The 57,384-nt window shown below is 68.7% G+C and carries 51 protein-coding genes and 1 riboswitch (2 of these 52 running past the window's edge); of the genes, 47 read left to right on the top strand and 4 right to left on the bottom strand.

The window, feature by feature from the left end; all coding sequences use genetic code 11:
• Positions 1 to 1,817, bottom strand: partial view of a bifunctional 23S rRNA (guanine(2069)-N(7))-methyltransferase RlmK/23S rRNA (guanine(2445)-N(2))-methyltransferase RlmL gene (gene rlmKL / locus QJ043_RS08685; RefSeq protein WP_283713311.1) — the 5' portion only. It extends 886 nt beyond the left edge of the window; the window shows 1,817 of its 2,703 coding nt (coding positions 1-1,817); it begins with the start codon at positions 1,815 to 1,817; its stop codon lies off the left edge, out of view.
• A 459-nt stretch (positions 1,818 to 2,276) separates the two neighbouring features.
• Between rlmKL and dcd the strand changes: the two genes are divergently transcribed.
• The 5 genes from dcd to QJ043_RS08660 all read left to right on the top strand — a co-directional run bounded on the left by dcd (position 2,277) and on the right by QJ043_RS08660 (position 6,992).
• A complete protein-coding gene (gene dcd, locus QJ043_RS08680) occupies positions 2,277 to 2,834 on the top strand; it encodes a dCTP deaminase (RefSeq protein ID WP_283713310.1) in 558 nt (185 codons plus the stop codon).
• Between the two features lie 55 nt (positions 2,835 to 2,889).
• The gene (lgt, locus tag QJ043_RS08675; protein ID WP_283713309.1) at positions 2,890 to 3,822 is read left to right on the top strand and encodes a prolipoprotein diacylglyceryl transferase; all 933 of its coding nucleotides are present in this window, start codon (positions 2,890 to 2,892) and stop codon (positions 3,820 to 3,822) included.
• A gap of 216 nt (positions 3,823 to 4,038) precedes the next feature.
• Positions 4,039 to 4,261, top strand: a riboswitch (cobalamin riboswitch).
• Between the two features lie 16 nt (positions 4,262 to 4,277).
• Positions 4,278 to 4,745, top strand: coding sequence for a DUF4430 domain-containing protein (locus tag QJ043_RS08670; protein ID WP_283713308.1), 468 nt, complete (start codon positions 4,278 to 4,280; stop codon positions 4,743 to 4,745).
• A 58-nt stretch (positions 4,746 to 4,803) separates the two neighbouring features.
• Positions 4,804 to 5,607 carry an energy-coupling factor transporter transmembrane component T family protein gene (locus tag QJ043_RS08665; RefSeq protein ID WP_283713307.1) on the top strand — a complete coding sequence of 268 codons (804 nt, stop codon included), beginning with the start codon at positions 4,804 to 4,806 and terminating at the stop codon, positions 5,605 to 5,607.
• Positions 5,595 to 6,992 carry an ABC transporter ATP-binding protein gene (locus QJ043_RS08660; RefSeq protein ID WP_283713306.1) on the top strand — a complete coding sequence of 466 codons (1,398 nt, stop codon included), beginning with the start codon at positions 5,595 to 5,597 and terminating at the stop codon, positions 6,990 to 6,992. The genes QJ043_RS08665 and QJ043_RS08660 overlap by 13 nt, the downstream gene beginning before the upstream one ends.
• A 42-nt stretch (positions 6,993 to 7,034) precedes the next feature.
• On the opposite strand, the gene QJ043_RS08655 is transcribed toward QJ043_RS08660, so the two are convergent.
• Positions 7,035 to 8,231, bottom strand: a complete 1,197-nt coding sequence (locus tag QJ043_RS08655; RefSeq protein ID WP_283713305.1) for a cation:proton antiporter — start codon at positions 8,229 to 8,231, stop codon at positions 7,035 to 7,037.
• A 74-nt stretch (positions 8,232 to 8,305) separates the two neighbouring features.
• Here QJ043_RS08655 and QJ043_RS08650 point away from each other — a divergent pair, with 74 nt between their 5' ends.
• The 5 genes from QJ043_RS08650 to QJ043_RS08630 all read left to right on the top strand — a co-directional run bounded on the left by QJ043_RS08650 (position 8,306) and on the right by QJ043_RS08630 (position 13,957).
• Positions 8,306 to 9,028 (top strand): ECF transporter S component, encoded by a 723-nt coding sequence (locus QJ043_RS08650; RefSeq protein ID WP_283713304.1) that lies wholly within the window; start codon positions 8,306 to 8,308, stop codon positions 9,026 to 9,028.
• Between the two features lie 151 nt (positions 9,029 to 9,179).
• Complete coding sequence (locus tag QJ043_RS08645) at positions 9,180 to 9,977, top strand: YebC/PmpR family DNA-binding transcriptional regulator (protein ID WP_283713303.1); 798 nt, start codon at positions 9,180 to 9,182, stop codon at positions 9,975 to 9,977.
• Positions 9,978 to 10,172: 195 nt separating this feature from the next.
• Positions 10,173 to 10,688, top strand: a complete 516-nt coding sequence (locus QJ043_RS08640; protein ID WP_283713302.1) for a hypothetical protein — start codon at positions 10,173 to 10,175, stop codon at positions 10,686 to 10,688.
• Positions 10,689 to 10,800: 112 nt separating this feature from the next.
• On the top strand, positions 10,801 to 12,189 hold the full coding sequence (locus QJ043_RS08635) for an aldehyde dehydrogenase family protein (RefSeq protein ID WP_283713301.1): 1,389 nt from the start codon (positions 10,801 to 10,803) through the stop codon (positions 12,187 to 12,189).
• Positions 12,190 to 12,271: 82 nt separating this feature from the next.
• Positions 12,272 to 13,957 carry an OPT/YSL family transporter gene (locus QJ043_RS08630; RefSeq protein WP_283713300.1) on the top strand — a complete coding sequence of 562 codons (1,686 nt, stop codon included), beginning with the start codon at positions 12,272 to 12,274 and terminating at the stop codon, positions 13,955 to 13,957.
• 137 nt (positions 13,958 to 14,094) lie between these two features.
• On the opposite strand, the gene QJ043_RS08625 is transcribed toward QJ043_RS08630, so the two are convergent.
• Positions 14,095 to 14,886, bottom strand: coding sequence for a gamma-glutamyl-gamma-aminobutyrate hydrolase family protein (locus tag QJ043_RS08625; RefSeq protein ID WP_283713299.1), 792 nt, complete (start codon positions 14,884 to 14,886; stop codon positions 14,095 to 14,097).
• An 81-nt stretch (positions 14,887 to 14,967) separates the two neighbouring features.
• Between QJ043_RS08625 and QJ043_RS08620 the strand changes: the two genes are divergently transcribed.
• The 24 genes from QJ043_RS08620 (at position 14,968) to recN (ending at position 38,103) form a co-directional block, all read left to right on the top strand.
• Positions 14,968 to 16,308 (top strand): replication-associated recombination protein A, encoded by a 1,341-nt coding sequence (locus QJ043_RS08620; RefSeq protein WP_283713298.1) that lies wholly within the window; start codon positions 14,968 to 14,970, stop codon positions 16,306 to 16,308.
• A 72-nt stretch (positions 16,309 to 16,380) separates the two neighbouring features.
• Positions 16,381 to 16,929, top strand: a complete 549-nt coding sequence (locus tag QJ043_RS08615) for a hypothetical protein (protein WP_283713297.1) — start codon at positions 16,381 to 16,383, stop codon at positions 16,927 to 16,929.
• Positions 16,930 to 16,941: 12 nt separating this feature from the next.
• A complete protein-coding gene (locus QJ043_RS08610) occupies positions 16,942 to 17,325 on the top strand; it encodes an ATP-binding protein (protein WP_283722800.1) in 384 nt (127 codons plus the stop codon).
• A gap of 122 nt (positions 17,326 to 17,447) precedes the next feature.
• Entirely contained in the window at positions 17,448 to 18,233 is a 786-nt protein-coding gene (locus tag QJ043_RS08605) for a SigB/SigF/SigG family RNA polymerase sigma factor (RefSeq protein WP_283713404.1), read from the top strand.
• 80 nt (positions 18,234 to 18,313) lie between these two features.
• Positions 18,314 to 19,795, top strand: a complete 1,482-nt coding sequence (locus QJ043_RS08600; RefSeq protein ID WP_283713295.1) for an AI-2E family transporter — start codon at positions 18,314 to 18,316, stop codon at positions 19,793 to 19,795.
• An 88-nt stretch (positions 19,796 to 19,883) separates the two neighbouring features.
• On the top strand, positions 19,884 to 22,517 hold the full coding sequence (alaS, locus tag QJ043_RS08595) for an alanine--tRNA ligase (RefSeq protein ID WP_283713403.1): 2,634 nt from the start codon (positions 19,884 to 19,886) through the stop codon (positions 22,515 to 22,517).
• 5 nt (positions 22,518 to 22,522) lie between these two features.
• A complete protein-coding gene (gene ruvX / locus QJ043_RS08590; RefSeq protein ID WP_283713294.1) occupies positions 22,523 to 22,963 on the top strand; it encodes a Holliday junction resolvase RuvX in 441 nt (146 codons plus the stop codon).
• Between the two features lie 289 nt (positions 22,964 to 23,252).
• Entirely contained in the window at positions 23,253 to 24,320 is a 1,068-nt protein-coding gene (gene mltG / locus QJ043_RS08585; protein ID WP_283722799.1) for an endolytic transglycosylase MltG, read from the top strand.
• Complete coding sequence (locus QJ043_RS08580; protein ID WP_283713292.1) at positions 24,317 to 24,841, top strand: YqeG family HAD IIIA-type phosphatase; 525 nt, start codon at positions 24,317 to 24,319, stop codon at positions 24,839 to 24,841. Before mltG ends, QJ043_RS08580 begins: the two co-directional genes overlap by 4 nt.
• Positions 24,841 to 25,329 (top strand): prepilin peptidase, encoded by a 489-nt coding sequence (locus QJ043_RS08575; RefSeq protein WP_283713291.1) that lies wholly within the window; start codon positions 24,841 to 24,843, stop codon positions 25,327 to 25,329. The genes QJ043_RS08580 and QJ043_RS08575 overlap by 1 nt, the downstream gene beginning before the upstream one ends.
• 31 nt (positions 25,330 to 25,360) lie before the next feature.
• The gene (locus QJ043_RS08570) at positions 25,361 to 25,903 is read left to right on the top strand and encodes a shikimate kinase (protein ID WP_283713290.1); all 543 of its coding nucleotides are present in this window, start codon (positions 25,361 to 25,363) and stop codon (positions 25,901 to 25,903) included.
• A complete protein-coding gene (locus QJ043_RS08565) occupies positions 25,900 to 27,174 on the top strand; it encodes a dehydroquinate synthase/iron-containing alcohol dehydrogenase family protein (RefSeq protein WP_283713289.1) in 1,275 nt (424 codons plus the stop codon). Before QJ043_RS08570 ends, QJ043_RS08565 begins: the two co-directional genes overlap by 4 nt.
• A gap of 101 nt (positions 27,175 to 27,275) precedes the next feature.
• Positions 27,276 to 28,388 (top strand): M24 family metallopeptidase, encoded by a 1,113-nt coding sequence (locus QJ043_RS08560; RefSeq protein ID WP_283713288.1) that lies wholly within the window; start codon positions 27,276 to 27,278, stop codon positions 28,386 to 28,388.
• Positions 28,389 to 28,828: 440 nt separating this feature from the next.
• Positions 28,829 to 29,794: a mannose/fructose/sorbose PTS transporter subunit IIA gene (locus tag QJ043_RS08555; RefSeq protein WP_283713287.1), complete on the top strand. Its 966-nt coding sequence runs from the start codon at positions 28,829 to 28,831 to the stop codon at positions 29,792 to 29,794.
• A 38-nt stretch (positions 29,795 to 29,832) separates the two neighbouring features.
• A complete protein-coding gene (locus QJ043_RS08550) occupies positions 29,833 to 30,648 on the top strand; it encodes a PTS mannose/fructose/sorbose transporter subunit IIC (RefSeq protein ID WP_283713402.1) in 816 nt (271 codons plus the stop codon).
• Positions 30,649 to 30,668: 20 nt separating this feature from the next.
• Positions 30,669 to 31,694: a PTS system mannose/fructose/sorbose family transporter subunit IID gene (locus QJ043_RS08545; RefSeq protein ID WP_283713285.1), complete on the top strand. Its 1,026-nt coding sequence runs from the start codon at positions 30,669 to 30,671 to the stop codon at positions 31,692 to 31,694.
• A gap of 177 nt (positions 31,695 to 31,871) precedes the next feature.
• Positions 31,872 to 32,348 (top strand): DUF956 family protein, encoded by a 477-nt coding sequence (locus QJ043_RS08540; RefSeq protein WP_283713284.1) that lies wholly within the window; start codon positions 31,872 to 31,874, stop codon positions 32,346 to 32,348.
• Positions 32,349 to 32,476: 128 nt separating this feature from the next.
• Complete coding sequence (gene efp, locus QJ043_RS08535; RefSeq protein WP_283713283.1) at positions 32,477 to 33,040, top strand: elongation factor P; 564 nt, start codon at positions 32,477 to 32,479, stop codon at positions 33,038 to 33,040.
• A gap of 203 nt (positions 33,041 to 33,243) precedes the next feature.
• Positions 33,244 to 33,603, top strand: a complete 360-nt coding sequence (locus tag QJ043_RS08530; RefSeq protein ID WP_283713282.1) for an Asp23/Gls24 family envelope stress response protein — start codon at positions 33,244 to 33,246, stop codon at positions 33,601 to 33,603.
• A gap of 3 nt (positions 33,604 to 33,606) precedes the next feature.
• A complete protein-coding gene (gene nusB, locus QJ043_RS08525) occupies positions 33,607 to 34,155 on the top strand; it encodes a transcription antitermination factor NusB (protein ID WP_283713281.1) in 549 nt (182 codons plus the stop codon).
• Complete coding sequence (locus QJ043_RS09775) at positions 34,152 to 34,574, top strand: exodeoxyribonuclease VII small subunit (protein ID WP_347177741.1); 423 nt, start codon at positions 34,152 to 34,154, stop codon at positions 34,572 to 34,574. Before nusB ends, QJ043_RS09775 begins: the two co-directional genes overlap by 4 nt.
• A gap of 10 nt (positions 34,575 to 34,584) precedes the next feature.
• Complete coding sequence (locus QJ043_RS08515) at positions 34,585 to 35,370, top strand: TlyA family RNA methyltransferase (protein WP_283713280.1); 786 nt, start codon at positions 34,585 to 34,587, stop codon at positions 35,368 to 35,370.
• Positions 35,371 to 35,441: 71 nt separating this feature from the next.
• Complete coding sequence (locus QJ043_RS08510) at positions 35,442 to 36,299, top strand: NAD(+)/NADH kinase (protein ID WP_283713279.1); 858 nt, start codon at positions 35,442 to 35,444, stop codon at positions 36,297 to 36,299.
• 166 nt (positions 36,300 to 36,465) lie between these two features.
• Positions 36,466 to 38,103: a DNA repair protein RecN gene (gene recN, locus QJ043_RS08505; RefSeq protein ID WP_283713278.1), complete on the top strand. Its 1,638-nt coding sequence runs from the start codon at positions 36,466 to 36,468 to the stop codon at positions 38,101 to 38,103.
• Between the two features lie 108 nt (positions 38,104 to 38,211).
• Here recN and QJ043_RS08500 read toward each other — a convergent pair whose 3' ends face one another.
• Positions 38,212 to 39,705: a DUF1846 domain-containing protein gene (locus QJ043_RS08500; RefSeq protein ID WP_283713277.1), complete on the bottom strand. Its 1,494-nt coding sequence runs from the start codon at positions 39,703 to 39,705 to the stop codon at positions 38,212 to 38,214.
• A 269-nt stretch (positions 39,706 to 39,974) separates the two neighbouring features.
• Here QJ043_RS08500 and pyrG point away from each other — a divergent pair, with 269 nt between their 5' ends.
• The 13 genes from pyrG to QJ043_RS08435 form a co-directional block, all read left to right on the top strand.
• Complete coding sequence (pyrG, locus tag QJ043_RS08495) at positions 39,975 to 41,636, top strand: CTP synthase (RefSeq protein WP_283713276.1); 1,662 nt, start codon at positions 39,975 to 39,977, stop codon at positions 41,634 to 41,636.
• Positions 41,637 to 41,752: 116 nt separating this feature from the next.
• A complete protein-coding gene (locus QJ043_RS08490; RefSeq protein ID WP_283713275.1) occupies positions 41,753 to 44,485 on the top strand; it encodes a transglutaminase domain-containing protein in 2,733 nt (910 codons plus the stop codon).
• A 725-nt stretch (positions 44,486 to 45,210) separates the two neighbouring features.
• On the top strand, positions 45,211 to 45,603 hold the full coding sequence (locus QJ043_RS08485; RefSeq protein WP_347177805.1) for a division/cell wall cluster transcriptional repressor MraZ: 393 nt from the start codon (positions 45,211 to 45,213) through the stop codon (positions 45,601 to 45,603).
• Between the two features lie 23 nt (positions 45,604 to 45,626).
• Positions 45,627 to 46,583 (top strand): 16S rRNA (cytosine(1402)-N(4))-methyltransferase RsmH, encoded by a 957-nt coding sequence (gene rsmH / locus QJ043_RS08480; protein ID WP_283713273.1) that lies wholly within the window; start codon positions 45,627 to 45,629, stop codon positions 46,581 to 46,583.
• 181 nt (positions 46,584 to 46,764) lie between these two features.
• Positions 46,765 to 47,190, top strand: coding sequence for a cell division protein FtsL (locus QJ043_RS08475; protein WP_283713272.1), 426 nt, complete (start codon positions 46,765 to 46,767; stop codon positions 47,188 to 47,190).
• 206 nt (positions 47,191 to 47,396) lie between these two features.
• Positions 47,397 to 49,046, top strand: a complete 1,650-nt coding sequence (locus tag QJ043_RS08470) for a peptidoglycan D,D-transpeptidase FtsI family protein (RefSeq protein ID WP_283722798.1) — start codon at positions 47,397 to 47,399, stop codon at positions 49,044 to 49,046.
• Positions 49,047 to 49,108: 62 nt separating this feature from the next.
• The gene (locus QJ043_RS08465) at positions 49,109 to 50,551 is read left to right on the top strand and encodes a UDP-N-acetylmuramoyl-tripeptide--D-alanyl-D-alanine ligase (protein ID WP_283713270.1); all 1,443 of its coding nucleotides are present in this window, start codon (positions 49,109 to 49,111) and stop codon (positions 50,549 to 50,551) included.
• Entirely contained in the window at positions 50,551 to 51,582 is a 1,032-nt protein-coding gene (gene mraY / locus QJ043_RS08460) for a phospho-N-acetylmuramoyl-pentapeptide-transferase (protein ID WP_283713269.1), read from the top strand. Before QJ043_RS08465 ends, mraY begins: the two co-directional genes overlap by 1 nt.
• 42 nt (positions 51,583 to 51,624) lie before the next feature.
• Entirely contained in the window at positions 51,625 to 53,049 is a 1,425-nt protein-coding gene (gene murD / locus QJ043_RS08455; RefSeq protein WP_283713268.1) for a UDP-N-acetylmuramoyl-L-alanine--D-glutamate ligase, read from the top strand.
• On the top strand, positions 53,050 to 54,654 hold the full coding sequence (locus QJ043_RS08450; protein ID WP_283713267.1) for an FtsW/RodA/SpoVE family cell cycle protein: 1,605 nt from the start codon (positions 53,050 to 53,052) through the stop codon (positions 54,652 to 54,654). It begins immediately after the preceding gene.
• 3 nt (positions 54,655 to 54,657) lie between these two features.
• Positions 54,658 to 55,773 (top strand): UDP-N-acetylglucosamine--N-acetylmuramyl-(pentapeptide) pyrophosphoryl-undecaprenol N-acetylglucosamine transferase, encoded by a 1,116-nt coding sequence (locus tag QJ043_RS08445; RefSeq protein ID WP_283713266.1) that lies wholly within the window; start codon positions 54,658 to 54,660, stop codon positions 55,771 to 55,773.
• 146 nt (positions 55,774 to 55,919) lie between these two features.
• On the top strand, positions 55,920 to 57,323 hold the full coding sequence (gene murC / locus QJ043_RS08440; RefSeq protein WP_283713265.1) for a UDP-N-acetylmuramate--L-alanine ligase: 1,404 nt from the start codon (positions 55,920 to 55,922) through the stop codon (positions 57,321 to 57,323).
• A gap of 49 nt (positions 57,324 to 57,372) precedes the next feature.
• A protein-coding gene (locus QJ043_RS08435; RefSeq protein ID WP_283713264.1) for a UDP-N-acetylmuramate dehydrogenase crosses the window boundary here: on the top strand, positions 57,373 to 57,384 show its 5' end (the start). Its footprint extends 906 nt past the window's final position; 12 of the gene's 918 nt are visible here — the first part of the coding sequence; it begins with the start codon at positions 57,373 to 57,375; its stop codon lies beyond the right edge, outside the window.

The following is a 57,384-nucleotide window of genomic DNA, read 5'->3' as shown; positions in this document are numbered from 1 at the left end:
AGGTTAAGGAAGCGCTTGGCCCCGGTCATTCTCTTGGCCATCTCGCGGATCTCCGTGCGCACCTCGCGGTGGTCGAGGAAGAGCCCCGTGTCCAGCCGGTCCTGGAGGTTGACCTCGAAGGTGAGGCCGCCCTCCTCGACGAGCACCGCGCCGAGCGGCAGCTCCACGCCGTCGATGCGCCGGGTGCGCGGGCGGCCGTCGCCCTTGCCCTTGCGCTTGCGGTCCAGCGCGGCGTCGATGCGCCGGTTCACGGTGCGCGTGATGTCGGCGGGCGCGGCGTACTGCGAGCCGCCCTTGGAGTGGCTGCGCACGCGGAGCGCGACGTCGCTCGCGCGCACGCCGAGCACGCGCGGGGCGACGGTCAGCACGTCGATCAGGCGGCGCCGGGTCTTCTCGGGGTCGATCTCCTTGGGGGCGGCGTACTCCGCGCACACGAGCCAGGTGCCCGGCGTCTCCTCCGTGCCCTTGTACAGGTCGAGGGCCACGTTGTAATCGGGCAGGTCCTGGTCGTAGACGCGGTAGCAGGTGACGTCCTCGGACTCCGCCCAGCCGGCCCTCTCCTTGGCGTCCTTCTCGAGACGGGCGGCGAACTGGTCGGTGGTGGACACGAGCACGGGGACCTCGGCGCCGCTCTTGAGCGTCACGGTGGCCGCCGGTTGCACGGCGGCGTTGCGGTACGTGACGATGCGCGCCTCGTCCTTGCCGGTCTGCACCGGGTCCTCGGTGAGGGGCTCCTCGTCGAAGAGGGCGTCGAGCGCGCCGTCGCGTGCGATGGCCGCGGCCGGGGTGTTCTCGGGGAGGGTCGCGGCGATGGTGGCCGTGAGCGAGAGGGCCTCGGCCTCGCGGGGCCCCTCGTCCGCGTGGGGCCAGGACAGGTCGAGCACGAGCAGCGACGAGCTGGTGAGCTTCCCTCCGAAGTCGGTGGCCTCGCGCACCGGCACGAAGACGGGCTCGATGGCCAGGCCGGCGCTGCGCATGGTCGCGCGAGTGTCCGTCGCGAAGCCGAGGCGCGTGTCGGTGCACACGATGGTCACGGGGCGGTCGGCGCCGGCGGCGCGCCGGCGCTCGGCCTCGTTGCGCACGAGCGACCAGGAGCGCTCCGAGTGCCCGAGCCAGTGCGTGAAGCCCCAGCGCGCGCGAGTGAGGCCCGGCGCGGTGTCCATCGCGATGGCGGCGCCCTCCACGGCCAGCGTGCCCGCTCCCGAGAAGGCCACGCCGAGCGACGGGAAGGACTCCTGCGAGAGGGTCTGCCAGTCGGCCGCCCAGAGCACGGCCGCCGCGTAATCGGGGCGGAGGGCCGGGATGCGGGCCTTCTGCTGCGCGCGCTCATAGCCGCGACGGAACAGCGGCTCGCCCGTGAGGTCGATGCCGAGCGTCGCGTGGTCGCGGTGCATGGTCAGACGGATGCGAAGGTCGGGGTGCTTGGGGTCCACGTTGGGCCGCGTTCCCACTTTGGCCACGAACTGGTCGACGACGGCGTCCTTGATCCGCTGGGCCGCGAACATCGAGTTGTCGATGCCGTCCATCTCGCCGCGCGCGAAGACCGCGAACGTGGAGGTGGGGGAGAGCTGTTCGGTCCAGTCCACGCCGGCCGCGCCGCGATAGAGGTCGCCGGCGCCATGGCACTCGAAGCTCGCGATGACGGCCACGATGGAGCTCGCGAGGCGGCTCCACATGCAGGCCGTGTAGGCGTCGCGCAGGGGGCCCTCGAACGAGACCTGGCCGGTCAGCGGGCGCACCCGACCGATACCGAGAGAGTCCAGCTCTTGGCCGAGCATCTGCTCGAGTCCGGCGGGACAGGTGGCATAAAAGCGCATGGTGCCTCCATGGGGTGTGGCCGCTCGCGGCGGCGCTAGGGCTGGGCTTCTCGGGTTGTCAAGGGGCGTGGGCACAAGGCGGACACCGGGGCTTATGGTACCCGCGCTCTGCCGGTCGGGTGTCCCTCTGTTGCCAAAACCTCCGAGAAGCCCGACAGACTGAACCGTCCCTGACGCCCGGACGCTTCGGAGAGAGCCCTTTGTCCACGGTTGGACGCTTGGGAGAGAGCCGTTTGTCCACGGTTGGACGCTTCGGAGAGAGCCGTTTGTCCACGCTGTCGCGGGATGGAGCGTGGACATTTGGCTTTGACCGAAGCGTCCAGGTCCGGACAAATGGCTTTGACCGAAGCGTCCACAGGCGCGGGGCTGCTATCGCGCTCTCCCGTGAGGGTTCTCTGACCGTGCGTTCCTGCGGCTATCATGGGCTGCGGACACACCCGCCCAGACCTCGGAGGAGCCATGGTCCTCTCAGACCGAGACATCAAGCGCGAGCTGGAGGCCGGCCGCATCGTCATCGAGCCGCTCAAGCCCCAGGACGTCCAGCCGGCCTCGGTGGACGTGCGGCTCGGTGCGAACTTCCGCGTGTTCCGGAACTCGGAGCACACCTTCATCGACCCCTCCATCGACCAGCCCAACCTCACCGAGGAGATCGAGGTCCCCGAAGGGGGCGCGTTCATCCTGCATCCTGGCCAGTTCGCGCTCGGGACCACGGTGGAGCGCATCGGGCTGCCGGACGATGTCCTCGGCAAGCTCGAGGGCAAGTCCACGCTCGGGCGCCTCGGCCTGATGATTCACTCCACCGCCGGTTACGTGGATCCCGGCTGGGACGGCGAGCTCACGCTCGAGCTGTCCAACGTCGCGACGCTGCCGATCATGTTGCGCCCGGGCATGCGCATTGGCCAGCTGTCCTTCGAGCGCATGAGCAGCCCAGTGGAGCGCCCGTACGGGTCCGCAGGGCTCGGCAGCCACTACCAGGGGCAGCGGGGCGCCACGGCGAGCCACGTGCTCACCGATTAGTCCCGGCGGCCTCTGCTACCGTTAGGTGACCTTCGGCCGACCCAAAGGACTTCCCTTGCTCAACGACCTCTACCATTCGCTCGATCCCGTCGCCTTCTCCGTGGGGCCGCTCTCCGTGCGCTGGTACGGCCTCGCGTACCTCGCCGCGTTCGTCATCGGCGGCATCCTGGTCTGGCGCCTTGTGAAGCGCTGGAAGCTCGACATGACCCCCGACGACATCATGTCCGTGGTCATCGGCATCGCCTTCGGCGCCATCTTTGGCGGGCGACTCGGCTACGTACTCTTCTACGGCACCGGCTACTACTGGAGCCATCCGCTCGAGATCCTCGCCTTCAGCGAGGGCGGCATGAGCTTCCACGGCGGCCTTATCGGCGCCATCGTGGGCGGCTCCATCGCCTGCAAGATGCTCAGGCTCTCGATCCTGACGTTCCTCGACATGGGGTGCATCGTGACGCCGGTCGGCCTCGGCCTGGGGCGTCTCGCGAACTTCGTCAACGGCGAGCTGTGGGGCAAGCCCACCGACCTGCCGTGGGGCGTGGTCTTCGAGAGCGGGGGCCCCGTGGCGCGCCATCCCTCCCAGCTCTACGAGGCGCTCCTCGAGGGTCTCGTGATGTTCGTCGTGCTGTGGCTGCTGTCGCGCAAGCGCCCGCCGCGCCCGCAGGGAACCTTCACGGGGTGGTTCCTCATCATGTACGGCTGCTTCCGCATCCTCATCGAGTTCGTGCGCGTGCCCGACGTCCAGCTCGGCTACCTCATCGACGGGTTCATCACGATGGGGCAGATCCTCTCGGTGCCGCTCGTGTTCGTGGGTATCGGTTTCCTGGTCTGGGCGCACAAGACGCAACGTCCGCAGGTGGGCCGGCTCTATGTGACGGCGACGGGCTCGGACGTGCCCGTGGACACCGACGACCTGGTGGAGAAGGGCGCGGTGCCGCGCGATGAGCGGCTGGAGGACTCCGAAAAGGACGACGCCGACAGGCGCAGCTAGCCCCGGATCGCCCCCTTCGCGCCGGGTCGCTGATTCGGGGCAAAAGGCCGAACGGTTTGCCCTCTATCGCTCCGGATCCGGCAACGGATCTCCAAAAGGCCCGCTTGAGACCCTATCCGGGGCAAACGAGGCAACGGTTTACCCCTTATCGCCCGACCCGCGCGCCCCTGCCGATCCGGGGCAGCTCCAGGGCTTGGCCCTATACTCATGCGTGCATCTAGTGAGGCGAGAGAGGGTCCGCCGGCCGCGCGCCGGTGGTCAAAACGGAACCCGGTGCGAATCCGGGACAGCCGCCACTACTGTGTGCGGGTCAAGGACGGGGTGCGTTCCCATTGGGTCGGCGGCCGAGGGGTCGACGGTCTGAGAAGGGTCCCCGTCCGGCAGGGTCTTTGCCCCGCCGCCCGCGAGCCAGGAGACGTGCCCTCTCTCGCGAGTTCCTACAGAAAGGGGAACCCATGAACGAGCGCAAGGACGCGTGGACGGCGCGTTGCTCTCAGGCCCTCGCCGCGCTTTTGGTCGCGGTGCTCTGCATCGCGACACCGGTGGCTCTCACCGGCTGCGGTGCCAACGGCAGTGCGGACAAGGCCGCGACCACGGAGACAACGGGCGCCGCGACGAGCGACTCGCCCACGGCCGACCAGGTCACCGTGACGCAGCAGATTGGCGCTGACGAGGCTCCCGAGCAGGTCACCGTTGCCAAGGACGGCACCGTGCTCGACGTCCTCAAGGCCAGCAACATCGCGTACAAGACCGAGGACAGCTCCTACGGCGAGTACGTGACCTCGATCGACGGCACGGCGGCTGACTCCGGGCACGGCTGGACCTACACGGTCAACGGCAAGCAGCCCGACGTGGGCTCCGGCGACTACAAGGTGGCCGACGGCGATGCGGTCGTGTGGACGTACGTCGAGTACACCAGCTAAGGTGTCGCGCCCCTTCGAGACAAGCAAGCCGGCGGTGTCGGCAGTGTGGTGCGGGCTGATGGCCGTGATCGTGGCGGGGTGCAACCAGCCGGCGGTCGTGGCCATCGGCCTTATGGGGTGCGGCGCGTTCGCGGTGGGCGAGTGCGGTTGGACATCGGTGGGGAAGACCGTGCGGTGGCTGGCCCCGCTGGCGGTGCTGGTCGCGGTTCTGAACCCGTTGTTGCAGTCGAGCGGTTCCACCGAGCTGTTCCGGATCGGTCATCAGGGCGTGTACCTGGAGGCGGCCGTGTATGGGCTGGTCATGGCCGGGATGCTCGCGGCGATGGTGCTCCTGTCTCTCGGCTTCTCGGCGGCAGTGGGGGCGTCCGAGCTCCGCGACCTGCTGGGGCGCCGGATGCCCGTGTGCGCTCTGATCCTTTCGCTGGGGCTGCGTTTGGTGCCGCAGATGTCATCGCGCCTGCAGTCGATGAGCGCGACCGACAAGGCCAACACCGCGTTCGGCAACGCGAGCGCACCCTCGGTGGGCGCACTGTCCACGCGCCTCATGGCGTGGTCGCTCGACGACTCCCTGGTGCAGGCGGACTCGATGAGGGCGCGCGGATGGGGCGCCGGGCGCCGGGTGACCGCTGCGCCGAGGGCGGCGTCGGGAGAGGACCGCGCCGAGCTGGGGCTCGTGCTGGCGCTCGGTATCGCGGCCACGGTCGCGGCGCTGACGATGAGCGCGGGCTGGACGTTCTATCCCGCGATGCCACCGCTGACATGGAGCTGGGGCTACGCCCTTGTCGGAGCGTTCTGTCTTGTGCCGGTTCTCGACGGCCTGTGGGGCGCGGTGCGCGAGAGGAGGGCCCTGTGGCGGCGCTGACGTTCCGGGACGTGTCGTTCACCTACGCGGGCTCGACGCGCCCGGTGGTTCGCCATGCTTCCTTCGCCGTTGGGCAGGGCGCGTTCGCGCTGCTCTGTGGGCCGACGGGCTCGGGCAAGTCCACGCTGTTGCGGCTGGCGAAGCCCGAGGTGTCGCCGGCAGGCGAGCGGGACGGCTCCGTGCTTCTCGGCGGCCGTGACGTGCACGAGCTGGGCGTCGCCGAGTCCGCACGGGCTGCAGGGCTCGTGCTCCAGGACCCGGACGCCTCGCTGGTCTCGAGCGACGTGTACCACGAGCTGGCTTTCTGCTTGGAGAACCTGGGCGTGGAGCCGGAGGAGACGCGCCGGCGCGTGGCCGAGTGCGCGTACTTCTTTGGTATCGACGGATGGATGGGGCGCGACACCGCGACCCTGTCGGGCGGCCAGGCGCAGCTGGTGGCGCTGGCGGCAGCGATGGTGGCGGCCCCTGGGCTGCTGTTGCTGGACGAGCCCACGGCGCTGCTGGACCCCGTCGCGGAGCAGCGCTTTCTGCATGGGCTCTTCCGGCTCAATCGCGAGCTGGGCGTCACGGTGGTCATGGCGACACATCGGCCGGGGCCCGCTGTGGACTACGCGACCGAGGCGCTCGTCGTCGAGGAGGGACAGGTGCGGCAGGTCGCTCTCGGCGAGCTGCCGCGCGAGCAGGGGGCCGTGCCCCGGCCGTTGCGCGCTCCCCGAGACGGGCTCGCGCTGGGCTTCTCGGGTGCGTGGGTGCGCTATCCCGCGCAAGGCATCGCCGGCGGCTGGCGCGGACGCTCGCCGGAGCGCCCGTGGGTGCTCCGGGGTCTGTCGCTTGCGCTGTCCCAAGGAGAGGTCCGAGCCGTTGTGGGCGGCAACGGGGCAGGGAAGTCCACGCTGCTCAAGGCTGCTGCCGGGATTCTCAGACCCGAGCGCGGGCGCGTGACGAGACCGCTCGGGGACCGTCAGTGCTACATGCCACAAGACCCGCGCGAGCTGCTCCGCGAGGAGACGGTGCGCGCCGAGCTGGGACCCGACGCCGAGGCCTTGGCGGCTGAGGCCGGTCTCTCGGGCACGCTCGACCAGAACCCGCTCGACCTGTCGGGCGGCCAGCGACAGCTGCTGGCACTGGCAAAGGTGGCGGGGGCGCGCCCGCGCGTGCTGTTCTGTGACGAGCCCACCCGCTCGTTGGACCAGCCGGGCCGCGAGGTGGCGGCGCGGCTCGTGCAGGGGCTGGCCGAGCAGGGCACGGCGGTGCTCCTCGCCACCCACGACCTCGGGTTCGCGCGCGACGCCTGCCACACCGTGTCGATGGTGTTCGACGGTTCGGTCGCGGCCACACAGCCGGCCGAGGGGTTCTTCTCGGACGCGTTCTTCTACCGTCCGTGATGTGCAGTTAAGGACAGTCCCTTTTTGCACACTTTTGCAGGTTTATCGGTCGGTCCTGGCGCCCGTCCGCGCCTCCCGGCGCTCCAGCCCGTAGGTCACGGCCGGCACGATCAGCGTGGTCAGCGCGGCCGCGAACACGAGCGCGCCCGCGATGGCCGGCGTCATGTCGCCGGCCTCCACGGCCACGTTCGTCATCGCCACGACCGTCGCCATCGCCATGCAGCTGTAGGCGCACACGTCCCACTTCTGCAGGCGGTCGAGCCCGCGCGTCTCGGGGAACGCCCGCAGGGCCAGCAGCACCGGCACGCCGCGCACCACCAGCAGCAGGCCGATGAACGCCGCGACCACCCAGAGGTAGCTGGCCGCGCTCTCGATGTCGATGCGCGTGCCGGAGAGCACGAAGGTCACCGGGATGAAGAACCCGTAGGCCAGCCCGCGGAGCTTCCCCATGGTGCGGGTGTCTTCCTCGGGCACGAGGCGCCGCAGCACCCAGCCGGCCGCGAAACCCGCGACCAGCATGTCCGCCCCAAGGATCGCGCCGAGGGCCGTGAAGCCCACGAGCACGGCCACCACCAGCTGCGTCATCAGCTGCGACGGGTCGTCGCCGCTCCGTACGTAGCGCGAGAGGCGCGTGCGCCGGCCGTCCTCGTGGCGCACGAGCCAGGACGCGGCCACCGCGATGGCCACGAAGGCGAGGATCACGAGCACCTCCTCAAGGGCGGAGTGTTCGCCGATCAGCAACGCGACCGCGGCCACCGGGAGCAGCTCACCGGCCGCCCCATAGCTGGTCACGACCGACCCGAGCGGCGTCGCTAGCTCGTGGCGGCTGCGCAGCAGGGACTCCACCTTGTTGAGCGACGTGCTCGTGAGGGCTATCGCGCACGCGACGGAGGCCGTCCACGAGAAGCCCAGCGGCAGCAGCCGCACCACTGCGAGGCCGAGGCCAAAGGAGACGAGCCAGCTCAGCATCGCGTGCCGCCCGCAGGGGCCGAGCACCTTGTCGGGCGTCAGCTCGTAGCCGCCCATGAGGAAGAGGAACGCGAGCCCCAGCTGCTTCAACAGGCCGAGCCCTTCGGCCGACGGGTCGATGAGCCCGAGCATGTGCGGCCCGCACAGCCAACCGAGGAGCAACACGACCGCGCTCGATTGCACCCACTTGCCGGGCAGAAGCGACGTCAGGAACGGGCCTAGGAAGCCGATCGCGGTGATAATGGCGAGCGAGAAGAGCGTGGAAGCCATGGGACCTTCTTGGTTGCGGGGTTTTCGCTCATGTACCCGTCCGGGCGGGTGCCGGGACCGTCGAGGGGAGCGCCGTGGGGGATGGGGGCGGCCAGAGGGGCGCGTGGCGCTGGGTCGAGGCCGGTGCGCTTGTCGCGGTGCCGGCCGTGCTTGTGGTCGCAATGCTCGTGCAGGGCTCTTGGGCGCTCGGCACGCTGGCCGTCGTGCTCGCGGCGGTGCTCGTGATGGCATTGGGGTGGGAGCGGCGCACGCCCTCGCTGCGACAGCTGCTGCCGACGGTGGCCCTCGGCTCCGCGGCTGCTGCGGGGCGCGTCGCGTTCGCCGCCGTTCCCGACGTCAAGCCGGTGAGCGCCATCGTCATCCTCTGTGGGTCGCTGCTCGGCCCGCAGTCGGGGTTTCTGTGCGGCGCCCTGGCGGCGCTCCTGTCCAACCTGTTCTTCGGTCAGGGCCCCTGGACGCCGTGGCAGATGTACGCCTGGGGGCTCATGGGCTACGGGGCGGGGCTGCTTGGCCGGTGCCTGGAGGGCCGCGCGGCCGCGGGCTTGTACGGCTTCTGTGCCTGTTGGCTGTACGGCTGGTTGCTCGACGCCTACACGCTCGTGGGCTACGTGCGGCCGATCACGCTGGTCACTGGGCTCACGACGTTTGCCGCTTCAGCGCCGATGGACCTGACGCACGCCGTCGCGACCGTGGCGTTCATCCAGCTCTTTTGGGGCCGGTGGCGCCGCGCCCTCGAGCGCGTCCTCGTGCAGCACGGCCTGCGCGAGCCCAGACCTCCCGAGGTGCCACGCACCTGAGGAGGAAACCTCCCAGGATGCGTGGCACCTCGGGAGGTTTGCGAGGACAGGCGGTTGGGCCTCGCGCGCCTCTCGGCCGTGGTGCTATCCTGTCGAGGTTCATGATGCGTCGCGTTGTGCCGAAGCGGCGCCGCACAAAAAGGAGCTCTGAATGTCCGGACACTCTAAGTGGGCAACCACCAAGCACAAGAAGGCCGCCATCGACGCCAAGCGCTCGGCCCTCTTCTCCAAGCTCTCGCGCAACATCACCGTTGCCGCCAAGCTCGGTGGCGACCCGAACCCGGACAACAACGCGACCCTCGCGGCCGCCGTCCAGCGCGCCCGCATGGTCTCGATGCCCAACGCGAAGATCAAGGCCGCCATCGACAAGGCCTTCGGCGCCGGCGCCGACGCCGCCGTCTACTCCGAGGTGACCTACGAGGGCTACGGCCCGGCTGGTGTCGCGGTGTACGTCGACTGCCTGACCGACAACAAGAACCGCACCGCCGCTGACGTCCGCTCCGCCTTCTCGCACTCCGGCGGCTCGCTCGGCACTTCTGGCTCGGTGGCCTTCCAGTTCGAGCGCAAGGGCTCCGTGGCCGTGGACAAGGTCATCAAGTCCGACGAGAAGAAGGTTCCCGACAAGGAGAACGCCGTCGACGAGGACGAGTTCATGATGGCCGTGGCCGAGGCCGGCGGCGAGGACTACGAGGACGGCGGCGACCAGTGGATCGTCTGGACCGCCTACGACGCCATGCAGGACGTGGTGAAGGGCCTCGAGGCCCAGGGCATCGAGGTCAAGGGCTCCGAGCTCACGATGGTGCCGACCACCCCGACGGAGGTGTCGCCGGCCGACGCCAAGAAGGTCATGCGCCTCGTGGACAAGCTCGACGAGCTCGAGGACGTGCAGAACGTCTACCACACGATGGAGATGACCGACGAGGTGCTCGCGGCCCTCGACGAGGAGTAGCCTCCCGCGCCATCGCCGTGCGCACACGCGCACAGAACAGTGCCGGCCGGTGCCTCGGCGCCGACCGGCTTTTTGTGCAACTGGTGCCCCTTCTTTCATGGACCGTTGAGACGCGTGCTCATTGTGTCTGTCCCTTCGTGAGGCCCCTCGTGCGGGTACGTCAACGTCAAAGGACGTGGTGAGCAAGGGGGCGGCATGAGGGCGCAGACGATACGGACGGCGGGGCTCTGCGTCGTGCTGGCGCTGGCGCTTGCGGGCTGCGCAGGAGAGGACACATCCGCCTCGGCGTCCGCCTCCAATTTGAGCGCCGGCTACCAGACCGCAAGCGACGCCGCAGGTGCGGGCGGGGACATCGACGGGTCGGGCCGCGTGCACTACGGCTACATGCCGGACGACGACGAGCTCCTCACGATCCGCACCGAGGACGACCAGACCACCGGCCTCGGCAAGGTTCCGGTGATCGAGCCCACCGACCCGCAGCTGCTCACCGTGTACCTCTCCGGGTTCGCGACGTCGCGCGAGGTGTTCGTGTCCATCGACGGGAGCCTGATAGGCGCGTTCCCCGTGGAGGACGTGCGGGCGGAGCTACAGGTCACCGGCAGTCAGCTGGAGAGCGGCACGCACTCGGTGGAGGCCTGCCAGTACGCGGGCAACGACCCCACCGCCACGTGCACGCAGTACAAGTGCTGCCAATACGCCGTCGACGGCTGAGCGCAGAGCCCCCTGCCCTGTCCGTTCTCGGGAGCCGGGTCGTCACGCTGCTCCTTCTCGTGCCAACGGGGAACGAAGACCTCCAAGTGACCCAACGCAAGGGAGCGAACCCATGGCCGAGACTTTCGACGCCGCCGCACTGGTGGCCAAGCAGACCGCCTACTTCAACAGCGGTGCGACCCAGGACGTCAACGGCCGCATCATCGCGCTCCGGCGCCTCTATGACGCCATCAAGTCCCACGAGAGCGAGATCGCTGACGCCCTCCACGAGGACCTCGGCAAGTGCGCCGACGAGTCCTACCTCACCGAGGTGGGCCTCGTCCTCTCGGAGATCTCCTTCCAGATCGCCCATGTGCGCAAATGGGCGCGCCCCACGCCCGTCTACCCGGGACTTCTCGACTTCCCGTCCACTGCCGTGACCTACCACTGCCCCAAGGGCGTGGTCTTGGTCCTGAGCCCGTGGAACTACCCGTTCCAGCTCACGATGGACCCACTCGTGGGCGCCGTTGCCGCTGGCGACACCGTGATCTGTCGCCCGAGCGACCACAGCCCCGCGACGAGCGCCGTGATGGCCAAGCTGATCGCCGAGGTCTTCGACGAGCAGCACGTGGCCTGCGTCATCGGTGACCACACGGTCGCGGACGCCCTCCTCGCCCAGCCGGTCAACCATGTCTTCTTCACCGGCTCCAAGCGGGTGGGTTCCATGGTCATGGCGGCCGCGGCCAAGATCCCGGCACCCGTCACGCTGGAGCTCGGCGGCCAGAGCCCGGCCATCGTGTGCGCGGACGCGAACCTCGAGCTGGCCGCCCGCCGCATCGTCTTCGGCAAGGGCCTCAACTCCGGCCAGACCTGCGTGTGCCCCGACTACGTGCTTGTGGACGAGAAGGTCCACGACCGTTTTGTCACGCTGCTCAAGGCCGAGTGGCGGCGCCAATACGGCACGGAGCCGCTCAAGAACCCCGACTGGCCGCACATGGTGGACAAGAAGGCCTACGAGCGCGTGCTCGCCCTCATCCAGGCCAACCCGGAAAAGGTGGTGCTCGGCGGCCAGTCCAACCCCGACACGCTGCAGATCGCCCCGACCGTCATGGACAACGTGGCCGCGACCGACCAGGTCATGTCCGAGGAGATCTTCGGACCCGTGCTGCCGGTCATGACGTTCCAGGACCTCGACGAGGTGTTCTCGTTCGTCCGCTCCAAGGACCGCCCGCTGGCCACGTACCTCTTCACCGAGGACAAGCAGCTGCAACGGCGCGTGTGCGAGACGCTCGCCTTCGGGTCCGGCTGCATCAACGACGCGGTCATGCAGCTCACCAGCTCCACCCTGGGGTTCGGTGGCGTCGGCGGATCCGGTCTCGGGCGCTATCACGGCAAGTACAGCTTCGACACGTTCACCGAGTCCAAGTCCATCATGCGGAGCTCGACGCGGGTCGACCTGCCGCTTCGCTATCAGCCCTACAGACCGGCCCTGATGAAACTGGTTCGTTTCCTGGAGCGGTGATGCGGCCTCGCGTAACCGTGCGTCCCTTCAGTTGTCTGGTACCTTCTTGACTCCCTGACGTGTGGTCTTAAGGAGGCATCGCATGGCCGAGTTCGTGATGGGGGAGGCCGAGGCCAAGCGCGGCCTCACGCTGCGCGCGCTGATCATCGGCGCGGTGGGCAGCGCCGTGCTCACCGCCAGCTCCCTCTATATTGCCCTCAAGATGGGCGCGCTGCCGTGGCCCATCGTGTTCGCGGCGCTGGCGTCGGTGGTGGCGCTCCGCGCCCTCGGCTCCCGTGACCTGCACGAGGCCAACGTGTGCCATGCGGCCATGAGCGCCGGGGCGATGGTCGCCGGCGGCCTCGCGTTCACGGTGCCCGCGCTGTGGATGGTGGAGGACGGCTCGGTTCCGGCGCTGCCGGAGGTGCTCCTGGCATCGCTCGCCGGCACGTGCCTCGGCCTCGTGGCCAGCGCCGTGCTGCAGCCGTACTTCATCCGACAGAAGAGGCTCGCGTACCCCATCGGCCTTTCGGCGGCCGACACGCTCAAGGCCACCGGCGAGTCCGGCGGCCGCGACGCGAAGGCGCTCTTCGGTGCCATGGGTGCGAGCGGCGTCTTCGCCCTGCTCCGCGACAACTTCGGCCTCATGCCCTCCGTCGTGGGGACCGGCGCCGTGGTCCCTGGCGCCACGCTCGGCTTCTACAACTCGCCGATGCTGGCGGCCATGGGCTTCACGGTGGGCCCCGTGCCGGCGTTCATGTGGCTGGCCGGCGGCGTGGTCGGAACGCTGCTGATCGCGGGCGCGCTCCCTGCGCTCGGGGTGCTCGACGCCGCCGACGCCGCCTCGGTCCAGTCCAGCCTGGGCCTCGGCCTGATGCTGGGTGTGGGCGCCGGCGTGGTAGTGCAAGGCCTCGTGCCGGTTGTTCGCAGGCGCCTTGCGGACCGCTCGGACCAGCCGGTCGAGAAGCCGGCGGCCCGTGACGCCCGCAGCCTCCATCCCTCGCGCGGCGTCGTCGCCGCAGTGGTCGTGCTCGTGGCGGCCGTCGCGTCCTGGGCGCTCGGCCTCGGTCCCGTGGCCAGCGTCGTCGTGATCCTCGGCGCGTGGTTCTCGGTCTACCTGTCCGCGTGGCTCACCGGCACCACGGGCGTGAACCCGATGGAGATCTTCGGCGTCCTGGTGCTTCTGCTGGTGCGTCTGATCGGCAGCGGCGCGTCGCTCGAGTCCCTGTTCCTCGGCGCCGCCGTGGTGGCCGTGGCCTGCGGCATCGCCGGCGACGTGATGAACGACCTCAAGGCCGGCGACGTGCTCGAGACGGACCCGCGCGACCAGTTCTGCGGCATGGCGGTCGGGGCGCTCGTGGGCGCTGTGATCGCCCCGCTCATGCTCATGGCGCTCGTCTCCGTGTCCGGCGCGTCCGCCTTCGGCGCCGACGGCGAGTTCGTCGCGGCCCAGGCGAGCGTTGTGGCCACGATGGCCGGCGGCATCCCGTTCGCCGGCGTGTTCGCCGCCGGCCTTGTGGCCGGGTTCGTGATGGCGGTGCTGGGGCTCCCGGTGATGACGCTGGGCCTGGGCGTCTACCTGCCGTTCTACATGGGGGCGACGGCGGCGCTCGGCGCGGTCGCGCGCCTGGTGTACGACCGCCGCGTGAAGGCCCGCGGCCTCGACGCCGAGCAGCGCGAGCGGAACGAGGCCACCGCACAGGCCGTCGCGAGCGGCATCCTCGGTGGCGAGTCGCTGGTGGGCGTGCTCACGGCGCTGGTGGCCGTGGCCGGCCTGGTCGCAGCCTGAGGACCGCCGTCTAAGGGGCGGCAGACGCTCGGCTCGCCTTTCCTCGGCTCGGTCTTCGGAGCTGTCACGACCGCGCGGTGTCGCAGGACGCCGCGCGGTCGTTCCGTTTGGTGCCTCGTGTCCCGGCCCGGTGCCCGCTACCCTCGCCGCTCCTCCATTCGCTCCCGTGCGGCGGCGATGAACGCCTCGAACAGCTGGGGCTGGGTGGCCATGATCTCTGGGTGCCACTGCACCCCCATGAAGAACGTGTGGCCTGGGAAGTCGATGGCCTCCGGCGTGCCGTCCTCGGCACGGGCCACCACGTGCCCCCCGAGGGGCACGGACGAGATCGCCAGGTGGTGCATCGAGTTCACGCGCGTCTCGAGCACGCCGAGCATCCGGTGCAGGCTGCTCTCCGGTTCCAGGATCACGTCGTGGCTCGGCACGGAGAACGGCATCCCCTGCATGTGGGACTCCACCGGCGCCGTGTCGCACCATTCCTGCTCGCAGACGTCGCGCACGAGAGTGCCTCCGCGCGACACGTTCATCATCTGGAGGCCGCGGCAGATGCCGAGGCAGGGAACGTCGAGGTTCCAGCAGGCGTCGAGCAGCGCGCTCTCGAAGCTGTCCCGCAGGGGCTCGGTGTCCCCGAGCGGGTGGTGCGTGGCGCTGTCGTAGGCGCGCCCGTCGAAGCTGGCGGCGTCGATGTCCGCCCCGCCCGTGAACAGCACGCCGTCCATCCGCTGCGCCAGCTCGCGCGCCGCAGCAGGGCCGCACTCATGGTAGGGGAGGAGCACTGGGACGCCGCCGGCCTCGAAGATGCGCGAGGGGTAGGTCTCGGCGAGGCCGTAGGACCCTCCCTGGCCGGGCAGCTCGCCCAGCGGTCGCGAGCAGAGGCCGATGAGCGGGCGCGCGTGGGTCAGGGTTGTGGTCGTGGCTGCATCGCGCATGGGGGCACCTTCGCAGGTCGGAGGGCCCGGTAGGCGAACATGTATTCGCACGCGCCGGGCTTCGGGAGTATAGTGTCGGGTATGGATACCTTATTCAGCGCACAAGAGCGCCGCAAGCGGACAGAGAACGCCCCCCTGGCCGCTCGCATGCGGCCGCGCACCTTGGAGGGGTTCGTCGGACAGGCCGAGGCGGTCGGCCCCGGGTCATGGCTCCGCACGGCCATCGAGCACGACACGCTCTCCTCGGTGATCCTCTACGGGCCCGCCGGCACCGGCAAGACCACGCTCGCGCGCATCATCGCCAATGTCACACAGGCGGAGTTCGTGGAGGTCTCGGCCATCACGGGCACCGTCAAGGACCTTCGGCGCGAGGTCGAGGCCGCCGAGCAGCGCCTCTATCGGTCCGGTCGCCGCACGATCCTCTTTGTGGACGAGATCCACCGTTTCAACCGCTCGCAACAGGACGCCCTGCTCCACGCCGTCGAGGACCGCGTCGTGGTGCTCGTCGGGGCCACCACCGAGAACCCCTACTTCGAGGTGAACTCCGCGCTCCTCTCGCGGAGCCGCGTCGTGGAGCTCACGGCGCTCGACGACGCGTCGGTGGGGGAGCTGCTCGACCGCGCCCTGGCGTCGGCGGACGGCCTCAACGGCGCGTTCTCGCTCGACGAGGGCGCGAGGGCGAGGATCGTCTCGCTGGCCGGTGGCGACGGCCGCGCCGCGCTGACCACGCTCGAGCTCTCGGCCCAGCTGGCCACGCCCGACGGGCGGCTGCCGCAGGGGCCCGGCGACGAGGGGCCGCGTCCCATCACGCTCCAGCAGGTCGAGGAGGCCAACCCCCGTCGCGGGCTGCCGTACGACAAGGGCGGCGACCTGCACTACGACATCGTCTCGGCCTTCATCAAGTCCATGCGAGGCAGCGACCCTGACGCCGCCCTCTACTGGCTCGCGCGCATGATCGACGGCGGCGAGGACCCGCGCTTCATCGCCCGGCGCATCATGATCTGTGCTTCCGAGGACATCGGCAACGCGGACCCCCAGGCCCTGCTCGTGGCCGAGGCCGCCTTCAAGGCCGCCGAGGTGATCGGCTATCCCGAGTGCCGCATCAACCTCGCGCAGGCCGCCATCTACCTCGCCCTCGCGCCCAAGTCCAACGCGGCCGAGGCCGGTATCGACGCTGCCCTCCACGAGGTGCGCACAGGGCCGCGCCGCGAGGTGCCGAGCTACCTTCGCGACCGCCACCGCCCAGGTTCGGAGGGGTACGGCCCCTACCTGTACCCGCACGCGTACCCGGGCGGCTGGGTCGAGCAGCGCTACCTGCCCGAAGGCCTGGAACGGGGCGCCTTCTACGCGCCGAGCGGCCGGGGCTGGGAAGGGTGGCGTTTGGAGGCGACGGCCCGAGACCGCGCAGGAGGGGAGTCCTGAAGCAGCGGTTGGGTAGAATGACCGAGACTGCAAGCGCCGCCAGAACGGGGCGCATCAATGTGAGGAGTGGCGATGGACCTAGCGCTCGACATCCTATTGATCATCTTGGTGGCGGTATTCGCATGGGTGGGCGTCGAGCTCGCCCTCACGGTGAAGAAGGCTCGCGCCGGCCTCGTGCCGATGCTCGACGAGCTGGACACCACCGTCAAGAAGGCCAACGCCACGATTGACTCCGTCGACAAGACCATCCAAGACTTGGGCCCGGCCGTCCAGGAGGTGCAGCCGTTGCTCGGCAAGGTCGAGACCACCGTGGACGCCCTGTCGTTGGACCTGCTCCACGTGAACGACATCCTGGGCGACGTCAGCACGATGACCGGCACCGCCTCCAAGGCCACCGAGTCCGTCACCGGCGTCGTGGAGAAGGCCTCCCATGCCGTCAACAGCGCCGTGGCCAAGGTCACCGGTCGCGCCGATGCCGCCGCCGCGCGCCTCGAGCGCGCCAAGGACGACGTCGAGGACGCCGCGAACGCCGCCAAGGCCGACGTCGAGGACGCCGTGGTCGAGACGGTCTCGTCCGACTCCGGTTATTTCACCTACCCCACCGACCGCGACCAGTCTTAGGAGGATCAGACGATGCCCGATACCGAAGGCAAGACCGTTTCGCTCACCGTGCCGGCCGAGGCCGAGTTCGCGCGATCCGTCCGCATGCTCGCCGCGAACCTGGCCGTGGTCTGCGGCCTCTCCATCGATGACGTCGAGGACGTCCGCATGGCCGCCGAGGAGGGCTTCGTGTTCAGCTCCTCCACCGACCAGGACGAGGTGCAGGTGCTCTTCACCATCGACGAGGCGAAGATCCAGATCCAGTTCTCGCTGGGCGAGTCCGCCGAGGTGGGCGACTTCGAGGACGGCGACTTCGACTACGCGAAGCTGATCTTGGACTCCGTCACCGACGAGGCGGTGGTGGACGAGGAGCAGGGCGTGCTCACCGTTGTGAAGACCATGGGGGGAGCGGCGTGACGCAGACTCAGACCGAGCCCACCGCCGTCCAGAAACCCGAGGAGACCACGCCGAGCGGCAAGTCCAAGACCGAGCGTCCCCGGCCCCAGGTGTCCCGCACCTCCGGGGTGCGGGCCCATCGCGTGTCCGCCGGCGCCGGCCGCGGCAAGCTGGCCTGGGACAAGGAGCGCACCCGCGAGCTCTTCCGCCTCTACAAGGAGGAGGGGGACGAGGACGCGCGCGAGCAGCTCATCGTGAGCCACCTCAACCTGGTGCGGTTCCTTGCCTCCAAGTTCAAGAACCGCGGGGAGTCCCTCGACGACCTCATCCAAGTGGGCAACATCGGCCTCATCAAGGCCATCGATCGCTTCGAGCCGGAGCGCGGCCTCGAGTTCACCACCTATGCCACACCCACGATCATGGGCGAGATCAAGCGCCACTTCCGCGACAAGGGCTGGTCGGTTCGCGTGCCGCGCCGCCTTCAGGAGCTCTCGGCCAAGGTGAACCAGGCCACCGACGAGCTCACCAAGGACCTCCAGCGCTCGCCCTCCGTGCAGGAGATCGCCGAGCACCTCGGCGTGTCGGTGGACGAGGTGCTCGAGGCCATGGAGTCGTCGAGCGCCTACAGCTCCGTGCCCCTCGAAGGCGGCGGCTCCGGCGGCGACCAAGACGCCCCTTCCGTCATCGACCATTACGCCACCGAGGACCAGGACCTGCTGGCCTCCGACGACCGCATGGTGATCGAGGAGACCATCAAGGACTTCTCGCCCCGGGAGCAGGAGGTCATCCAGATGCGCTTCGTGGAGGGCCTCACGCAGGTGGAGATCGCGAACCGCCTGGGCGTCTCCCAGGTGCAGGTCTCGCGCTTCCTGCGTCGCACGCTCAAGAAGGTGCAGGACCGCATCGACCCCGAAGGGCTGATGGGCTAGGGCGCGGACGGGCCGGCCGAAGGGGCCGGCCCCGTGCGTTCTCGCTGGGAAGAATCGTAGGTCAGGAGAGGGGGAGTCCCATGGCCGAGCAGCACACCGACGGCACGGGGCATGGCTCCTCTGCCCTGTCCCTGGAGGACCGCCTGCGCATGGTGCGCGTGTGGACCTGCATCGGCGTCGTCCTCATCTTCATCGCCGTCGTCGTGGCATTGGGCTACCTGGGACCGGTCATCGAGTTCCTCGGAGTCGGCATCATCGTCGGCTTCATCTGCAGCCCCATCGTGAACAGCCTCGAGCGCCGCGGCGTGGGGCGCGCGCTCGGCGCGCTCGTCGCGCTGATCGTGGTGCTCGGCGTGGCCACCGGCATCGTCGCCCTGCTCGGCCCGCTCTTCACCGAGCAGCTCCTGTCCCTCCTCGAGAAGATCCCGAGCTACCTCCACGAGGTGCAGGTCTGGATCGAGGGCCTCTTCGAGAAGTACGGCTCCAGCGCCACGGCGGACTTCCAGGTGAACGTCACAAGCCTCGTGAACGGCCTCTCCTCGATGGGCAGCCGTTTCGCGACCGGCATGGCCTCCCAGATATCCTCGGGGCTGCTTCCCAATCTGATGAACATCGTCAACGTGTTCTTCATGTTCTTCCTCGGCCTCGTGCTGGCCTATTGGCTCGCCCGCGACTACCCGAAGATCGTGCGCGAGTTCGCCGTCATCGCGGGCCCCAAGCACCAGGAGGACCTCACGCTGCTGCTCGCCGTGGCCAGCCGCTCGATGGGCGGGTACATGCGCGGCATCGTGATCACGTCCCTCGTGGGCGGCGTGCTCGCGTTCCTCGGCTTTCTGGTGGTGGGGCAGCCCTACGCGCCGCTCATGGGCATCCTCACGGGGCTCTTGCACTTCATCCCGGTCATCGGCCCGTGGTTCTCCGCCGCGATAGCCACGGTGACCGCGCTCTTCGTGAGCCCCGTCTGCGCCCTGTGGACCCTCATCGTGGCCATGATCGCCGAGAACGTGACCGACAACGTCGTGAGCCCGGTGGTCATGCGGTCCGCCGTCCAGGTGCACCCGGCCATGAGCCTGCTCGCGATCGTGATCGGCTCCACGCTCGGCGGCGCGGTGGGCATGGCCATCTCGATCCCCGTCTCGGCGGCCATCAAGGGCGTCTTCATCTACTACTTCGAGACGCGCACCGGCCGCCAGATCGTCTCCTACGACGGCGCGATCTTCCAAGGCACGCCGTTCCGGCACGGGGACGGCTCGCCGGCGCCCTCGTTCGACGCCCTGGACGACGACCACTTCTTTGCCACGTCCAAGCTGGTGCCGGAGCCCGCCGAGCCGGACGTCTCCGCAGAGACCCCTCCCGAGCCGCCCAAGCCGCCCATCACCGACACGATCCGCAAGCATGCGGAGGACGCGAGGGCCATCGTCGAAGAGGCGCTGAAGCGCGACGAGGACTATGTGGTCGGGGCCCGGGACGACGCCAGCAAGGCCGAGACGCCCGACCGCGAGGTGCCTGGCGCTCCTGAGGACGGCGCCCCTTCGCAGCCGGACCACAAAGAGCGGCCGTAATCCGTGCCGCACCGCTAGACTGTTCTGGTTACATGCAACGACTTCACCAGCAGGAGGTGCTCCTTTGAGCGCGCTTGACTTCCCTACGATGACCACGGCCGAGATCCGCAGCGGCTTCCTTGAGTTCTTCCACGACAAGGGCTGCGAGGTCTTCGAGTCCTCGTCGCTCGTTCCGGACGACCCCTCGCTACTTCTCGCCAACGCGGGCATGAACCAGTTCAAGCAGTACTACCTCGGCACCAAGACGATGGACGCCATCGGCGCCACGAGCTGCCAGAAGTGCCTCCGCACCAACGACATCGACGCCATCGGGCTCGACGGCCGCCACCTCTCGTTCTTCGAGATGCTCGGCAACTTCTCGTTTGGCGGGTACTCCAAGCGCCAGGCCTGCGAGTGGGCCTTCGAGTACATCACGGAGAAGCTCGGCCTGCCCCTCGAACGCCTCTATTTCACCTGCTTCACCGATGACGACGACTGTCAGGAGATCTGGCAGTCCCTCGGCGTGCCCGCCGACCACATCTCGCGCCTCGGTGAGGACGACAACTTCTGGGCCGCCGGCCCCACCGGCCCGTGCGGCCCGTGCTCGGAGATCTACTTCGACCAGGGCGAGGACGTGGGCTGCGGGCGCGAGGACTGCGCGCCGGGCTGCGACTGCGACCGCTTCCTCGAGTTCTGGAACCTCGTCTTCACGCAGTACGACCGTCAAGAGGACGGCACCCTGGTCGACCTGCCGCATCAGAACGTCGACACCGGCATGGGCCTCGAGCGCATCTCGGCGATCATGCAGCACAAGAGCTCCAACTACGACGGCGACATCCTGCACAGCCTCATCGAGCTGGGCGAGCGGCTCTCGGGCAAGAAGTTCGGCGAGAGCGTCAAGGACGACGTGTCGCTGCGCATCCTCGCCGACCACTCCCGCGCGGTGACCTTCATGATCGGCGACGGCATTCTGCCCTCCAACGAGGGTCGCGGCTACGTGCTGCGCCGGCTGCTCCGCCGTGCCGTCTTCCATGGGCGCCTGCTCGGCATCGACGGCCTCTTCCTCGACCGTTACGTGGCCGAGGTCACGCGCCTCATGGGCGAGACCTACCCGGCCCTCGTCGAGAACGGCCCGATGATCGACACGACCGTCCGTGCCGAGGAGCAGCGCTTCGGCGTCGCGCTCGATCGCGGCCGCCAGTTCGTCGAGGACGCGCTCGCGTCCCTGGACGCAGGGGCGCCGCTCTCCGGCCATGTCGCCTTCAAGCTCCACGACACCTATGGCTTCCCGATCGACCTCACGCGCGAGATCGCCGAGGGCGAGGGCCACGGGGTCGAGATGGAGACCTTCGAGGAGGACATGGAGGCCCAGCGCACCCGCGCCCGCAACGCCGGAGCCACCGACAACGACGCGTGGAGCAACGTCAACGTGTGGACCGAGCTCTCCGACCAGGTGGGCCCCACCGATTTCCAGGGCTACGACGACGAGAAGCTCGGCGGCTGCACCGTCCTCTCCATCGTGCGCGAGGGCGAGTCCGTGATGCGCGCGGGCCTCGGCGACGAGGTGGAGGTCGTGCTCGACCGGACGCCGTTCTACGCGGAAATGGGCGGCCAGGTGGGCGACACCGGCGACATCTCCGGCATCGAGGTGCGCATGCGGGTCACCGACACCAAGGCGCACGACGGCGGCCTCGTCGGCCACATCGGCACGATTACCGGCGGCTTCGTCCGCGTTGGCGACGTCGTGACCGCCACCGTCGACGAGAAGCGACGCGAGCTCATCCGTCGCAACCACACGGCCACGCACCTGTTGGACGCCGCCCTCATCAAGGTGCTCGGCGACCACGTGCACCAGGCCGGCTCCCATGTGGGCCCCGACCGCCTGCGCTTCGACTTCACGCACCCCGAGGCCATGACGGAGCCTCAGGTCAAGGAGGTCGAGGACCTCGTCAACCAGAAGATCTTCGAGGCGCTGCCCGTGACGACCTGCGAGATGAGCCTCGCGGAGGCCAAGGAGTCCGGCGCCATCGGGCTCTTCGGCGAGAAGTACGGCGACGAGGTCCGCGTGGTCTCCGTGGGGTCCGGCTTCCTGCCGTTCTCGTCCGAGCTCTGCGGAGGAACCCACGCCCGTAACACCGCCGAGCTGGGCTTCTTCAAGATCGTCTCCGAGAGCTCCGTCGGCAGCTCGGTGCGCCGCGTCGAGGCGGTGACCTCCCTCGGCGCCCTCGCGTACGTGGACCAGCGGCTCGACGCGCTCGACTCCGCCGCCCGTGCCCTCAAGGTGGCCCCGGCCATGATCGGCGGTGCGGTCGCGGACGCCATCGCCCGCCAGCACGAGCTGCGCGAGAAGCTGAAGCACGCCCTTTCGGGCGCCCAGTCCAACACCGTGATGGACGCCCTGGCCGCGTCCCTCAAGCTGGACGGCTACGACTGCGTCGTGACCCGCATGGACGGCCGTTCCGGCAAGGACCTCCGCGCCGTGTGGGACACCATCAAGCAGAAGTCCGACAAGCCGATGGCCTGCGTGATCTTCTCTCAGGGGGACGACGGCAAGGTGGCGATGCTCGCTGCGGGCGACGATGCCGCAGTGGAGGCGGGCTTCGACGCCGGCAAGGTCATCAAGGACATCGCCGGCAGGTTCGGTGGTCGCGGCGGCGGCCGCAAGAACATGGCCCAGGGCGGCCTCACCAAGGCCGAGGCCATCGACAGCGCGCTGACCGGCGTGCGCGAGCTCCTCAAGTAGGAACCGTGCGGTACCTGGCACTAGACATAGGAGAGAAGCGGGTCGGCGTGGCCGTGAGCGACAGCTCCGGCCGCGTCGCCTCGCCCGTGTGCGTGCTGCCGGCGGTCGAGGTGGAGAGCAACGCCGTCACGTGGCGGCGCGTTGTCGAGGACCTGGAACCGGACGTCCTCGTCGCCGGCCTGCCGCTCACGATGGCCGGCGAGCCGGGCCCCCAGGCCGAGCGCGTGCGCGCCGTGGCGCAGAACGTGGCGTCCACCTGCGGTGTTCCTCTGGAATTCACCGACGAGCGTCTATCCAGCGCCGAGGCCAAGCGTATCCTGCGACAAGAAGGCCTGAGCGAGAAGAAGATGCGCGGCAAGGTGGACATGGTCGCGGCGTCGTTGTTCCTTCAGGCGTTTCTTGATGCCCGGGCCGGCACAGGGTCGGTTCCGCAGGCGGGGGAGTGAGCCGCCACAGCAAACGTATGCTGACCCTCAGACGGGCGGCCGGAACGTCGGGGGCGCGATGCCTCTGCGGTGAGGGGCACCAGTGGCACGACACATGGGCAATGACAGTGGTTCGACTGCGAGGCGGCCGACCCCCCGCACGCAGCGGGGCCGCTCGCAGGGGTCGGGGACTGCTCGCACGACGGTGGGCGCGACGACGCGCCGCGTGTCGTCGCGCACGGCTGCCGCGACGCGGGGCGCCACGGCACGGCGTTCCGGCGGCGGGTCGAACGGCCCGTCTTCGCGGCGCGTGCTCGCCCTCGTCGTGATCGGCGTCGCCGCAGTGGCTGCGGTGGGTCTCGCCGTCTTCGGCATCGCCCGATGCTCGGCGCCCGGCGATGCCCCGAACAAACCCGCCAACGATGCCCCTGCGGCCACGGGAACGGTGGAGGTGGAGGTTCCCGAGGGGTCGAGCGGCGACCAGATCGCGCAGGCCTTCGTGGACGCGGGCCTCGTGAAGGACCTCAAGACGTTCTACGCGGCCGTCTCGGCGGCGCGTGCGGACAACTCGATCCAAGCCGGCACGTACGAGTTCAAGGCCGGGACAAGCGTCGAGGACATTGTGGCGCAGTTGGTGAAGGGCCCCAACAGCGCCAAGGGCCGCGTGACCGTGGCCGAGGGGCTCACGGTCGCGAAGACCGCCGACGTGGTGGAGGCCGCGCTCGGCATTCCTGCGAAGGACTTCATGGCCCAGGCCAAGGCCTCCAACTACGTGGACGCCTACCCGTTCCTCTCGGCGGTGGCCGACGACTCGCTCGAGGGCTTCCTCTGGGGGTCCACCTACGACTTCACGGGGCAGGACGTGACGGCCGACACCGTGATCCGCGCGATGCTCGACGAGTACCAGAAGCAGACCGCGTCCATCGACTTCGCCGCAGGGGAGCAGTCCATCAAGGACACCTACGGCATCGACATGGACGACTACGACATCGTGATCCTCGCGTCGATCATCGAGCGCGAGACCCCCACGGACGCCGACCGTCCCAACGTCGCCTCGGTGGGCTACAACCGCATGAAGGCCGGGATGCCGCTCCAAGTGGACGCGACCACCGAGTACGTGGTCGGTCGCGAGGTGACCCCGGACGACCTCAAGGAAGACAACGCGTACAACACCTACCTTCACAAGGGGCTCCCGCCGACGCCGATCTGCTCGCCCTCCAAGGCCTGCATCGAGGCCGCGCTCAACCCGGCGAGCACGGGCTACCTCTACTTCCTCATCATCGAGAACGGCACCTATTCCAACCACACCTTCTCGGAGACCTACGAGCAGCACCTCGCGGCCATCGAGCAGGCCAAGAAGGACCAAGGCATCTCATGAATCCACTGAAGAACGCCCTCGCGCAGCCATGGCGCCGGTACCACCGGGTCGAGGACGTGGACGTCGATGAGCTGAGGACGCAGGGCGTGCGCCTGGTCCTGCTCGACCGGGACAACACCTGTGTTCCCCGCGACCGCACGGCGCCGCCGGAGTCCGTGCGCGCCTGGTTCGACCGCGCCCGCAAGGCCGGTCTCGCGCTGTGCCTCGTGTCCAACAACTTCCACGGGACCGAGGTGGCCGCCTCTGCCGAGGACCTCGGCGTTGAGAAGATCGACCATGCGATGAAGCCGGCCCCGTTCGCCCTCTGGGCCGCGTGCGACAAGATGGGCGTCCCGCGCGAGCAGGCCGTCCTGATCGGCGACCAGGTCTTCACGGACGTGGCGGCGGCCAACCTGGCCGGGGTGCGCCCGATCCTCGTGGACCCGCAAAGCGACGAGGACCTCTGGTACACCCAGGTGTTCCGCCTGTTCGAGGAGGGCGCGATGCCCGATCCCTCCTATACCGGTGCTTCCGAGGCCTGATGGCCTTGTTCCTCGCACTCGCCGCCTCTGCGTCCGTCGTCGACGCCCGGGAACGGCGCCTGCCGAACCCGATCCTCGCCGCAATGGCCGCGTTGGCCGTGGTCGGGCAATGCCTGCGTGCGCTCGGCGCCGATGCTCTGGCCTGGACGCCCCTTTGGGCGCTGCTCGGTCGTTCCTTACCGTCGCCGGCGGCCTGCGTGGTTGGCGGCCTCGCCGTCACGGCGGCGGCATTGTTTGGCGAGCTCCTCTGGCGCCGACGCCGCGGCTCAGTGGCGTTCGGGCTCGGCGACGTGAAGCTGCTCGGCTGCTGGGGTCTGGTGACCGGCCCTGTGTTCGCGCTCGCTGGCCTGGCTCTCGGCTGCGGCCTTGGCGCCTGTTTCTCGCTCATCCGGCGCCAGCGGACGTTCCCGCTCGGCCCATGGATGAACGGTGCGTGCGCCGGCCTGTGCGCTGTCTCGTGGGCGGCCCCGGGGCTGCTATGGTCTTAATGCGGCGGCCGGCGGCGACAAGGGAGCGGACGTGGGGATCCCCGGGGTCATAGAGCACGAGGGATGCGACCACATCCTGTTCGTGGGGTTCTCCGGGGCCGGCAAGTCCACGGTCACCCGCAATCTGGGCGCGATGTTCAATCGCCGCCATGTGGACCTCGACCGTCTGGTGGAGCGCGCGATGCACGCGAGCCTGCCGAACGTGTGGCACACGCAAGGGGAGGGCGCGTTCCGCGCCGAGGAGACCCTAGCGCTCGAGGGCCTGCTTCGCGAGAAGTCGTTGCTCGTGGCCTGTGGCGGGGGCACCGTCGAGGTGCCGCGCAACCGCGTGCTGCTGCACGAGCTGGGGAGCGTCGTCTTCTTGGACGGCACGTTCGAGGACTCCCTGGCCCAGATGCGGAGCCTGCGCCGGCGCCCCGACCTCGGCGGTCTGGCGGAGGCGGCCCGTGTGTACGAGCGGCGCCGCCCCCTCTACGAGGAGGTCTGCGACTACCGCGTCTCGATCACCGGGAAGAGCTTTGAAGAGGTGGCCTGCGACTGCGCGGAGCTGCTGTGGGAGGAGGGGCTGCTATGAGCCACGAGGAGCTGCCGAAGGGCGTCGAGGCCCAGCTGGGGGAGGAGGCCTCCCTCGTGGAGTCCGAGCTGGCGGCCCCGGCCACGGACGTGCCGGGGCCTCAGGACGGCGCGTCCGAGGAGGTCGCCGCCGATGCCGGTGAGGTCGAGGAGCCACCGGCACCCCTGGCCCTGCGCCAGACCGTCTCGCTCAACGGCGCCTCGTGCGACTGCCGCTTCGGCGACGAGGTGCTCGACCGGTTCGGCCGGGACCTGCGGGTCGCCGTCGGGCGCCCGGGCCGGGCGCTCGTTGTGGTGGAAGAGGGCGCGGACGGGGACCTCGTCACCAAGGTGCGGCGCGAGGCCACCGACTCCGGCTTCACGGTGTCCGAGGCCTCCGTGCCCTCCGGCGCGCGGGCGGCCACTGTCGCCGAGGCGCAGCGCCTCTTCGAGGCACTGGCCGAGAACGCGATAACCGGTGGGGACGCCATCGTGGCCGTGGGGGGCGCCGACGCGCTGTCCCTCTGCGCCTTCGCTGCCTCCACCTGGTGCGGCGGCGCCACGCTGGCGGCCCTCCCCACCTCGATGGACGCCCTCGTGCGCTGCCCGGCGCGCCCGTTGGCGCTCGGGGTGGGGACCGTGGCGCGCATGGTGTCGGGACGTCCCCGGATGTCGCTCTGCTACGCGACGCCCGCCACCGTCGGGGCCGGGCTCGTCGACGACGCGTCGCTGCTCGCGCGCGCCTACGAGGTCTCGGGGGCCGTCTGTGAGAGCAAGGAGGGGTTCAACGGGCTCGTCATGAGGAGCGAGGCCATCGCGACCGGCGACATCGAGGCCATCGGGCGCCAGGCGCTCGACAGTGCCCGGGGCATCGGCCGTGTGTGCTCGTCCACATCCGTTGCGGTGCGCCAGTCCCTCGCCTATGGCGAGACGTTCGCCGAGGGGCTGCAGACGTTGGCCCCGAACCTGCCGCAATGGGCGCTTCTCGGCGAGGGGATGCGGTTCTCGGCGCGCCTTGCCGTGGGCATCGTGAACGGCGACGTGGACTTCGTCTTCACGCAGGACGCGCTCCTCGACCGTCTGGGGCTCCCTGCGGTGGACGGCGCCGACCTGCCGAGGGAGGCGCTCGACCCCGAGGCCCTCGAAGCGGCCATCAGGGCGGCGGCCTTCCGCCGTTCCAACCGGTACCTCTTCGCAGTCCCCTACGCCGTGGGCCGCGTGCGCCTGACGGCCGCGCCCGAGGACGTGCTGATGGACAACCTGGCCGGGTGGTGCGCCTCCAAACAGCAGTAGGCGCCCCTGCTGGTCGATTCTTCCGTCCCGCGTCTCGCCTTTTGGCCGGCCCGGAGTGGCACACTGTCCCTCGGTGACCAATGAACGACCGAGGAGGGCCTATGGCACAAACCGAGGGGCGCGTCGCGCGCCTTCGCGCACTGATGGAAGAGCGCGGCTACGATGCCGTCGCGATTCGCTGCAACGCCGACCTGCGCTGGCTGACCGGCGCCGAGCGTGTCCTCGACGACGAGACCGCCCACGTCGCGTTCGTCACGCAGGACGGTCTCTGGCTCCACACCGACTCCCGCTATTACCACGCGTTCCTCGACCGCCTGGGCGATGACTCGCCGTGGCAGGTGGACATGGACCGCGTGAGCGCCGAGCGGTTCGTCGCCCGTCTCGCGGCCGAGAACCGCTGTCGCGTCGTGGCCGTCGAGGACACCGCCTCGGTGGGCTTCGTCGACGGCCTCGAGGCCGGGCTCCTCGAGAGCAGCGCCGCGTGCCTGTTGCCGCGCCTCCATGGCGACCTCCAGGCCCTGCGTATGGTCAAGGACGACGAGGAGCTCGCGCTGCTCCGCCGCGCTCAGGAGATCACCGACGACGCCTTCGAGCACATCTGCGGCTTCATCAAGCCGGGCATGACCGAGCAGGAGGTGCGCGCCGAGCTCGAGAACTACATGCTCTCCCACGGCGCCGACGCGGTGTCCTTCGGCTCCATCATCGCCACGGGCGCGAACGGCGCGAACCCGCACGCCCAGCCTGGCCCCACGGTCATCCGTGAGGGCGACCTCATCGTGATGGACTTCGGCGCCGGTTACTGCGACTACCACGCGGACATGACCCGCACCGTCGCAGTGGGGGAGCCCTCCGAGAAGCAGAAGGCCGTCTACGAGGTGGTCCGCAAGGCCCACGAGGACGCGGCGGCGGCCGTGCGCCCGGACGTGAAGGGCGCGGACGTCCATGCCGTCGCTGCCGACGTGATCGGCGAGGCCGGCTACGGCGACTACTTTGGCCACGGCGTGGGCCACGGCGTGGGCATCGAGATCCACGAGAGCCCGAGCTTCTCTCCGCACTGGGGCAAGCCCGTCCCGGCGGGCTCGGTGGTCACCATCGAGCCGGGCATCTACCTTCCCGGCGAGTTCGGTATCCGTCTTGAGGACACCGGCGTGGTCACCGAGGAAGGGTACGTCCCGTTCACGAGGCTCGGCCATGAACTGCGAACGGTAGGCTAATGGGATTGGGTGGCATTCAGCTACATGAAACCGCCGCCTGATGATAGCTTGAAAGAAAAAGTTGACCGTTTTGTACCGGTCAACTTTTTCCTATTCCTGCCGAAAATGTGATTTGTCCCTTGTCGACGGAGCTGAAACAGCCGCCAAAAGAGAGCCCGACGCCCTTGGCAGGCTCCCTTAAGAACCCCCTGTCGCACCCGTTAGATCGAGCCGTTTGGCTGCGTTTCCCCAGCTGAAATCCTATGGCCCTTTAAGCATCTTCAAAGCAGCCAAAAAACGAATAACGATAGCGAAACGATCGTTCAGGAGCAACCACTTTTTTGTCAGGTGCCCCAACTGGCCAGCCGGCGGGCGATCGCCCCTGACAGAGAGGGATGCGTTATAGTTCAGCCCGTGTTTTGTACGTGTAAAAGTCTAGGAGAAACTTAGGAGGTTATGTGATGGTAGGGATTGTCCTGGCAAGTCACGGCAAGTTCGCTGAAGGCATCATGCAGTCCGGCTCCATGGTCTTCGGCGACCAGGAGAATGTCGCGGCTGTGACCCTGATGCCGAGCGAAGGACCCGACGACTTCCGGAAGAAGCTCGAGGACGCGGTCGCCTCTTTTGACGACCAGACCGAGGTGCTCTTCCTCGTGGACCTCTGGGGCGGCACGCCGTTCAACCAGAGCAGCGCGTTCGCCGACGGGCATGACAGTTGGGCCATTGTGACCGGCCTCAACCTGCCGATGCTCATCCAGGCCTACACGGCCCGGTTCGACGCGGCGAAGACTGCCCATGACGTGGCGACGGAGTGCTTCATCGAGGGCCGCAAGGGCGTTCGCGTCAAGCCCGAGAGCCTGGTGCCCCAGCCCAAGAAGAAGGCTGCGGCCGCTTCCGCCGACGCTGCCGTCATGACCGGCAACGGCGAGCCGATGGACATCGTCCATGCCCGTATCGACTCGCGCCTGCTGCACGGCCAGGTGGCCATGTACTGGTCCAAGGCGGTCGACTGCAACCGCATCATCGTCGTGTCCGACGCCGTCGCCCACGACGACCTGCGCAAGTCGCTGATCACCCAGGCCGCGCCTCCGGGGATCAAGGCCAACGTGACGACCATCGCCCAGATGGCCAAGGTCTACAAGGACCCGCGCTTCGGCGGCGTCAAGGCCTTCCTGATCTTCGAGAACCCCGAGGACGCGCTTGCCCTCGTGGAGGCCGGTGTGCCGCTGAAGCACATCAACGTCGGCTCCCTCGCGCACTCCGCCGGCAAGACGATGGTCTCCCAGGCCATCGCCGTGTCCGAGGAGGACGTGAACGCGTTCATCGCCCTGCGTGACGACGGCATCACCTTCGACACGAAGAAGGTGCCGACCGACAACTCCGAGGATCTCTTCAAGCTCATTGAAGAGAACCACATGATGCCCTAACAACCCACTCGTACACGTAAAGGAGGAGTCTCGTGGACATCAATATCTTTCAAGTCATCTTGGTTCTCATTGTCGCCTTCGTGGCCGGCATGGAGTCCGTTCTCGACCAGTGGGAGTTCCACCAGCCCATTCTCTCTTGCACGCTGATCGGCATCTTCACCGGCAACATTGAGACGGGCATCCTGCTCGGCGGCTCCCTGCAGCTTGTCGCCCTCGGCTGGATGAACATCGGTGCCGCCGTGGCCCCGGACGCCGCTCTCGCCGGCGTCGGCGCTGCGATCCTCGCCTGCATCCAGGGCATCTCGGCTGACGTGGCCGTCGCCACGGCCATCCCCCTGGCCGTCGCCGGCACCGTGCTGACCATCTTCGTCCGCACCATCACCGTGGGCTTCGCGCACGCCGCCGACGGCGCCGCCGAGAAGAACGACGCCCGCGGCATCGAGCTCTGGCTGTGGCTGTCCGTCGCGTGCCAGGGTCTCCGCATCGCCATCCCGGCCGGCATCCTGATGGCCATCCCGGCCGAGGCCGTGCAGGCCGGCCTTGAGGCCATTCCGACCTGGATCACCGGTGGCCTGTCCACCGCTGGCGGCTTCATCGTCGTCGTCGGCTACGCGATGGTCATGAACATGATGGCCTCCCCCAAGGTGTGGCCGTTCTTCTTCCTCGGCTTCTCTCTCGCCTCGCTGTCTGAGCTCGGCCTCATCGCCATGGGCATCATCGGCGTGTGCCTCGCGCTCGTCTACCTGGACCTCTCGCCTGAGTTCAACGGCGGCGGCAACGGTGGCAGCGCTGCGGTCGCGACCGCCGGTGGCGGCAGCGACGCTCTCGACGACATCCTGAACGACTACGAGTAACCCGATTGGAGGCATAGACAATGGCTGAGACCGAGAAGATCGTCCTCACTAAGAAGGACCGCCAGGCCGTCTTTATGCGCACGTGGCTGCTCCAGGCCAACTGGAACTACGAGCGTATGCAGAACGTCGGCTGGTGCTACGCCATGATCCCGGCGATGCGCAAGCTGTACAAGGATCCCGAGGACCAGAAGGCGTTCCTGAAGCGCCACCTCGAGTTCTTCAACACCCACCCGTACGTGGCCGCCCCCGTCTGGGGCGTGGAGCTCTCCCTCGAGGAGACCAAGGCCAACGGTGCCCCCGTCGACGACGCCGCCATCCAGGGCGTCAAGATCGGCATGATGGGCCCGCTCGCCGGCGTCGGCGACCCCATCTTCTGGGGCACCCTGCGCCCGGTGCTCGGCGCGTTCGCCGCTTCCCTGGCGCTCGCTGGCTCCATCCTCGGCCCGATCCTGTTCTTCGTGATCTGGAACGCCGTCCGTATGGCCTTCCTGTGGTACACGCAGGAGTTCGGCTACCAGGCCGGCGCCTCCATCGCCAAGGACCTCGGCGGCGGCCTGCTGCAGAAGGTCACGATGGGCGCCTCCGTGCTCGGCATGTTCATCATGGGCGTGCTGATCCCGCGCTGGACCTCCATCGACATGAGCTCCATCGTGTTCGCCACGACGGACTACGGCAGCGTCGACTCCGCGTACCCTGCGGCGACCGAGCTCGTGAACGCCCTCAACGGCGTTGCGAACGGCGCCACGATCACCCCGGACATCCTGTCCAACGGCCTGAACTCCTTCAGCAGCGTCGCTGGCAGCGGCTACTCCGTCGTGCAGCAGATGGCTGACCAGGCCGGCAACGCCTACACCGGCGCCGAGCAGTACCGCATGGTCGGCACCACCACCCTGCAGTCCGTGCTCGATCAGCTGCTCCCGGGCCTCCTGCCCCTCGGCCTGACCGCGCTCTGCATGTGGCTGCTCAAGAAGGGCGTCAACCCGATCGTGATCATCTTCGCCCTCTTCGGCGTTGGTATCCTCGGCGCCCTCCTGGGCATCTGGTAATCGCTTCTTCTGAGAAGCAGCGCCCTGTTCCCCATCGAGCAGGGCAGAGGCCCGGCCCCGTTTCCTGCGGGGCCGGGCCTCTCGTTTGTGCGGACCCACTCCCGTCGCGGCGGGAAGGAGGCCGTGGCGCCCGACGTTTTGTCCCATAATGGGACGCCGGACCAGCAAGGAGGATCCATGGGCCTGTTCGACAAGAAGACCGACATCACCGGTGCGGGGAGCTCGGTCAACACGCGCGAGATGGCACCCGCGCTCAACCATGAGGTGGAGCTCGAGGCGCGGGCCAACAGCTTCGCGAACCCGGTGTTCCCCACGGCGGGCACGCTGACCCTCGGCGACGTGGGCATGGAGTTCCGGGCCGACACGGGGGTGGGCTACGTGCAGATCCCGTGGCGCTCCGTGGAGAAGGTGGTCGTCGACATGCCGACGAAGGGCTATGTGCACGCGATCACGGTCCACACCGACGAGGCGGCTCCGCTCCAGTTCGTGATCAGCGACGGGGCGAACGTCTTGAGGGCCATCAATCGCCACGTGGGCCGCGACCGGCTCGAGCGCGGCCCGCAGAACTTCAAGAACGCCGCCGTCACGGTCAAGGACAAGGTGACCGGCATCTTCAAGAAGAAGGACAAAGGCGGCGACGGCGCCGGTGCCTGAGAGCCCGGTTTGACGGCCCTGTGGCGGGGCGTGTGCCTCTCGGGAGTTCAAACCCTGGAGGGTCTATAGTCGTGTGGTTATGTGTACGTGCGGGCGGGCGCCCGCGTGAGATAGAAAGCGAGCGCTTCGTGGCAACGATCAGCACTGCGGACTTCAAGAACGGCATGGGTCTCAAGATCAAGGACAAGGTGTACACGCTGGTGGAGTTCCAGCACGTGAAGCCGGGCAAGGGCGGCGCCTTCGTCCGCTACAAGATCAAGGACCTCAAGAACGGCCGCGTGATCGACCAGACCTGCAACGCGGGCACGAAGTTCGAGAACGTGCAGCTGGTGACCAAGGAGTACCAGTACCTGTACAACGACGGCCAGGACTTCTACTTCATGGACAACGAGACCTACGACCAGCTCCCGCTGTCCGCGGAGTACATCGGCGACAACGCCAAGTGGCTGCTCGAGAACGACACCGTCCAGCTCCTGTACGCGGACGACGAGCTGCTCGGCGTGACCCCGCCGATGTTCATCGAAGTGGAGATCACCGAGACCGACCCCGGTTTCAAGGGCGACACCGTGCAGGGCGGCACGAAGCCGGCCACGATCGAGACCGGTGCGCAGATTCAGGTGCCGATGTACCTCAACGTGGGCGAGAAGATCAAGGTCGACACGCGTGACGGCAAGTTCGTCGGCCGCGTCTAGGCGTGCAAAAAGGGACAGTCCCCAAATGCACACGGAGCGCATCCTTCGGGGTGCGCTTTTCTGTGCGCCTCTCGTTCGCTGAAACCCTTCTTTGCGGCAGAGATCCCGGCCTCGGCTACCATGGGTCTTTGGTAAAGGCGCACGGCACCCACCGCTGGCGGGGAATCTGCTCACCAGGTGCCAGCGAACGAAGGGACGAACCCATGCCCAATGAACTCTCCATCGGAGGCATCACCGTATCGAGCAATGTCATCGCGACCGTCGTGACCATCGCTGCGGAGAAGGTGGACGGTGTCGCCTACGTCAACGGCCACAACGTCGCCACAAGCCTTGTGTCCCTGTTCACCCAGACCCCGACGGTCGCCGTCGACACCATCGCCTGCGACGTCGAGGACGGCAAGCTCGTCGTGAGCGTGCCGGTCGCCGTCTTCTTTGGCTACACGTTCACCGAGCTGGCGGACCAGATCCGCGCTGCGGTGGCCGAGGCCATCCAGACCCAGGTGGGCGTCGAGGTGGGTGCGGTGGATGTTCGCATCGACGAGCTCATCTTCCCGAAGGAGTAGCGAGTGTCCAGCAAAGACGGCCTCTACGGGAGGCTCCTGTCCCGCGCCCAGGCGGTGCAGGTCCTGTTCCAGGCCGAGTCCGCGGGGCGCCCGGCGGCCAACGTGCTCGAAGGCGAGTACGTCGTGACGCGCGGGCCCATCGACGAGTTCGGCACGTCGCTCGCGCTCGGCGTGGACGAGCACCGTCGCGAGCTGGACCAGGTCATCGCCCATGTGGCCAACAACTGGTCCCTGGAGCGGCTGGCGCACGTGGACAAGGACATCCTCAGGGTCGCGCTGTACGAGTTGCTCTTCTCGGACGAGGTGTCCCACGCGGTCGCGATCTCCGAGGCCGTGAACCTGGCCAAGGTGTTCGGCGGCGAGGACTCCTACGTCTTCATCAACGGCGTGCTCGGACGGGTGTCCCGCGACCTCGACGCCGGCGTCGACCTGCTCGCCGAGTCGCAGCCGAAGCCCGAGCCGGCGCCCGAGCCGGCTGTGATTGAGGAGACCGTCGTCGAGGAGGAGCCCGTTGCCGAACCGGAGCCCTCGTCGGAGGAGGCCTCCCAATGAGCCGCGACTCCCGTGCGTACAACAGCTTCCACGAGGTGACCGAGCGCATGGACCAGATCGTGCGCGACGTCCGCTCCAAGGACACCTCGCTCGAGAAGTCGCTCGATCTCTTTGACGAGGCCATTGGCCTCGGGTCGAAGGCCGTCGAGCTCGTCGACAAGACCGACTTCTCGCCCGAGGAGAAGGAGCGCATGGCCGACCTCTCCGAGGAGAAGGCCACGGAGGCGCAAGAGCGCGAGGGCGAGAACCTCGCCGACGAGCTTCTCGCCGAGCAGGGCGCGGAGGTTGTCGCGGACGGTGCCGGCATGGCGACGCCGGGGCACCCGGATGGCGGGACCGCCGAGCAGGAGGCACTGGACCGTGCCATCCACGACGCCGACGACGGGGCATGGAGCCCGGATCCGGCGGAGCGCGAGTGAGCGCGCGACGGTGAGCAAGCACAAACAGCGTCTGGACGCCGAGCTCACGGCCCAGGGATTCTTCGAGAGCCGGGACGACGCGATGCGCGCGGTCCTGGCCGGGGAGGTCTCTGGGCCGTCGTTTCGATATGAGAAGCCCGGGACCCTCGTGGAGCCGGGCGCGCCGCTCCATGTGCGCGGGCGCCGCCCCTACGTGAGCCGCGGCGGCCTCAAGCTGGCCGCCGGCCTCGATCGCTTCGGTCTTTCGCCGAAGGGCTTGAGGTGCCTCGACGTGGGCTGCTCCACCGGCGGGTTCACCGACGTGCTGCTGCGCCGGGGCGCTGCGAGCGTGACGGCGGTGGACGTCGGCTACGGCCAGTTCCATTGGAGCCTTCGCAACGACCCGCGGGTCGAGCTGCTCGAACGGACGAACGCCTGCGACCTGGGAGGCCCTGGTCGCGACGCCCGCTACGACCTGGCGGTCTGCGACGTGTCGTTCACCTCGGTCCTCGCGGTGCTGCCGGCCGTGGGGCGGCTGCTGACCGGCACGGGCGCGTTCCTCACGTTGGTGAAGCCGCAGTTCGAGGCGCCGGCGGGCGACGTGGGCCACGGAGGCGTCGTGCGCGACCCGGCCGTGCGTCGCGCTGCCGTGGAGAAGGTCGCGAGGGCGCTCTCCGAGGTCGGGCTGGCCGTGCAGGGGGTGGCCGAGAGCCCGGTCACCGGCGCGAAGGGCAACCACGAGTACCTCGTGATCGGGAGCCGAGCGGCACCCCCGGCACCTCTGGACCTGGACACGGTGCCCACGCTTCGGTGCTGACGCGCCGCCGTTCCCGGCAGGGGTTGCTGCGATACTGAAGTCGTCGGATCGTTCCAGGAAGAGGTGCGCTCGTGAGGGTCCTGCTCGTCCCCAACTACTCCCGTCCCTCCGCCGTGGAGGGCGCGACGATGATCGCCCATTATCTCGAGGCCAACGACATCGACGTGGCGTGGGCGCACGACAAGAAGAAGGCGCCCCTCAGTCGGACCACGTGCGACGGGTGCGACCTGGTGATCTCGCTCGGAGGCGACGGCACCCTCTTGCGGGCTGCCTCGATCGTGCAGTTCTCGGAGGTGCCGGTCCTCGGGCTGTCCTATGGGCACCTCGGGTTCCTCACCGGCGCAGGGTCGGACCAGGTGATCAGGACCGTGGGGCGCGCGCTTGCAGGGGAGATGCACGTGTCGCGCCGCGCGACGCTCGCCGTGGACGTGACCTTCGAGTCCGACGAGGGCGACGTGGTGCTCGAGGACCGCTTCTGCCTCAACGAGGTGGCGCTCTCCCGGGGGATGAGGGGCGACATCGTGTCGTTCGACGTGGAGGTCTCCGGATGCCACATCGACCGCCTGCGGGCCGACGGCTTTGTGGTGGCGACGGCCACCGGCTCGACCGGGTACGCGCTGTCGGCCGGCGGCCCCATTGTGACGCCCGAGTTCAACGGCATGGTGTGCGTGCCCATCGCGCCGCACACGATCCAGGCCCGCGCTTTTCTGACCGGCGCCTCCGACGTGGTGGAGATCACGACCGCACCGGAGCGCCCGGTGGACCGCTGCGTGTTCTGTGACGGACAGCTGGTTGGGGAGGGGCTCGGGCGCCCGACGAAGATCGCGGCGCGCCGCGGCCCGGGGGACATGGTGCTCCTCGACGGGGACGACCAGAGCTTCTACCGGAGCGTCTCCCGCGTGTTCTACGGCGGCCCCCGGTCCTTCTGACGCGGCCTCAAGCCCTTCGCGACGGTCGTGTCTGACGCGGGCGCCGTTTCTGCTGACCGGTGGTTTCCCAGCACTTCAAACGGGTGTTCTGTCATCCTGTGGTAGGCTGAGTGCCGGGCGCCCCGGCGTCCGTTTTGTTGTGAAACGCACCTTCCGAGGAGACCCCGTGATCGACGAGCTCCATGCCAAGAACGTCGCCCTGATCAAGGACGCGGCCATCGCCTTCGACGACGGCCTCACGGTCATCACGGGCGAGACCGGCTCCGGCAAGACGGCCCTGCTCGGGTCGCTCAAGCTGCTGGTGGGAGAGCGGGCGAACGCGTCGCTGATCCGCGAGGGGGCCGACGAGCTGTCCGTGGAGGGGCGGTTCTTTGTGGACGACGGCGACGAGGACGGCCACGTGGCGGTGCGCCGCGTCGATGGGCGCGGCCGCGGGCGCGTGTCCATCGACGGCTCGCTCTCTTCGGTGAAGGCTCTGGCGGCGACCCTCGGTGACACGGTGGACCTCTGCGGCCAGCACGAGCACCAGCGGCTGCTCTCGGTGGCGAGCCATGTCGCGCTGCTCGACGGCTTCGCCGGCGACCGAGGGGCCGTCGCGCTCGACGAGTACCGAGCCGCGCTCAAAGAGGCGAACGCCGCCGCCAAGGAGCTTGCGCGGCTCCAGGAGCTGAGCGCGACGGCGCGGGAGCGACTGGACCAGGCGCGGTTCACCTACGACCGCATCATGGCGGTGGACCCGCAGCCTGGCGAGCTGGAGGCGCTCGAGGAGGAACTGCCGCGCTATGAGAACGCGGAGGCGCTGAGGCAGGCGGCCGAGGGCGCCCGACAGGCGCTCTCGCACGATGGGGGCGCGATTGACGCGCTCGCCGAGGCCGGTCAGTACCTGCTGCAAGCACCAGTGGACGATCCGGAGCTCGCGTCGGTGGCAGAGACGCTGGCGTCTCTGGCCATCGAGGCGGAGGACGCCGCCTCTTCGCTCCGTGCCTACCGAGATGCGGTGGACGTGGACCCGGAGCGCCTGGCCGTGCTACAGGCCCGGCAGGCTGCGCTGCAAGGCCTGGCACGCACGATGGGCCCCGGCATGGAACGGGTGCTCGAACGCAAGGCCGAGGCCGAGGAGGTCATCGAGGCCGCCGAAGGGTCGGGCGACGCCGAACGCGAGGCAGAGGCCGCGATGGCCGAAGCGGAGGAGCGGCTCTCCGTTGCCGCCGGCGCCGTCTCGGCGTTGCGACGGGAGACCGCTCCGGGGCTTGCGGAGGCCGTCACGGCGCAGATGGCCCGTCTGGAGATGGGCGGCGCCCGGTTGACCGTCGAGGTTCGGGACCTGCCCCGCGCACAGTGGACGGCCTCCCAGGGCCCCACATCGGTGGAGCTCCTGTACCAGCCGGGCGCCGGCATGGTGGCGCGGCCTTTGAGGAAGATCGCGTCCGGCGGCGAGGTGAGCCGCGTGATGCTCGCGACCAAGGTGGTCCAGGGCAACGCCGACGACGTGGAGACGCTCGTCTTCGACGAGGTCGACGCCGGCGTGGGCGGCTCCGTGGCCGTGGCGCTCGGCGAGGTGCTCCGTGACCTCTCGAAGACACATCAGGTGATCTGCGTCACGCACCTCGCCCAGGTGGCGGTGTTCGCCGACCGTCAGTACGTGGTGTCGAAGCGTCCCGGCGACGACGGCATCCCCGAGACCCAGATCCACGAGGTGACGGGTGACGAGCGGGTCGAGGAGGTCGCCCGCATGCTCTCCGGCGACACCAGTGACGCGAGCCTGAACCATGCGCGCGAGATGCTGGAGGCGCAGGGGCACTGACGTGGGCGCGGCCTCGGCGGTCTGCAACGGAGCGCGGCCGGAGAGGCGCTACGGGGCGTTCGGTGGCGCCCTGTTCCTCTCGACGGTTCGGAACTCTGCCGGAGGCCCCTACCGGTGGTAGTAGCCCAGGCCCTCGTAGGCGGGCTCGCAGGACACGTTGATCCCGAGGCGCCGGTACACTTCCTCGTCCGTCGGCGACAGGATGACCGAGAAGAACGCGTCGCAGCCGCGCAGCCGTGGCAGCCCTTGGATGACCCGCTCGGCCATGGGGTTCGTCGCGGAGGAGTAGGAGAGCGCGATGAGCGTCTCGTCCGAGTGGAGGCGCGGGTTCTTGCTCTGCAGGTAGTCGGTCTTGAGCTCGCAGATGGGCTCGAGGGCGTCCTGGTCGAGCACCGGCAGGTCCGGGTCCTGGCCGGTGACGGCCTTGCAGGCGTTGACGAGGGTCGAGCTCGCGGCGCCGAGCAGCTCGGAGGTCCGGCCGGTCACGATGCGGCCGTCGGGGAGCGCGAGCGCGCCCGCCGGGGCGCCCGTGGCGGCGGCCTTGGCGAGGGCCACCTCGCGGGCGGGCAGGTAGTCGGGGGTCACGCCGGCCTGCCGCATGAGGGTCTCGAGCCGTCCCACCTGGTTCTGGCCCTCGCCGGTGCGCTTCACATGGCACGCCGCGGCGAAGTACCGGCGCACGATCTCGCGCTTGGCCGCCTCCTGACAGGCCTCGTCGTCCACGATGCCGAAGCCCACCATGTTGACGCCCATCTGGGTGGGGCTCGCGTAGGGGCTCTCGCTCTGGATGCGCTCCATCAGGGCCTGCACCACCGGGAAGCTCTCGACGTCCCGGTTGTAGTTGACGGCGGTCTCGCCGGTGGCCGCCAGTTGGAAGGGGTCGATGCAGTTGTAGTCGCCGAGGTCGGCGGTGGCGGCCTCGTAGGCGATGTTCACCGGGTGCGCGAGCGGCAGGTTCCAGACGGGGAACGTCTCGTACTTCGCGTAGCCGGCCTCCACGCCCCGTTCGTGCTCGTGGTAGAGCTGCGACAGGCAGGTGGCGAGCTTGCCGGAACCGGGGCCGGGCGCCGTGACCACGACGAGCGGCCTGTCCGTCTCGATGAACTCGTTTCTGCCAAAACCGTCCGGGCTGACGATTCGGTCCACCGCGTTCGGATAGCCCTCGATGGGGTAGTGCAGCTTGCACGGGATGCCCAGGGTCTCGAGACGCCGCCGGAACGCCTCCGCCTTGGGCTGGCCGGCGAAACGCGTGAGCGCGACCCCTGCCACGGGGAGCCCCCGACTCTCGAAGAAGTCGGCCAGGCGCAGCACGTCCTCCTCGTAGGGGATGCCGAGGTCCCCGCGCACCTTGTTCTTCTCGATGTCCTTGGCGCAGACGCAAATGATGACCTCCGCCATGTCCCGGAGCGTCAGGAGCATCGACAGCTTGGCGTCGGGCGCGAAACCGGGCAGCACACGGCTCGCGTGGTGGTCGTCGGCGAGCTTGCCGCCGAACTCGAGGTAGAGCTTCCCGCCGAACTGTCCGATGCGGTCGCGGATGCGCTCCGCCTGGAGTGCCACGTAGCGGGCGTTGTCAAAGGGTGCGGTGCCGGGCTGCTCCACGGGGGTCCTTCCGTCCTGGTGCGTTCTCGGGTGAGATTATCGGCCAACGTCCGGCTCGCGTGGCGCCCAGCGGGCGACCCTCACAACCCGGGAAGCGCGTTCAGGCGCCCCGTCGGGGCACCTGGTGGGTCGGGCGCCCGTTTCAGCCCCCTTGGACCTTCCCGTTTCGATCCCATAAATGGGCGCCCACCAAAAGGCGGGGAGTCGCCGCGGTCTACAATCGAAAAACGATTGGCCGGTCCATTCGTACAGATTGCGCAGGTGTCCGCATGACCAAGCACGTGTTCGTCACCGGCGGCGTCGTCTCCTCTCTCGGCAAGGGGATCACGGCGGCCTCCCTCGGACGACTTCTCAAATCCCGGGGCTACAAGGTGATGATGCAGAAGGCGGACCCGTACCTCAACGTGGACCCGGGCACGATGAGCCCGTTCCAGCACGGTGAGGTGTTCGTCACGGAGGACGGCAAGGAGACCGACCTCGACCTCGGGCACTACGAGCGCTTCATCAATGAGAACCTCACCCGCGAGTCCAACTTCACCACCGGCCTCATCTACCAGTCGCTGATCCGCCGCGAGCGGGCCGGCGACTTTCTCGGCGGCACGGTGCAGGTGATCCCGCATGTCACGAACGAGATCCGGGACCGCTTCCGCCGCATCGAGGAGCACACGGACGCCGACGTCGTGATCACAGAGCTCGGCGGCACCATCGGCGACATCGAGGGACAGCCCTTCGTCGAGGCCATGCGCCAGTTCCGCAACGAGAAGGGCCCCGAGGACGTCTGCTTCATCCACGTGTCGCTCGTGCCCTACATCTCCGCCGCCCACGAGGTGAAGACGAAGCCCACGCAGCACTCCGTCAAGGAGCTGAGGTCCATGGGCATCCAGCCGGACTTCATCGTGTGCCGCAGCGACCACGAGGTGGACGAGGCCATCCGCTCCAAGATCGCGAGCTTCTGCGACGTGCCGGCCGACCACGTCTTCGAGAACTCCGACTGCCCGTCCATCTACGACGTGCCGGCGCACCTGGCGGACCAGGGCTTCGACGTGGAGGTCTGCGAGCGCCTCGGCCTCGACCCGCGGGAGCGCGAGCTCGGCCCGTGGAACGCGTTCACCAAGGCCATGCACCGGGCGGACCACGAGGGCGCTCCCGTGCGGATTGCCGTGGTGGGCAAGTACACCCAGCTGCCCGACGCCTACCTCTCCATCATCGAGGCGCTGCACCATGCGGCGGTGTTCTTCGGTCGTCACGTTGACATCGACCTCATCGACGGCGAGAACCTCTCGGAGGACGACGTCGAGGAGGTGCTGGGCGGCGCGGACGGCATCCTCGTTCCGGGCGGCTTCGGCATCCGGGGCCTCGAGGGCAAGATCCTCGCGGCCGAGCGCGCCCGCACCCACAAGGTGCCGTTCCTGGGCATCTGCCTCGGCCTCCAGGTGGCCGTGTGCGAGTACGCGCGCAACGTCGCAGGCATGCCGGACGCGAGCTCCACGGAGTTTGTGCCGGACTGCGAGTACCCCGTCATCGACCTGATGCCGGACCAGGAGGACGTCTCCGACAAGGGTGGCACGATGCGCCTGGGCGCGTACCCCTGCAAGGTGATGCCGGGCACCTTGGCGCGCGAGGCCTACGGGGAGGACCTCATCTACGAGCGGCACCGTCATCGCTACGAGGTCAACAATGCGTTCCGCGAGCGCCTTACGAGCGCCGGCCTGCGCTTGAGCGGCCTATCTCCCGACGAGCGCCTCGTGGAGATGGTGGAGCTGCCGGAGGAAGTGCACCCGTGGTTCGTGGCGTCCCAGTTCCATCCGGAGTTCAAGAGCCGCCCGACCCATCCGCAGCCGCTCTTCCGGGAGTTCATGCGCGCGGCGATCGCCTATCACGACCGCGTCGATCGGCGCGACGTCGAGGAGCCGGAAAACCGCGGCTACTGACGGCGCATCAGAGGCTCGATCTTGCAGGGGAGGGCGCTCTTGGAGCGCCCTCCCTTTTTGTCGCGCGTCTATGGAATAATCCTCTCGAAGGCTTAAGATACCTTGAAAGGACCCCGATGAAGCGCTGCGGCCGTCTTGTCGTCTCGTTTGTCGTCCTGCTCGTCGTGGCGCTGGCCGTGGGCGCGCTGCCCGCACCTCGCGCTGCCGAGGCGGCCACCGGCCAAACGCCGTTGCAGGAGCGGCTGTATGGCGCCTGGCGCAACCACGAGGAGACGGTCGACGTCTCGGACCTCCATGTGCCCGACTCGACGACGGCCTACATCATTCGCAGGGACATCATCACGACGCATCCGCTCTACCGGATGGCGATCCCGCTCTCGCCCACAGTCGCAGCGTCCGGCGGGTACCTGCAGACGGTGACCGTGGAGTTCAGCCCCTATATCGGGACCCAGGAGCACATCGATCAGTACTTCGAGCGCCTGACACAGGCGCTGGCCTGCGTGGACGGGGTGACGGACGAGGTCACGAAGGCGTTGCTGCTGCACGACTGGGTCGCGACCCATTGCAACTACTCCGCGTCCGCCACCTATGCCGATTACGCCTACGGGGTCTTGGTGGAAGGCCGCGCGGCATGCCAGGGCTACGCGGAGGCGTATCGCGCGCTGTGCCTCGAGGCGGGGCTCGAGTGCACCGTGGTGTCGGCGACGAACCCCAACCACGCATGGAATCTCGTACGGGTGAACGGCTCGTGGTACCACGTGGACTGCTGCTGGGACGACGACACCATGAACCTGTCGGCGGACACGGTGAAGCATGAGAACTTCCTGCTCACGAACGAGCAGATCGCCACCACCACCAGCGCGCACGGCACCGAGTGGAGCGCGGCGAACGGCCAGGTCGCCACGGCGACCGCCATCGCCGACCCGTGGTGGTCGTCCTCGAGCGTCCCGAACCGTGCGTTCGCCTATCTGGACGGCTCCCTCTACTACGCTGACGGCACTGCGGTGATGAAGCGGGCCGTTGGGTCCTCGACGGCCGAGGCATTGCCTGGAAGCGAGGCGCAGGAGGTCGGTCGATGGACCTGCTCCGCCTACCGGCGTGTCCTGGCGGACGGCGAGCACATCTACTCAAACTCAGCCCAGCAGGTCAATGTCTACGGCTCCGACGGCACGCTCGCCCAGACGGTCAAGCCGGACGTGTCGAGCGACTACATCATCACGGGCATCTCTTTCAAGGACGCACGCTTGCTGTGCGACGTGTACGCGTGGAACGAGTCGACCGGCTCGTATGAGATGCGGTATGGGCTGGAGCTGGGACTCTCCTATGAGTGCGGTTCGCACTCCTTGATCGAGGTCGCGGGCGTCACGCCCGTGTGCACGGCGACGGGCTTGAAGCATCACTGGGTCTGCGCGCGGTGTGGGGCGTCCTTCTTGGACGCGGTCGCCGCTGTTCCCGTGGGATCGGACGAGCTGGTGCTGGCCAAGGATCCCAACAATCATGGCGTGAAGGCGCAGCAGCTGGACGCCTCGACCGTGGTGGAGCGCGTGGCCTGCGTGAGCGACGGCTACACCGGCGACACCGTCTGCTTGGGCTGCAAGGCAGTGACGAAACAGGGCGCCGCCGTGGTCCTGGCCCATGAGACTGAGACCCAACCTGCTCAGGCCGCCACCTGCCAGAAGGAGGGGCGCACCGAGGCCCAGGTGTCCAAGGACTGCGGAACCACGGTGTCGGGAGGGGAGGCCGTGGCCAAGGACCCGGCCGCCCACGCCGGCGGCACCGAGGCCCGGGTCACCAAGGCGGCCACCTGCCGCTCCGAGGGGGCCAAGGCCACCCTCTGCAAGGGCTGCGGGGCCACCCTGGCCACCGAGGCCGTGGCCAAGCTTGCCCATACGCCCGTGACCAAGAACGTCGTGACGGCCACCACGAAGCTGCCCGGCTCCACCGGCGACCAAGTGTGCAGCTCCTGCGGCGCTGTGCTCAAGAAGGGAGCGGCGCTTAACAAGGTGAACCTCGCGTACCGAGGGCACGTCCAAAGCTATGGTTGGATGGACTGGGTCACGAACGGCGCACTGTGCGGCACGCCAGGTCAGTCCAAGCGCGTCGAGGCTTTCGGCCTGAAGCTCACGTCGCAGCCCTACGACGGCTCTGTGGAATACCGGGTGCACGTGCAGAGTCTCGGTTGGACTGGATGGGTTCGGAACGGTGCTGACGCTGGGACCACCGGCAAGTCCAAGCGCCTGGAGGCCGTCCATGTGAGGCTCACGGGCACGATGGCCGAGCGCTACGACGGGTGGGTTCGCGCCCACGTGCAGGGCATCGGCTGGCAGGGCTGGGTGAAGAACGGCATCGCGGGGACCACCGGGCAGTCGAGGCGCGTCGAGGACATCCAGGTTCAGGTGCTTCCGAAAGGCCAGACGCCCACGGTGGTGCCGTCGGTGACCTACCAGGGTCACGTGCAGACCATCGGGTGGCAACGCTGGGCGCAGGACGGCATGCTCTGTGGGACGAGCGGGCGTTCCTTGCGCGTCGAGGCTCTGCGCATCCGACTGGCCACGCAGCCGGTTCCGGGGTCCATCGAGTATCGCGCACACGTGCAGGGCATCGGCTGGCAGGGCTGGGTGAAGGACGGCGCGACCGCCGGCACCTCAGGGCAGTCGAGGCGCGTCGAGGCGGTCCAGGTGCGACTGACCGGGGAGATGGCGAAGAACTACGACGTGTGGGTTCGCGCCCACGTGCAGGGCATCGGCTGGCAGGGCTGGGTGAAGAACGGCATCGCGGGGACCACCGGGCAGTCGAGGCGCGTCGAGGCGGTCCAGCTGAGGGTGCTTCCCAAGGGGGAGACCCCGTAGCTTGGCGGCTGGGTGTCACACCTTCTCCCACCAGGACCTCCCACTCTGTCCCACCTGGTGCCTGCATGCCGTTCCATTCGCATCCAACGCCCCTTCCTGCACGGGAGGGGCGTTGTTCTTCGTGCTTCGGCACGGCCTCCTTTCAGTCTGAAGCGAATTGTGGAGGCGCGTCCATAGGCCGATACGGAACCTGAGCGCACGCTCGTCGATGTGAGAGGTAAAGGAGCGCGGGTAACTCCTTGCCTTTCCCCAGCCCAGGCGAGTGGCCGCTCGGTTATGGCGCAGTGCCGCTCATAGTCAGACAGGTGCCGTTCAGGCATAGAAACCGGTCGGAAAAGAAAAACCTGGGAGCGAATACCGACAAGAATGTAATTAAAAAAACGTTGTCAATGATACATCAACAAAGCAACTGTGCGCTCATGTCCCCAGTTTTGTGAGCCGGGGTTTCTCAATTCTCAGAACACCTTTTCGCTGGCAAAAAGTTGTAATCCTCATATCTAGGCAACGCTTGTTCCCGTACCAGATGCGGTGTGTTGCCCTAGGAAGACGCACAAAATATCGGAAGGGGGAGTAGGGGGGACAAGGTGGGGGGAAGTGTTGCGAAAAGGGGCAGCTGCTCTTAGAATCTCAAGCGTGCGCTGGCGGGGGAGCCGGGGCACGGCGGTTAACGCGGGGGATTGTCGATGTATCTGACAGGAAGCAAGAAGCATAGCCTTGACTCCAAGGTGCGCCTCACCCTTCCTGCTGAGTTCCGTCGCGAGTTCGATCGCACCGTCGTCCTCCTGCCCACCAAAGACGCGCTGTACGGGTTCACCCCTGAGGGGCACAGGGCGTACGTGGAGAGCATGTTCCCGGATGGCTTCAAGCCCGGGGACAAGCGCCAGGTGGAGCTCAAGCGGTACCTCAACGGCCTTTCCATCCGGGTCGACATCGACTCGGCCGGGCGCATCGCGCTCGGGAAGGTTCGCGAGGACGTCCGCGAGAAGCTCGGCCTGGGACAGGAGGTCATGGTCGTGGGCAACGACGACCACTTCGAGGTCTGGAACGTGGAGGCCTGGGAGAAGCTTCAGGCGGACTTCGCCGAGGACTTTGACTTCCTGATGTTCGGCGAGGCCTGAGGCGTTCCAAGGGAGTGACCCAGTTGACAGACGAATACCGGCACATTCCCGTGCTGCTTCCCGAGGTGCTCGAGCTGCTCGATCCCCAGCCGGGGGACACGGTGTGCGATTGCACGCTGGGCGGGGCCGGCCACACGCTGGCCCTCGCCGACAAGGTCGCACCGACCGGCCTTTCGATTGGGATCGACCAGGACGACGCGGCGTTGGCCGCTGCCACTGAGCGCTTCTCGGAGCAACGGCACCCCGGTCGCCACCGATTCCTGAAAGGAAACTTCGGCGACCTGGACGACCTGCTCCTTGAGGCCGAGGTGCCCGGGGTCGACTGCTTCCTCTTCGACCTCGGTGTCTCGAGCCCGCAACTGGACGTGCCTGAGCGGGGCTTCTCGTTCCACGAGGACGCCCCGCTGGACATGCGGATGGATTCGGGGACACAGACCCTAACCGCAGCAGAGGTCATCAACACCTACAACGAAGCCGACCTCGCCCGAATCCTCCGGACCTTTGGGGACGAGCGCCACGCCGCGGCCATCGCGAGAGCGGTGTGCCGCCGGCGCGCGCAGGCCCCGATCGAGACCACGCTCCAGTTGGCCGACATCGTCGCGGGCGCGTACCCGGCCCGCGACCGCCGCGCGAAACACCCGGCGCGCAAGGCCTTCCAGGCGCTGCGCATCGAGGTGAACGGCGAGCTGGACGTGCTCCAGCGCGGCCTGGAGGCAGCGGTGCGGTGGCTCAACCCGGGCGGCAGGATCTGCGTCATCTCCTACCACTCCCTCGAGGACCGCATCGTCAAGCGGCTCTTCGGCGAGCTCTCCCAAGGGTGCACCTGCCCTCCGGACCTGCCCGTCTGCGTCTGTGGGAACGTGCCGGCGATCGAGGTCTTGACCAAACGGCCGGTCGTCGCGACCGCCGACGAGGTCGAGGCCAATCCTCGGGCGAGGAGCGCGAAGCTCCGCGCCGCCGTGAGACTCGGCACCCACTGACCGCTTCGACCGGCCTCCCTGCGAGGCCAACGCACCATGTACTCCAGCTTTATCTACGGGCGGCTGAGGCCGTTCGAAGAGATAAAGGCGCGGGCACCACAAACGCACTCGACCCGCACTACCACCGCAGCCTAAACGCACCACACCGCACCAGCAACGCACCGCACCATTGGGGGCACCCATGCACTACCTTGGCTCAGAGGCCGTCGACCTGTACGCAGGAACCGGCCGGGAGCGCTCGCACGGGCGCTCCGTCGCTCCACGTTTCGAGGTCGTCGAGGGCAAGGGGCTCGACGCCCGCGCGCGCGAGGGCGTGACGCCCCGCTTCCTTCAGGGCTTTGTCTTCGTCCTGGCCGCAGTGGCCTTCGTGTTCGTGTTGGCGCTCGCCCGCGTGGCCGTCACGGCCTGCACGGTGACGACGCTCCAGGACAACACGACGCTGCGCTCCCAGGTGAGCGAGGCCGAGGACACGGGCAAGCAGCTCCGCATGGAGGCCTCGGTGCTTTCGAACGCGTCGCGCATCACGACCATCGCGACGCAGAACTACGGGATGGTGTACGTCGGCGCCGGGGAGACGCTGACGGTCAACGTCCCAGACGCCGGATAGGAGCCCTGGTTGCGGCCCGCCGGCGGACCTTTTAGCCGGACAGGAACGACGGGCCGCACGGTCCCGCCGATGACGACAGGGGCCTTGTGAGCAGGAACCACGACCCACAGAACAGAACCAGCCGAAGGGCCCCGCGCGGCGACCGCCGCCTCCGGGGCTCCTCGTACGAGGAGCCGTCCCGCCGCCGGGCCTCCTTCCTCGAGCGCATGCGTGTGCCGCTCCTCTTCGTGGCGGCCCTCGCGGTGCTCGCGGTGGGCAAGCTCTTGTGGCTGACCGTCATCGACGGCCCGCGTCTGGCGGCGAAGGCCGAGGCAAACCGCACCAACACGGTGACGCTCCAAGCCAAGCGCGGCACCATCTACGACCGCAACGGCAACGTGCTCGCCATGAGCGCGGAGTGCCGGACCCTCTATTGCGACCCGAAGCAGGTCTCGGACGCCCATGCGGCCGCGCAGGTGCTCGCGGAACAGCTCGGGGGCACCGCGCAGGACTACCTTTCCGCGCTCACCCAGGACACCACGTTCGTGTACCTCAAGAAGAAGGTCGACACCTCGGTGGCCGACGAGGTGGTGGCCGCCCTCTCCAAGGCGGGGGTCACCGGCGTCTACGAGCTTCCCGACATGAAGCGCGTGTACCCCTATGGCGCCGTCGCGGGCCAGATTCTCGGCGTCGTGGGCGCCGACGGGGACGGCCTGACGGGCCTCGAGCTGCAGTACAACGACATCCTCTCGGGCGTGGACGGCGAGCGCACGATGGAGATGGGACGCGACGGCACCCCGATCGCCGGTGGCGCGTACCGCGAGACGGCCTCCCAGGACGGCACGGACATCGTGATCTCCCTCGACATCGACGTGCAGGAGATGGCCGAGAGGCAGATCGTCGAAGGCCAAGAGACCTACAAGGCGGAGAGCGGCCACGTGATCGCGCTCGACCCGAGCACCGGCGAGATCCTCGCCGCGTGCACCACGCCGCTGCTCGACCTCACCGACACGTCCGAGGCCGCCACGGAGGCCCTCACCCTCCGAAGCGTGACGGACTCCTACGAGCCGGGCTCCGTCCTCAAGGTGGTCACAACGGCCGTGGGCATCGACAGCGGGTCGTTCACGGCCGAGACGAGCTTCGACGTGCCTGCCTCCACCCAGGTGGGCGACGACACGGTGACGGACGACGACGGCCGCGACTACGCGATGTCGATGACGCCCCGCGAGATCATGCGCCGGTCCTCGAACGTCGGTGCGGTGCTCATGGGCCGGGCCATTGGCACGGACGCGTACCAGAAGGGCCTCGCCTCGTTCGGCATTGGCCAGGCCACGGGCATCGACTATCCGGGCGAGGTCTCGGGCCTGGTGACCGCCGGCCCCAGCTTCACGGTCACGAACCTCGGGGTCATGGCCTTTGGCCAAGGCCTCGCGATCCCGACGATCCAGACCGCCCGCGCCGTCGCGGCCATCGCGAACAAAGGGGTCCTCACCACGCCCCATTTCCTCATATACAAGGGCACCGAGAAGGTGCAGTGGCCCGAGGGCACCCGGGCCTGCTCGCCTGAGACGGCCGCGACCGTCACCGACGTGATGGAGACCGTCGTCACGGAGGGCACCGCCAAGAACGCCGCCGTCGATGGCTACGACGTGGCGGCCAAGACGGGCACCGGCGAGCAGGCGGACGAGTCGGGGGGCTACAAGAGCGACAGCTTCCTCTCGTCGCTCGTGGGCTTCGCGCCGGCCAAGGACCCGCAGGTGCTCGTGTACGTTGCGTTCAACGGCGTCCCCTACCACGCCTCCGTTTCTGCGGCCCCGGTCTTCTCGGCTATCATGGGCGAGGCCTTGTTGGACATGGGCGTCAGCCCGGAGTCGTGAGCTGAGAAGGCCATAAGCGATCCCGGTGGCCTATTTCGGGGCCAGCCGGGGTGAGGAGCGACATGTACCACGAGAGCGCACAGGAGACGGCCCGGATAGCGGGCGCCTCCTTGGTGGCCGGGGACGGCTCGGTCGCCGTCTCGGCCTTCTGCATCGACTCCCGCACGGTGAGCGACGGCGACACGTTCGTCTGCTTCCCGGGCGAGAACGTCGACGGCAACGATTTCGCGATGGCGGCCTTCGAGGCCGGCGCCGCGGTGGTCGTGATGACCCGGGAGCCAGAGGCGTCGGTCGTGACCCTTGCCGAACAGCCCGGCCGCTGCCTCCTCCGCGCAGCCGACGACAACGCCGAGGGGTTCCTCGAGCGGCTCGGCGCTTGGTACCGCGAGCGGCAGGACTGGGTGGTCGTGGGCGTGACGGGCTCGGTGGGGAAGACGACCACCAAGGACATGCTCGCCGCGGCTCTTGCGACCCGCTACCGGGTCCACAGCACCAAAGGCAACTTCAACTCGGTGATCGGGGCGCCGCTCACCGTGCTCGAGGCGCCGGACGACATCGAGGCCCTCGTGTGCGAGATGGGCATGAACCACTGGCACGAGATCGACCGCATCTGTCGTGTGACGCGCCCGCAGGTGGCCTGCGTCACGAACATCGGCACCGCCCACATCGGCTTTTTGGGCTCCCGTGAGAACATCGCCCGGGCCAAGTCCGAGTGCGTCCGGTGGCTCGCCGACCCTCTCCCGGCTTTTGAGCCTGTGGACCCGGCGCTCGTGCTCTGCTCGGGCGACGACTTCACGCCGTTCATCGCGGAGACGTTCGCGGCGCCCCAGGGCGTGCCGGTGGTGCGCGTGGGCGAGCATGAGGGGGACGCGGTGCGCGCGTCCGACGTCGAGGTCGACGACCATGGGCACCCGAGCTTCTCGGTCGCGTCCGAGGGCGAGTCCGCTCGCGTGACGCTTCGGCTCACGGGGCGCCAGAACGTGCCGGACTTCCTGCTCTGCGCCGGGTGCGCCGAGCGGGTGGGCGTCTCGCTCGACCAGGCCGCCCGCGCCGCGGAGGCTCTCGAGCCGTCGCCGATGCGCTCCCGTGTGCTCGAAGGGGCCCGCGGGTTCCGCATCATCGACGACTGCTACAACGCGAGCCCGGCCTCGGTGGCCGCCGCCCTCGACCTCCTCGCCCAGATGGCCTGCGAGGGTCGCCGCGTGGCGGTGCTCGGCCAGGTGGGCGAGCTCGGCGACGAGGCGCGCGTGCTGCACGGCCTGATGGGGGCGTACCTGGCGGCAAAGCCCGTCGACCTCGCGGTTTTCGTGGGCGGCGAGGACGCGGCCACGATGGAGGAGGCGGCCCGCACGATGGGCTTCTCGGAGGACCGCTGCGTCCTCGTGGCCGATGTCGACGAGGCGGTCCGCGTGGTCGCCCCGATCCTCGAGCCCGGGGACGTGGTGCTCGTCAAAGGCTCCCGCTCGGTGGGCCTTGACCGCTTTGTGAAGGAGGTGCACGCCTGATGCTCGGCACTCCCGCGTACCCCACCTACACCGTCTTTTTGACGTTCGGCTGCGCCGTGGTCTGTGCGATCCTGCTCATGCCGCCGTTCATCCGGTTCCTCAAGCGCGACGGCATCGGCCAACAGGTGCGGGCAGACGGCCCGCAGACCCACTTGGTGAAGCAGGGCACCCCCACGATGGGCGGCGTGGTGATCCTCCTCTCCATTCTTGTGACCGTCGCGCTCTTCGCGCACTGGACGCCGGCGCTCGTCCTTGCGGTGCTCGCGACCTACGCCACCGCGTTCCTCGGGCTGGCCGACGACATCGAGTCCGTGTCCCACGGGCGCTCGCTGGGCCTCACGCCGACGCAGAAGATGATCGGCCTCACCACGATTTCGGTGGCGTTCTGTCTGGCCGCCGTGAACTGGGTGGGCATCGAGCCCACCGTGCGCTTCCCGGGCGGGTTCACCATCGACCTCGGCGTCCTCACCACGACGATCCCGGTCAACGGGTCCGACTTCCAGATCCCGTGGCTCTACGTGGTCTTCGTCTTTTTGCTGCTCGCCGGCCTGTCCAACGCGGTCAACCTCACGGACGGTCTCGACGGGCTCGCCTCTGGCTGCGTGCTCACCGTGATGGTCTTCATGGCCATGGTGTGCTACCGCTACAACGAGCTGTCCCTCGCCGTGTACGCGGCGGCCATCGCCGGCGCGTGCGTGGGCTTCCTCTGGTTCAACTGCTACCCGGCCCAGGTCTTCATGGGCGACACGGGGTCCCTGGCGCTCGGCGCCGGCTTCGCGACCCTTGCGGTCCTGACGAAGACCGAGGTCACGTCGCTCATCATGGGCGGCCTCTTCATTGTCGAGGCCCTCTCGGTGATGATCCAGGTGGTGAGCTTCAAGAAGACCGGCAAGCGCGTGTTCCTGATGGCGCCGCTGCACCATCACTATGAGAAGAAGGGCTGGAGCGAGACCAAGGTGGTGATCCGCTTCTGGATCGTCTCGGCCGCGTTCGCGGCCCTCGGGTTCGCGCTGTACTTCCAGCTGGGTTAGTTTGAGGACTTCCGCCCCCGCGGGCGGGGGAGGGACATTGCTATGGGTGACCAGGGCTTCCTGGGCGACGTTGTGGTGCTTGGCATGGGCCAGACGGCCGAGGCCGTGGCGCGGTACCTGCTTGGCCTTGGGGCGGATCGGGTGTCGAGCGTGACCGTCGTTGGGGGCGCCAAGAGCGCTCCCGGCGACCGCGCGGCACGGCTCTCCGAGCTGGGGGCCACCGTCGTGCTTGGCACCGACGACGTGAGCGGCGCCTTCGACCTCGCGGTCGCGAGCCCGGGCATCTCCGAGTTCTCCGACCTCTTCGGCAACGCGCGCGCCGCGAGCCGCCGGGTCATCGGCGAGCCGGAGCTCGCTTGGGAGGAGAGCCCCGAGCGCTGGATCGGCATCACCGGCACCAACGGCAAGACCACCACCACGTCCCTCACGGCCCACCTCCTCAACGCCTGCGGCATGCCGGCCGCAGCGGTAGGCAACATCGGCCCCAACGTGATCGGCGAGGTGGCGCGCCGCCGCCCGGACGAGTGGATCGTCGCGGAGCTCTCGAGCTTCCAGTTGGCCACCACCGAGAGGCTCGAGCCCCGCGTGGCGTGCCTGCTCAACATCACGCCGGACCATGCGGAGTGGCACCGGACGCACGCCAACTACATCGCCGCCAAGGAGCGCATCTTCGCGAACCTGGGCGTGGGCGACCTGCCGGTGCTCGTGGTCGACGACCCCGAGTGCGCGCGTATCGCGGACGAGCTGGACGAGAGGGGGCTCGCCCCGTGCCGCGTGTCCGTGACGCGCGTCCCGGACAGCCCCAACCGCGCTTACCTGCAGGACGGCCGTCTCATCGTGGAGCTCGACGGCGAGCGTGACGAGCTGCCGCGCACGGACGAGCTTGGGCTGGAAGGGCCGCACAACTACGCCAACGCCCTGGTGGCCGCAGCGGCCGCGCTCTTTGTGGGCGCAGACCCTGCGGTCGTGAGCCGGGCGCTCGTAGGGTTCGCGCCGCTCGAGCACCGCATCGAGCCGGTCGCGACCGTTGCGGGCGTGCGCTACGTGAACGACTCCAAGGCCACCAACACCGACGCCGTCGAGAAGGCCGTCGGGTCCTTCCCGGCCGGCCGCGTCGTCGTGCTCGTGGGCGGTCACGACAAAGGGGGCGACCTGACGAGCTTCTGCGACGTGCTCGCCGCGCAGGTGAAGTGCGTCGTCGCCTACGGCGAGGCCCAGGGTCGCCTCGGCGCCGCGCTCGAGCTCGCCGGCTGCCGCGTGCTGTACGCCCCGCACATGGCCGATGCCGTCGAGGCCGCCCGCGCCGTCGCCGAGCCGGGGGACGTGGTGCTCCTGAGCCCGGCGTGCTCCAGCTACGACGAGTTCAGCGGCTTCGAGGAGCGCGGGCACCGGTTCAAGGACCTCGTGCGCGAGCTCGCCGACGACGAGCGGCGCTCGCTTGAACGCGACCTGGCGGAGGAGCGGTAGATGGCGCGCTCGAACGAGGCTGCGGCCGCCACCCGGCGCCCCCGGGCTGCGAAGGCCGGCTGGCTCGGCCGGTGGGAGGACAGGATTCGGCGCGTTCCGGCGCCGATCATGGTGCCGCGCCTCTTGTTCGCGGCCTCGGTGTTCGGGCTCGTGGCCTTCGGCCTGGCCATGGTGTACTCGGCGTCGTCCATCAAGGGGCTCACGGCGGCCGACGACCCGTCCTACTACCTGGTCAAACAGCTCGTCTCCCTCGGCATCGGCCTGTTCCTCATGCTCGTGGCCTGGAAGGTCGACTACCACGCGTGGGCGTCGGGCATCGGTCTCAAGCTCATCATGGGTGCCTCGTTCGTCGTGCTGCTCTGCGTTCTCGTGATCGGCGTGGCGTCCCATGGCGCCTCGCGCTGGATCTCGATCGCGGGGCTGACCCTCCAGCCTGCGGAGTTCGTGAAGTTCGTCGTGGTCGCAGCTGCGGCGCAGCTGCTCTGCCGCTGGGGCGGCCGGGCGCCTCACTGGACCGAGGCGTTGCGCCAGGCGGCGCCGATCCTCGTGCTCGTGCTCATGGTCCTCATGCAGCCCGACAAGGGGACGACGTTCATCATCTGTGCCGCACTCTTCTGCATGGTGTGGGACTCTGGCGCCTGGGACCGGCGCACGCTCGCGCGTGCCGGTGTCGTTGCGGTCGTCCTGTTCTTTGTCATCTCCCTGAGGGACGAGTACTCGCGCCAGCGCTTCCTGACGATGCTCAACCCGGAGGCGGACCCGTACGGCGACGGGTACCAGGTCACCCAGGGTTTCTACGCGTTCGGCTCCGGCGGCCTGCTCGGGGTCGGGCTCGGGATGGGCAGCCAGAAGTACGCCTACCTGCCCGAGATGCACAACGACTTCATCCTGGCCGTCATCGGCGAGGAGCTGGGGGCGGTGGGCGTCGTCGCCCTTATGGCCCTGTTCGGGCTGCTCCTCTGGTCGTCCCTCAAGATCGCCGAGCAAGCGCCGGACGAGCTGGGACAGCTGATCGTGCTCGGGTGCGCGATGCTGTTCGTGGGCGCATTCCTGCTCAACGCCCTCGGGGTGCTCGGGCTCTTCCCGATGTCCGGCAAGGCCATCCCGTTCGTGAGCTACGGCGGGTCTGCGATGATGGGGTCGATGCTCGGCGTAGGCATGATCCTCTCCGTCGCACGTGCGACCCGGCTGCCGGAGACGGACGGGGAGCGTCGCCGTCGCTCGTTGTCCATGGTGCAAGAGGGTGCGGCGCCGCAAGGGGGCCGGGCGCTCGCTGTCGTCGCCGCTCCCGCTCGTCAGCCGGGCGTGGAGGGCTCGACCGCCGGTGAGCCTCGCGCCCGCTCGTTCCGAGTGCTCGACGGTGGGTCCGCGTCGGGGGCGCCGGGTCGCACAGAGGGCTCGGCGACGACAGGGGCCGGCCGTTCCGAGCGTCGCGGGTTCGGGCAGCGGGGCCTCGAGGCGCACCCGGAGGCGCGAGTGGTCCGCGACGGGTCTGGTCGCGAGAGGATCGAGCTGGGTCGCAGCTCCTCGGACCGGCTGCGGCCGTCGCGCGGGCCGGAGGTCCGGGACCGGCGCGGCGCGTCCGACCGTCACAAGAGGAGGTAGGCCATGGAAGTCGCCATCGCTGCAGGGGGAACGGCCGGCCATATCAACCCAGCCCTCGCCCTGGCCGAGGAGCTGAGGGACCGGGGGCACCACGTCACCTTCTTTGGACAGTCGGCCAAGCTCGAGGGCACGCTCGTCCCTGCGGCCGGCTTCGACTTCGTGCCCATCCGCGTGTCGGGCATCGACCGCTCGCGGCCCTGGACGGCCGTGACGGCGCTTGCGCGCCTCCGGTCCGCCAGGCGCACGGTCGGGACGCACTTTGGGACGCACGGAGCGCCCGACGTCGCTGTGGGCTTCGGCGCGTACGTGGAGATGCCGCTTCTGGAGTGGTGCGCCGCCCACGATGTGCCGGTGATGCTCCACGAGCAGAACTCGGTGCCCGGCCTCGCGAACAAGACCCTCGCCCGCAAGGCGCAGGTGGTCGCGGTCGCGCTGCCCCAAGCGGTGCGCTCGCTCGAGCCCCACGCTGGCCCTGGTACCAACATCGTCGTCACGGGCAACCCCGTGAGGCGCTCCGTGATCGAGGGCGACGCCCGGCGCGGCCGCGAGACGTATGGGGTGCCCGATGACGCCACGCTCCTCGTGACCTTCGGCGGCTCGCTCGGCGCCAAGGCCATCAACGAGGCGATGGCGGGGCTCAAACAGGACCTGCTCGGTCGTCCGAACCTTCATGTGGTGCACGCCACGGGGAAGGCCTCCTACGAGGAGGTCGTGGGCGCCCTCAGGCTGTCCGCAGACGAGGCGCGCCGCTGGCACGTGGTGCCCTATATCGAGAACATGGGGGATGTGCTCGCCGCTGCGGACCTCGTGGTCTCGCGCGCGGGGGCCAGCTCCATTGCCGAGATCGCGGCCCTCGCGGTTCCTTCGATCCTCGTGCCGTACCCCTACGCGACGGCGGACCATCAGACCGTCAACGCCCAGTTCCTCGTCGGCGCGCACGCGGCGGAGTCCGTGGCCGACGACGAGCTCTCCCGGCCGGAGTTCCGGCGGCTCCTGCTCGGCCTTCTCGATGACGAAGGGGCGCGCGCCGCGATGCGTCACGCGGCCGAGGGACTGGCGCAGCAGCAGGCGGCCGGCCATCTCGCGGACCAGGTGGAGCGTCTCGGGCCGTCCTGCTGAGGCCGGCCTCCGCCACGGAGATACCGGGGAAATGGGGCGCGCGGCGCGCTCAAGCCCTAGAGTTTTACCTGCGGCGGGGCCGAGCGCGCCCCGCCGGGATCCACGACCGTACTGCGCGCGGAACCGCTGCGCGCGAGAGGGGCATCATGTCTGAAAGCTCGCTTCCCTTTGAGCACGCACACTTCATCGGCATCGGCGGCGCCGGGATGAGCGGCATCGCGCTCGTCCTGCACGAGCGCGGGTGCACGGTCACCGGCTCCGATCTCAAGGAGTCCCGCTACGTCCGCAGCCTGCGCCGGGCTGGCGTCGACGTGACCATCGGGCACGAGGCGGCCACCGTGGACGCCAAGACCCCCGACGTCGTGGTGACCTCGACGGCGGTGCCCGAGTCCAACCCCGAGGTGGTCCGGGCCCACGAGCTCGGCATCCCCGTGTGGCCCCGCGCGAAGATGCTCTCCGCCCTTTCCATCGGCCGCACCACCGTGGCCGTCGCCGGCACGCACGGCAAGACCACCACGTCCTCGATGATCGCGACGATGCTCGACAAGATGGGCCTCGACCCGTCGTTCCTCATCGGAGGGGTCGTGGAGGGCTACGGCACCAACGGCCGCAACGGTTCGGGCGACCTCTATGTGGCCGAGGCCGACGAGTCGGACGGCTCGTTCCTGCTGCTCGACCCCACGGTGGCCGTGGTGACCAACATCGAGGCGGACCACCTGGACCACTACGGCACGCTCGAGGCCATCGAGGAGGCCTTCCTCAAGTTCATGGCCTCCGTGGGCGAGGAGGGCGCCGTCGTCGTGTGCGGTGAGAACGCCCACACCGTGGAGCTGGCCCGGGAGAGCGGCCGACGCGTCGTGACCTACGGCTTCGGCGGCCAGAACGACTTCGTCTGTGAGCCCCTCGGCACCGAGGGGCTCGCTTCCCGCTGCGTGGTGCACGCGCCCTCTGGCCAGGACGTCACCGTGACGATCCAGAGCAACCCGGGCGTGCACAACCAGCTCAACGCCACGGCGGCCATCGCCTGCGCCTCCGTCCTCGGGCTCGACCTCGAGAAGGCCGCAGAGGCGCTGTCCCAGTTCAAGGGCGTCGGGCGCCGCTTCACCCATGTCGGAGACATCGACGGCGTGACCGTTGTGGACGACTACGGGCACCACCCCACGGAAGTGGCGGCCACGTTGGCCGCAGCCAAGGGTCTGGGCTTCGACCGCGTGGTCGTCGCCTTCCAGCCGCACCGCTACACTCGCACGCAGGCGTTGGCCGAGCAGTTCGGCTCCGCCTTTGACAGCGCCGACGCGCTGCTCGTGATGGACGTCTTCCCAGCCGGCGAGATGCCGATCCCCGGTGTCTCCGGCAAGACCGTCGCGTCAGCGGTGGCCGAGCGCGGGCACGTGCCCACAGTGCGCTCGGTCCCTGGTCGCGGCGACATCGTCGCCGCTCTGATGGACGAGGTGCGCCCCGGCGACCTCCTCATCACGATGGGCGCCGGCGACGTGACCATGGTCGGCCCGGAGTTCATCGAGGCCAAGCGCGAGGCCGACGAGTCCTAAGGCCGGCCTTCCCTTCCGTAACCGCACCCCAATCACACCCCGGAGGGTCATGAGCCTCTTC

It is taken from the genome of Kribbibacterium absianum (genome assembly GCF_030067705.1).
Taxonomy (GTDB): Bacteria; Actinomycetota; Coriobacteriia; order Coriobacteriales; family Atopobiaceae; genus Kribbibacterium; species Kribbibacterium absianum.
This window is presented reverse-complemented; position numbering and strand designations above follow the sequence as displayed.

What these genes read in the sequence shown, in the direction of transcription:
- QJ043_RS09775 (WP_347177741.1), top strand. Translation starts at nt 34,152, where the DNA reads ATGAGCCGCGACTCCCGTGCGTACAACAGCTTCCACGAGGTGACCGAG.
- QJ043_RS08645 (WP_283713303.1), top strand. Translation starts at nt 9,180, where the DNA reads ATGTCCGGACACTCTAAGTGGGCAACCACCAAGCACAAGAAGGCCGCC.
- QJ043_RS08610 (WP_283722800.1), top strand. Translation starts at nt 16,942, where the DNA reads ATGCCCGATACCGAAGGCAAGACCGTTTCGCTCACCGTGCCGGCCGAG.
- QJ043_RS08640 (WP_283713302.1), top strand. Translation starts at nt 10,173, where the DNA reads ATGAGGGCGCAGACGATACGGACGGCGGGGCTCTGCGTCGTGCTGGCG.
- QJ043_RS08620 (WP_283713298.1), top strand. Translation starts at nt 14,968, where the DNA reads ATGGATACCTTATTCAGCGCACAAGAGCGCCGCAAGCGGACAGAGAAC.
- QJ043_RS08555 (WP_283713287.1), top strand. Translation starts at nt 28,829, where the DNA reads ATGGTAGGGATTGTCCTGGCAAGTCACGGCAAGTTCGCTGAAGGCATC.
- QJ043_RS08670 (WP_283713308.1), top strand. Translation starts at nt 4,278, where the DNA reads ATGAACGAGCGCAAGGACGCGTGGACGGCGCGTTGCTCTCAGGCCCTC.
- QJ043_RS08475 (WP_283713272.1), top strand. Translation starts at nt 46,765, where the DNA reads ATGCACTACCTTGGCTCAGAGGCCGTCGACCTGTACGCAGGAACCGGC.
- murC (WP_283713265.1), top strand. Translation starts at nt 55,920, where the DNA reads ATGTCTGAAAGCTCGCTTCCCTTTGAGCACGCACACTTCATCGGCATC.
- QJ043_RS08665 (WP_283713307.1), top strand. Translation starts at nt 4,804, where the DNA reads ATGGCCGTGATCGTGGCGGGGTGCAACCAGCCGGCGGTCGTGGCCATC.
- QJ043_RS08490 (WP_283713275.1), top strand. Translation starts at nt 41,753, where the DNA reads ATGAAGCGCTGCGGCCGTCTTGTCGTCTCGTTTGTCGTCCTGCTCGTC.
- mraY (WP_283713269.1), top strand. Translation starts at nt 50,551, where the DNA reads ATGCTCGGCACTCCCGCGTACCCCACCTACACCGTCTTTTTGACGTTC.
- pyrG (WP_283713276.1), top strand. Translation starts at nt 39,975, where the DNA reads ATGACCAAGCACGTGTTCGTCACCGGCGGCGTCGTCTCCTCTCTCGGC.
- QJ043_RS08530 (WP_283713282.1), top strand. Translation starts at nt 33,244, where the DNA reads ATGCCCAATGAACTCTCCATCGGAGGCATCACCGTATCGAGCAATGTC.
- QJ043_RS08545 (WP_283713285.1), top strand. Translation starts at nt 30,669, where the DNA reads ATGGCTGAGACCGAGAAGATCGTCCTCACTAAGAAGGACCGCCAGGCC.
- QJ043_RS08635 (WP_283713301.1), top strand. Translation starts at nt 10,801, where the DNA reads ATGGCCGAGACTTTCGACGCCGCCGCACTGGTGGCCAAGCAGACCGCC.
- QJ043_RS08540 (WP_283713284.1), top strand. Translation starts at nt 31,872, where the DNA reads ATGGGCCTGTTCGACAAGAAGACCGACATCACCGGTGCGGGGAGCTCG.
- QJ043_RS08450 (WP_283713267.1), top strand. Translation starts at nt 53,050, where the DNA reads ATGGCGCGCTCGAACGAGGCTGCGGCCGCCACCCGGCGCCCCCGGGCT.
- dcd (WP_283713310.1), top strand. Translation starts at nt 2,277, where the DNA reads ATGGTCCTCTCAGACCGAGACATCAAGCGCGAGCTGGAGGCCGGCCGC.
- alaS (WP_283713403.1), top strand. Translation starts at nt 19,884, where the DNA reads ATGACCACGGCCGAGATCCGCAGCGGCTTCCTTGAGTTCTTCCACGAC.
- QJ043_RS08655 (WP_283713305.1), bottom strand. Translation starts at nt 8,231, where the DNA reads ATGGCTTCCACGCTCTTCTCGCTCGCCATTATCACCGCGATCGGCTTC.
- murD (WP_283713268.1), top strand. Translation starts at nt 51,625, where the DNA reads ATGGGTGACCAGGGCTTCCTGGGCGACGTTGTGGTGCTTGGCATGGGC.
- QJ043_RS08615 (WP_283713297.1), top strand. Translation starts at nt 16,381, where the DNA reads ATGGACCTAGCGCTCGACATCCTATTGATCATCTTGGTGGCGGTATTC.
- QJ043_RS08625 (WP_283713299.1), bottom strand. Translation starts at nt 14,886, where the DNA reads ATGCGCGATGCAGCCACGACCACAACCCTGACCCACGCGCGCCCGCTC.
- QJ043_RS08600 (WP_283713295.1), top strand. Translation starts at nt 18,314, where the DNA reads ATGGCCGAGCAGCACACCGACGGCACGGGGCATGGCTCCTCTGCCCTG.
- QJ043_RS08580 (WP_283713292.1), top strand. Translation starts at nt 24,317, where the DNA reads ATGAATCCACTGAAGAACGCCCTCGCGCAGCCATGGCGCCGGTACCAC.
- QJ043_RS08575 (WP_283713291.1), top strand. Translation starts at nt 24,841, where the DNA reads ATGGCCTTGTTCCTCGCACTCGCCGCCTCTGCGTCCGTCGTCGACGCC.
- QJ043_RS08465 (WP_283713270.1), top strand. Translation starts at nt 49,109, where the DNA reads ATGTACCACGAGAGCGCACAGGAGACGGCCCGGATAGCGGGCGCCTCC.
- QJ043_RS08630 (WP_283713300.1), top strand. Translation starts at nt 12,272, where the DNA reads ATGGCCGAGTTCGTGATGGGGGAGGCCGAGGCCAAGCGCGGCCTCACG.
- QJ043_RS08560 (WP_283713288.1), top strand. Translation starts at nt 27,276, where the DNA reads ATGGCACAAACCGAGGGGCGCGTCGCGCGCCTTCGCGCACTGATGGAA.
- QJ043_RS08470 (WP_283722798.1), top strand. Translation starts at nt 47,397, where the DNA reads ATGCGTGTGCCGCTCCTCTTCGTGGCGGCCCTCGCGGTGCTCGCGGTG.
- QJ043_RS08565 (WP_283713289.1), top strand. Translation starts at nt 25,900, where the DNA reads ATGAGCCACGAGGAGCTGCCGAAGGGCGTCGAGGCCCAGCTGGGGGAG.
- QJ043_RS08445 (WP_283713266.1), top strand. Translation starts at nt 54,658, where the DNA reads ATGGAAGTCGCCATCGCTGCAGGGGGAACGGCCGGCCATATCAACCCA.